Source organism: Neobacillus notoginsengisoli, from assembly GCF_003515685.1.
GTDB lineage: Bacteria > Bacillota > Bacilli > Bacillales > Cytobacillaceae > Bacillus_D > Bacillus_D notoginsengisoli.
Genome location: NZ_QWEG01000007.1, coordinates 173,015 through 230,685 on the forward strand (window position 1 = coordinate 173,015; position 57,671 = coordinate 230,685).

47 protein-coding genes and 1 riboswitch (1 of these 48 cut by a window edge) are annotated in these 57,671 nt (G+C 40.3%); of the genes, 6 read left to right on the forward strand and 41 right to left on the reverse strand.

Annotated elements, in window-relative coordinates; all coding sequences use genetic code 11:
* From gntK to gnd, 3 genes are all read left to right on the forward strand, one after another.
* A protein-coding gene (gene gntK / locus D1B31_RS12470; RefSeq protein WP_118921120.1) for a gluconokinase crosses the window boundary here: on the forward strand, positions 1-797 show its 3' portion. 748 nt of this gene lie to the left of the window's left edge; 797 of the gene's 1,545 nt are visible here — the last part of the coding sequence; its start codon lies off the left edge, out of view; its stop codon occupies positions 795-797.
* A gap of 15 nt (positions 798-812) precedes the next feature.
* Positions 813-2,159, forward strand: a complete 1,347-nt coding sequence (locus D1B31_RS12475) for a GntP family permease (RefSeq protein ID WP_118921121.1) — start codon at positions 813-815, stop codon at positions 2,157-2,159.
* Positions 2,160-2,240: 81 nt separating this feature from the next.
* Positions 2,241-3,644, forward strand: a complete 1,404-nt coding sequence (gene gnd, locus D1B31_RS12480; protein ID WP_118921122.1) for a decarboxylating NADP(+)-dependent phosphogluconate dehydrogenase — start codon at positions 2,241-2,243, stop codon at positions 3,642-3,644.
* Between the two features lie 605 nt (positions 3,645-4,249).
* On the opposite strand, the gene D1B31_RS12485 is transcribed toward gnd, so the two are convergent.
* The 3 genes from D1B31_RS12485 to D1B31_RS12495 form a co-directional block, all read right to left on the reverse strand.
* A complete protein-coding gene (locus D1B31_RS12485) occupies positions 4,250-5,437 on the reverse strand; it encodes an amidohydrolase (RefSeq protein WP_118921123.1) in 1,188 nt (395 codons plus the stop codon).
* Between the two features lie 32 nt (positions 5,438-5,469).
* Complete coding sequence (locus D1B31_RS12490) at positions 5,470-6,657, reverse strand: M20 family metallopeptidase (RefSeq protein ID WP_118921124.1); 1,188 nt, start codon at positions 6,655-6,657, stop codon at positions 5,470-5,472.
* A 65-nt stretch (positions 6,658-6,722) separates the two neighbouring features.
* Complete coding sequence (locus D1B31_RS12495) at positions 6,723-8,153, reverse strand: MFS transporter (RefSeq protein WP_192894779.1); 1,431 nt, start codon at positions 8,151-8,153, stop codon at positions 6,723-6,725.
* 237 nt (positions 8,154-8,390) lie between these two features.
* Between D1B31_RS12495 and D1B31_RS12500 the strand changes: the two genes are divergently transcribed.
* The gene (locus D1B31_RS12500) at positions 8,391-9,314 is read left to right on the forward strand and encodes an EamA family transporter (protein ID WP_118921126.1); all 924 of its coding nucleotides are present in this window, start codon (positions 8,391-8,393) and stop codon (positions 9,312-9,314) included.
* A 76-nt stretch (positions 9,315-9,390) separates the two neighbouring features.
* On the opposite strand, the gene D1B31_RS12505 is transcribed toward D1B31_RS12500, so the two are convergent.
* The 6 genes from D1B31_RS12505 to hmpA all read right to left on the reverse strand — a co-directional run bounded on the left by D1B31_RS12505 (position 9,391) and on the right by hmpA (position 15,553).
* Positions 9,391-10,050: an AraC family transcriptional regulator gene (locus D1B31_RS12505; protein WP_118921127.1), complete on the reverse strand. Its 660-nt coding sequence runs from the start codon at positions 10,048-10,050 to the stop codon at positions 9,391-9,393.
* 41 nt (positions 10,051-10,091) lie between these two features.
* A complete protein-coding gene (locus tag D1B31_RS24275) occupies positions 10,092-10,262 on the reverse strand; it encodes a hypothetical protein (protein WP_158587533.1) in 171 nt (56 codons plus the stop codon).
* A gap of 121 nt (positions 10,263-10,383) precedes the next feature.
* Positions 10,384-11,559 (reverse strand): M20 family metallopeptidase, encoded by a 1,176-nt coding sequence (locus tag D1B31_RS12510; protein ID WP_118921128.1) that lies wholly within the window; start codon positions 11,557-11,559, stop codon positions 10,384-10,386.
* Between the two features lie 2 nt (positions 11,560-11,561).
* The gene (locus D1B31_RS12515) at positions 11,562-12,791 is read right to left on the reverse strand and encodes a Zn-dependent hydrolase (RefSeq protein ID WP_118921129.1); all 1,230 of its coding nucleotides are present in this window, start codon (positions 12,789-12,791) and stop codon (positions 11,562-11,564) included.
* 15 nt (positions 12,792-12,806) lie between these two features.
* A complete protein-coding gene (locus tag D1B31_RS12520; RefSeq protein ID WP_118921130.1) occupies positions 12,807-14,018 on the reverse strand; it encodes a hypothetical protein in 1,212 nt (403 codons plus the stop codon).
* A gap of 320 nt (positions 14,019-14,338) precedes the next feature.
* On the reverse strand, positions 14,339-15,553 hold the full coding sequence (gene hmpA, locus D1B31_RS12525) for an NO-inducible flavohemoprotein (protein ID WP_118921131.1): 1,215 nt from the start codon (positions 15,551-15,553) through the stop codon (positions 14,339-14,341).
* A 242-nt stretch (positions 15,554-15,795) separates the two neighbouring features.
* On the opposite strand from hmpA, the gene brnQ reads away from it, so the two are divergent.
* Both brnQ and D1B31_RS12535 read left to right on the forward strand, forming a co-directional pair.
* The gene (gene brnQ / locus D1B31_RS12530; protein WP_118921132.1) at positions 15,796-17,145 is read left to right on the forward strand and encodes a branched-chain amino acid transport system II carrier protein; all 1,350 of its coding nucleotides are present in this window, start codon (positions 15,796-15,798) and stop codon (positions 17,143-17,145) included.
* A 235-nt stretch (positions 17,146-17,380) separates the two neighbouring features.
* Complete coding sequence (locus tag D1B31_RS12535; protein WP_118921133.1) at positions 17,381-19,282, forward strand: M48 family metallopeptidase; 1,902 nt, start codon at positions 17,381-17,383, stop codon at positions 19,280-19,282.
* 137 nt (positions 19,283-19,419) lie between these two features.
* Here D1B31_RS12535 and D1B31_RS12540 read toward each other — a convergent pair whose 3' ends face one another.
* The 32 genes from D1B31_RS12540 to D1B31_RS12695 all read right to left on the reverse strand — a co-directional run bounded on the left by D1B31_RS12540 (position 19,420) and on the right by D1B31_RS12695 (position 57,518).
* The gene (locus D1B31_RS12540; protein WP_118921209.1) at positions 19,420-19,890 is read right to left on the reverse strand and encodes a divergent PAP2 family protein; all 471 of its coding nucleotides are present in this window, start codon (positions 19,888-19,890) and stop codon (positions 19,420-19,422) included.
* A 231-nt stretch (positions 19,891-20,121) separates the two neighbouring features.
* Positions 20,122-21,024: a cation diffusion facilitator family transporter gene (locus D1B31_RS12545; protein ID WP_118921134.1), complete on the reverse strand. Its 903-nt coding sequence runs from the start codon at positions 21,022-21,024 to the stop codon at positions 20,122-20,124.
* A gap of 244 nt (positions 21,025-21,268) precedes the next feature.
* Positions 21,269-21,982: an RluA family pseudouridine synthase gene (locus D1B31_RS12550; RefSeq protein WP_118921210.1), complete on the reverse strand. Its 714-nt coding sequence runs from the start codon at positions 21,980-21,982 to the stop codon at positions 21,269-21,271.
* A gap of 190 nt (positions 21,983-22,172) precedes the next feature.
* Positions 22,173-23,441 carry a cytosine deaminase gene (locus D1B31_RS12555; RefSeq protein WP_118921135.1) on the reverse strand — a complete coding sequence of 423 codons (1,269 nt, stop codon included), beginning with the start codon at positions 23,439-23,441 and terminating at the stop codon, positions 22,173-22,175.
* Complete coding sequence (codB, locus tag D1B31_RS12560; RefSeq protein ID WP_118921136.1) at positions 23,431-24,705, reverse strand: cytosine permease; 1,275 nt, start codon at positions 24,703-24,705, stop codon at positions 23,431-23,433. The genes D1B31_RS12555 and codB overlap by 11 nt, the downstream gene beginning before the upstream one ends.
* Positions 24,706-25,017: 312 nt before the next feature.
* On the reverse strand, positions 25,018-26,295 hold the full coding sequence (locus tag D1B31_RS12565) for a hypothetical protein (protein ID WP_118921137.1): 1,278 nt from the start codon (positions 26,293-26,295) through the stop codon (positions 25,018-25,020).
* 1 nt (position 26,296) lies between these two features.
* A complete protein-coding gene (locus tag D1B31_RS12570) occupies positions 26,297-27,505 on the reverse strand; it encodes a hypothetical protein (protein ID WP_118921138.1) in 1,209 nt (402 codons plus the stop codon).
* 180 nt (positions 27,506-27,685) lie between these two features.
* A complete protein-coding gene (locus D1B31_RS12575; protein WP_118921139.1) occupies positions 27,686-28,915 on the reverse strand; it encodes a hypothetical protein in 1,230 nt (409 codons plus the stop codon).
* 2 nt (positions 28,916-28,917) lie between these two features.
* Complete coding sequence (locus tag D1B31_RS12580) at positions 28,918-29,331, reverse strand: hypothetical protein (RefSeq protein ID WP_118921140.1); 414 nt, start codon at positions 29,329-29,331, stop codon at positions 28,918-28,920.
* A gap of 660 nt (positions 29,332-29,991) precedes the next feature.
* Positions 29,992-30,987, reverse strand: a complete 996-nt coding sequence (locus D1B31_RS12585) for a CHAT domain-containing protein (RefSeq protein ID WP_118921141.1) — start codon at positions 30,985-30,987, stop codon at positions 29,992-29,994.
* A 200-nt stretch (positions 30,988-31,187) separates the two neighbouring features.
* Positions 31,188-31,427: a DUF1883 domain-containing protein gene (locus D1B31_RS12590; RefSeq protein ID WP_118921142.1), complete on the reverse strand. Its 240-nt coding sequence runs from the start codon at positions 31,425-31,427 to the stop codon at positions 31,188-31,190.
* A 367-nt stretch (positions 31,428-31,794) separates the two neighbouring features.
* Positions 31,795-32,517 (reverse strand): M48 family metallopeptidase, encoded by a 723-nt coding sequence (locus D1B31_RS12595; protein WP_118921143.1) that lies wholly within the window; start codon positions 32,515-32,517, stop codon positions 31,795-31,797.
* Positions 32,518-32,532: 15 nt separating this feature from the next.
* Positions 32,533-35,634: a type I restriction endonuclease subunit R gene (locus D1B31_RS12600; protein WP_118921144.1), complete on the reverse strand. Its 3,102-nt coding sequence runs from the start codon at positions 35,632-35,634 to the stop codon at positions 32,533-32,535.
* Between the two features lie 41 nt (positions 35,635-35,675).
* Positions 35,676-37,046 (reverse strand): restriction endonuclease subunit S, encoded by a 1,371-nt coding sequence (locus D1B31_RS12605; protein ID WP_204563009.1) that lies wholly within the window; start codon positions 37,044-37,046, stop codon positions 35,676-35,678.
* A 355-nt stretch (positions 37,047-37,401) separates the two neighbouring features.
* Complete coding sequence (locus D1B31_RS12610) at positions 37,402-38,931, reverse strand: type I restriction-modification system subunit M (RefSeq protein ID WP_118921145.1); 1,530 nt, start codon at positions 38,929-38,931, stop codon at positions 37,402-37,404.
* Between the two features lie 13 nt (positions 38,932-38,944).
* Positions 38,945-39,523, reverse strand: a complete 579-nt coding sequence (locus D1B31_RS12615; RefSeq protein ID WP_118921146.1) for a restriction endonuclease subunit S — start codon at positions 39,521-39,523, stop codon at positions 38,945-38,947.
* 250 nt (positions 39,524-39,773) lie between these two features.
* A complete protein-coding gene (locus tag D1B31_RS12620) occupies positions 39,774-40,508 on the reverse strand; it encodes a hypothetical protein (RefSeq protein ID WP_118921147.1) in 735 nt (244 codons plus the stop codon).
* Between the two features lie 13 nt (positions 40,509-40,521).
* Positions 40,522-40,722: a hypothetical protein gene (locus D1B31_RS12625; RefSeq protein ID WP_118921148.1), complete on the reverse strand. Its 201-nt coding sequence runs from the start codon at positions 40,720-40,722 to the stop codon at positions 40,522-40,524.
* A gap of 513 nt (positions 40,723-41,235) precedes the next feature.
* Positions 41,236-42,375: a glycerate kinase gene (locus D1B31_RS12630; protein WP_118921149.1), complete on the reverse strand. Its 1,140-nt coding sequence runs from the start codon at positions 42,373-42,375 to the stop codon at positions 41,236-41,238.
* A gap of 27 nt (positions 42,376-42,402) precedes the next feature.
* The gene (locus tag D1B31_RS12635; protein WP_118921150.1) at positions 42,403-43,677 is read right to left on the reverse strand and encodes a GntP family permease; all 1,275 of its coding nucleotides are present in this window, start codon (positions 43,675-43,677) and stop codon (positions 42,403-42,405) included.
* A 120-nt stretch (positions 43,678-43,797) separates the two neighbouring features.
* On the reverse strand, positions 43,798-44,919 hold the full coding sequence (locus D1B31_RS12640; RefSeq protein WP_158587534.1) for a sugar diacid recognition domain-containing protein: 1,122 nt from the start codon (positions 44,917-44,919) through the stop codon (positions 43,798-43,800).
* 143 nt (positions 44,920-45,062) lie between these two features.
* A complete protein-coding gene (locus tag D1B31_RS12645; protein ID WP_118921152.1) occupies positions 45,063-46,577 on the reverse strand; it encodes an MDR family MFS transporter in 1,515 nt (504 codons plus the stop codon).
* A 195-nt stretch (positions 46,578-46,772) separates the two neighbouring features.
* Positions 46,773-47,255 (reverse strand): nucleoside deaminase, encoded by a 483-nt coding sequence (locus D1B31_RS12650; protein WP_118921153.1) that lies wholly within the window; start codon positions 47,253-47,255, stop codon positions 46,773-46,775.
* 193 nt (positions 47,256-47,448) lie between these two features.
* Positions 47,449-48,225 (reverse strand): MTAP family purine nucleoside phosphorylase, encoded by a 777-nt coding sequence (locus D1B31_RS12655; protein WP_118921154.1) that lies wholly within the window; start codon positions 48,223-48,225, stop codon positions 47,449-47,451.
* A 14-nt stretch (positions 48,226-48,239) separates the two neighbouring features.
* Positions 48,240-49,028 carry a 2-phosphosulfolactate phosphatase gene (locus D1B31_RS12660; RefSeq protein WP_118921155.1) on the reverse strand — a complete coding sequence of 263 codons (789 nt, stop codon included), beginning with the start codon at positions 49,026-49,028 and terminating at the stop codon, positions 48,240-48,242.
* A gap of 18 nt (positions 49,029-49,046) precedes the next feature.
* Positions 49,047-49,811, reverse strand: a complete 765-nt coding sequence (locus D1B31_RS12665) for an energy-coupling factor transporter transmembrane component T family protein (RefSeq protein WP_118921156.1) — start codon at positions 49,809-49,811, stop codon at positions 49,047-49,049.
* Positions 49,808-51,544 carry an ABC transporter ATP-binding protein gene (locus D1B31_RS12670; protein ID WP_118921157.1) on the reverse strand — a complete coding sequence of 579 codons (1,737 nt, stop codon included), beginning with the start codon at positions 51,542-51,544 and terminating at the stop codon, positions 49,808-49,810. Before D1B31_RS12670 ends, D1B31_RS12665 begins: the two co-directional genes overlap by 4 nt.
* Positions 51,545-51,638: 94 nt before the next feature.
* Positions 51,639-52,241, reverse strand: a complete 603-nt coding sequence (locus tag D1B31_RS12675; RefSeq protein ID WP_118921158.1) for an ECF transporter S component — start codon at positions 52,239-52,241, stop codon at positions 51,639-51,641.
* A gap of 142 nt (positions 52,242-52,383) precedes the next feature.
* A riboswitch (purine riboswitch) is annotated at positions 52,384-52,487 on the reverse strand.
* A gap of 433 nt (positions 52,488-52,920) precedes the next feature.
* Positions 52,921-53,583: a helix-turn-helix domain-containing protein gene (locus D1B31_RS12680; protein WP_118921159.1), complete on the reverse strand. Its 663-nt coding sequence runs from the start codon at positions 53,581-53,583 to the stop codon at positions 52,921-52,923.
* Positions 53,584-54,398: 815 nt separating this feature from the next.
* Complete coding sequence (locus D1B31_RS12685; protein ID WP_118921160.1) at positions 54,399-55,232, reverse strand: energy-coupling factor transporter transmembrane component T family protein; 834 nt, start codon at positions 55,230-55,232, stop codon at positions 54,399-54,401.
* Complete coding sequence (locus tag D1B31_RS12690) at positions 55,223-56,965, reverse strand: ABC transporter ATP-binding protein (RefSeq protein ID WP_118921161.1); 1,743 nt, start codon at positions 56,963-56,965, stop codon at positions 55,223-55,225. Before D1B31_RS12690 ends, D1B31_RS12685 begins: the two co-directional genes overlap by 10 nt.
* Positions 56,946-57,518: an ECF-type riboflavin transporter substrate-binding protein gene (locus tag D1B31_RS12695; RefSeq protein WP_118921162.1), complete on the reverse strand. Its 573-nt coding sequence runs from the start codon at positions 57,516-57,518 to the stop codon at positions 56,946-56,948. Before D1B31_RS12695 ends, D1B31_RS12690 begins: the two co-directional genes overlap by 20 nt.
* Between the last annotated feature and the right edge of the window lie 153 nt (positions 57,519-57,671).

Sequence of the window (57,671 nt, forward strand, 5' to 3'; positions counted from 1 at the left end):
TCCGAAAGGGCGAAATTGCCGTCACGATTGGGACGAGTGGTGCGATTCGAACCATTATTGACAAACCGCAAACAGATGAAAAAGGAAGAATATTTTGTTATGCGTTGACCGAAAATCATTGGGTGATTGGCGGCCCTGTTAACAATGGCGGCATAGTCCTTCGCTGGATCCGCGATGAGCTTGCCTCTTCAGAGGTAGAAACAGCAAAAAGACTAGGCATTGATCCATATGAAGTATTAACCAAAATAGCTGAACGTGTACGGCCAGGCGCTGATGGTTTGTTATTCCATCCTTACCTCGCCGGCGAACGGGCGCCGTTATGGAATCCAGATGTACGCGGCTCATTTTTTGGCTTAACGTTGTCACATAAAAAAGAACATATGATTCGCGCAGCTTTAGAAGGAGTTATTTACAATTTATACACTGTGTTTTTAGCCTTAACCGAATGCATGGATGGCCCCGTAACCCGAATCCAAGCAACCGGAGGTTTCGCAAGGTCTGATGTTTGGCGGCAAATGATGTCGGATATTTTCGAATCGGAAGTCGTGGTTCCTGAAAGCTATGAGAGTTCGTGCTTGGGTGCGTGTATTTTAGGATTGTATGCGCTTGGGAAAATTGATTCCTTTGAGATCGTTTCTGAAATGATCGGCAGTACTCACCTGCACACGCCCAATGATGAAGCAGTAAAAGAATACAGGAAATTGCTTCCAATATTTATTAATCTATCAAGAGTGCTAAAAAGTGAGTATACGGAGATTGCAAAGTACCAAAGAGGTTTACTAAATACGACCAATTAAGCAGGGGGAATTAAAATGCCATTAGTTATTGTCGCAATAGGAATTGTCGCATTATTACTCTTAATCATGGGCTTAAAGTTAAACACATTTATTTCATTAATCATTGTATCGTTTGGGGTTGCTTTGGCACTTGGCATGCCGCTAGACGAAGTTGTTAAAACGATTGAGGCCGGATTAGGCGGAACCCTTGGCCATATCGCATTGATCTTTGGACTTGGCGCGATGCTTGGTAAGTTAATCGCTGATTCTGGCGGTGCCCAGCGAATTGCCATGACCCTTGTGAATAAATTCGGTACGAAAAATACTCAGTGGGCTGTATTAGTTGCTTCATTCGTTATCGGTATTGCGTTATTTTTTGAAGTCGGACTAGTATTATTGATTCCAATTGTGTTTGCAATCTCAAGAGAATTAAAGGTTTCTATTTTGTCTCTAGGGATTTCAATGACAGCAGCTTTATCGGTTACACACGGTTTCTTGCCGCCGCATCCGGGGCCAACTACGATTGCCGGGGAATTTGGGGCAGACATTGGTGAAGTGTTACTTTATGGATTTATCATTGCTATACCTACAGTCATTTTGGCTGGACCTGTATTTACGAAAATTGCTAGAAAACTTGTTCCTGATTCATTTACAAAAATGGGCAACATTGCTTCATTAGGTGAACAAAAAACATTTAAACTTGAAGATACACCTGGGTTTGGCATCAGTGTATTCACTGCTTTACTCCCTGTTATCTTAATGTCCATTGCGACCATTATTACTTTAATGCAAAAAACAATGGGCTTTGAGGGAAATGCCTTACTAGACGCAATCCATTTTATCGGTGAAGCTGGTACCGCTATGCTGCTCTCCCTACTATTCGCTGTTTATTCAATGGGGATCGCAAGGAAGATTCCAATGAAGAATGTCATGGAATCTTGCACACAAGCCATTTTGCACATTGGTATGATGCTGTTAATTATCGGCGGCGGCGGAGCCTTCAAACAAGTATTAATCAACGGCGGTGTTGGTGACTATGTCGCTGAATTATTCAAAGGAACTGCATTGTCTCCAATTTTACTTGCCTGGATCATCGCTGCTATCTTACGTATTGCGCTAGGTTCTGCAACTGTTGCAGCCTTAACTACAGCTGGTTTGGTCATTCCAATGTTAGGCCAATCAGACGTAAACCTTGCGCTAGTCGTACTAGCAACAGGAGCGGGAAGTTTAATTGCTTCACATGTTAACGACGCTGGTTTCTGGATGTTTAAAGAATACTTCGGTTTAAGTATGAAAGAAACTTTTGCAACCTGGACGTTACTGGAAACGGTTATTTCAGTAGCTGGATTAGGATTTGTATTATTACTAAGTTTATTTGTATAAGCATTTCAGGCAGTAAATCCCCTATCTTTTTTAAGTGTGGGGTTTTACTGTCTATTAATCTAATAGTAGGAGCAGGATAACATGTTAAATACAATAGGTGTCATTGGTTTAGGAGTAATGGGCAGCAACATCGCTTTAAATATGGCTAGTAAAGGTGAACAAGTTGCAGTTTACAATTATACAAGAGATTTAACCGACGAGCTTGTTGGGAAATTGAATGGAGAATCAATCCAACCATACTTTACAGTTCAAGATTTTGTTCAGTCCCTCGAAACGCCAAGAAAGGTTTTTTTAATGGTGACCGCAGGTAAACCGATTGACTCCGTAATCGAAGCGTTAATCCCTCATCTTGAAGCAGGCGATATCATCATGGACGGCGGTAACTCCCATTACGAAGATACGGAGCGCAGATATGATGAGTTGAAGGAAAAAGGAATCGGTTATTTAGGAATCGGGATTTCTGGCGGTGAGATCGGGGCATTACAAGGACCCTCCATTATGCCTGGCGGAGATAAAGACATCTATGAAAAAGCAGCTCCGATTTTTACAAAAATCGCGGCCCAAGTGAATGGAAACCCTTGCTGCACGTATATCGGCCCAAAAGGAGCCGGTCATTTTGTAAAAATGGTCCATAACGGGATCGAGTATGCAGATATGCAATTAATCGCGGAAGCCTATACGTTTTTAAGAGAAAGACTACACCTATCGGTTGATGAAATTGCCTCTATCTTTGAAACGTGGAATCAAGGTGAACTGAAAAGTTATTTGATCGAAATTACCGCAGAAATTTTGCGCAAAGAAGATGAATTGACAGGTTTGCCGCTAATCGATGTCATCTTGGATAAGGCCGGCCAAAAAGGCACAGGTAAATGGACAAGCATCCAAGCGATTGATAACGGCATACCAGCATCCATTATTACCGAGTCGCTATTTGCCCGTTACATATCGGCTTTAAAAGAGGAACGGGTTCATGCGGAGGGGATTTTAACAGGACCGGCTAATTCTCAGAACCATTTAGATAAAAATGAGTGGATAGACTACATCAGACAAGCATTATATATGGGAAAAGTGTGCGCCTACGCCCAAGGATTTACTCAATTTAAAATGACTTCCGAACTTTACGGATGGAATTTGCCTCTAAAGGACATTGCGCTTATTTTCCGCGGAGGTTGTATCATTCGCGCAGATTTTTTAAATGTCATAAGCGAAGCCTATCAAGAACAGGCAGATCTTGCGAATTTATTAATTTCGCCATACTTTGCAGAAAGAGTGCAAGACTATCAAATGGGGCTGCGTAAAGTTGTCTGCGAAGGAATCAATGCTGGTATTTCATTCCCTTGTTTAAGTGCTTCCCTTAGCTATTACGATAGTTATCGAACAGGTATCTCGAATGCGAATCTTTTGCAAGCACAACGTGATTATTTTGGCGCCCATACGTATGAACGACGTGATTTGGCAGGAGTTTTTCATACCAACTGGCAATGATGACTATTTTACTAAGGAAAACGGGTTGAGTTTGGACAAAAAATAGCCCGGTTCAAATATATCGGAAGATTTTACAACTATATAAAATCAATTTAATTTTCGTACATTGCCGTTGATTTGCGCTTCACAAAGGAAAGCTTCAGAGAATAATCATCGCAGGGACAGGCGGTTTTTGCCTGTCACGAGGCACTTCGCTTTCCGCGGGGCGTCAGTGGAGCCTCCTCGGCGCTTTAGCGCCTGTGGGGTCTCCACCTTGCCGCTACGTCCCGCAGGACAAATAGCTTCCTCGAATGGGCTTTGCACGAAGGAAATGCGTAGCATTTTCGAGGAGTCTTCGTGCCTTCCGCTCCAATCAACTGATGTTATATTCTTTAATTTAGCCTATATATATCAATAAATTTTTGAGTATATCAGAAAATTTCATTGGGATATCAATAAATTTTTCGTTTTATCCGAGTCTGTCAAATTTCCGTCACAATTCCCCTTCCCTTCAGGAACGGAAATGAACCGGCAAGCGCCAACACATACAGAAAAAGACACCAAAGGAAGAGGTACTCACTCCTCTTCCTTCCTTTACTTATTTCAACCGCAATCCAACTAACCTGTTATTCCCAGCCATAGTACCCGCAAACGACATATCCGACTGCTTTTGCTGCGACAATAAGCGCATCTTCATCAATATCGAATTTCGGATGGTGATTGAAGTAAGGTTTTTCGACACCTTTTGGAATTGCGCCAATGTAAAAGAAGCAGCCAGGGATTTTTTCTAAATAGTAGGCAAAGTCTTCAGATGGTGACATCATTGGGTATTCCATCACCTGCTTAATATCCGGGTCATTCGCCGCTTCAAGACTTGCCTTCACTTGTTCGGTAACCTGTGGGTCATTATATAATGGCGGATAATCAGAGGTATAAGTTAACTCACATTTCACATCAAATTTGACTTCGACCCCACTGACAATACGGCGGACTTCTCTTTCAATGATCTCTTTTGTTTCCCCATTCATATAACGAATGTCACCCTCAAGTTCGACCCGATCTTTAATGACATTAAATGTGCCTTTCCCGTCAAAAGAACCGATTGTGATTACGCCCATATCAAACGGATTGATTCTGCGGCTAATCACTGTTTGAATTGCGGTGACAAAATAGGAACCGGCGACAATTGCGTCATTTGCCATATGCGGGGATGAACCATGGCCGCCTACGCCTTGGATTCCTAATTTAAAATACGACCTGCCGGCCATCGAGAAACCGCTGTGGTAACCTATAACACCGGGTGGATGCATTGGAAGTAGATGAATCCCAAAAATATTGTCTACATCGTCCAAGATTCCGGATTCTACAATGCTCTTTGCTCCTCCTGGCGGTTCTTCTTCGGCGTGCTGGTGGATAATTTTAATCGTGCCAGGCAATTCGTCTTTTAATTGAATCAGGCAATCAGCAAGGACTAATAAATATGCGGTATGCCCATCATGGCCGCATGCATGCATAATGCCTTCATTTTTCGATTTAAAGGGAAGCCCCGTTTCTTCAACGATTGGTAGAGCGTCAAAATCAGCCCGGAGGCCAATTGTTTTTCCTTGTTTTCCTCCCTTAATCGTCACGATGATTCCATAGCCATTCCCAACATTTGATTGGACTTCTACGTCTTTTCCTTTATAGAAATCCAAAATATATTGGGCTGTTTTTTCTTCTTTAAAAGATAATTCGGGGTTTTCATGTAAATGGCGGCGAATCTGAATCATTTCCTCTTTACGGGCTTCCAGCATCTCCATTAGTCGCTTTTTCATGATTATTCCCTTCCTTTTTCCATGCTCCGGCTCTACTCTAGCCCATAATAGCTGCAAACGACTTGTCCAACCGCTTTCGCGGCGACAATCAGGCAATCCTCATCAACATCAAATTTCGGATGATGATTGAAATAGGCGTTCTCAACCCCTTTTGGTTTACAGCCAATATAAAAGAAGCAGCCCGGTATTTTTTCTAAATAGTAAGCAAAATCCTCAGAACCGGAGAGCATTGGGTATTCGCCAACTTCCTTAATATCTGGGTCATTCATGTTTTCCAGCGCGGCAACGACATCTGCGGTCACTTTCGGATCATTGTATAGCGGCGGATAATCGAACGTATAATCAAGCGTACATTTAACGTCAAATTCGACTTCAATCCCTTTGACGATCCGCTCTACTTCTTTGGCGATTAACTTTTGATTTTCAACGGTCATATAACGCACATCACCTTCAAGCTCCACGCTGTCTTTAATTACATTGAAGGTTCCTTTGCCGTCGAATGAGCCGATGGTTACGACGCCGTGATCAAACGGATTGAGCCGGCGGCTGATGACTGTTTGAACAGCCGTAACAAAATAGGCGGAAGCGACAATTGCATCATTGGCCATGTGCGGGGAAGAACCATGGCCGCCAACACCTTGTATGACCAATTTAAAAAAGGATCTTCCGGCAAGTGAATAACCACTATGGTAGCCGACATATCCCGCAGGATGGGTAGGGAAAATGTGAATGCCATAAATATTTTCTACATCGTCCAGCACCCCCGATTCGACAATGCTTTTTGCACCTCCGGGAGGTGTCTCCTCTGCGTGCTGGTGAATAATTTTAATCGTACCAGGAAGTGAGTCCTTTAATTGAATCAGACAATCGGCAAGGATGAGTAAGTAGGCGGTATGGGCATCATGTCCGCATGCATGCATGACGCCTTCATTTTTTGATTTAAATGGGACATCTGTTTCTTCCACAATCGGAAGGGCATCAAAATCGGCGCGAAGAGCGATCGTTTTTCCCGCCTTGCCTCCTTTAATGGTCACAATGATTCCATATCCGTTCCCTACATTTCTTTGTACCTCAACATCCTTCCCCTCGTAAAAATCTACAATATATTGGGCTGTTTTTTCTTCTTTAAAGGACAGTTCAGGATGTTCATGCAAATAGCGGCGAATTTCAATCATTTCATCTTTCCGTGCTTCCAACATTTCCATTAATTCTTTTCTCATGTCCTTGGTCTCCTTCCATTTAGTAGAACTTGCAGCGCCACAATTCGTGGCGCGCAAGCTTAAAATTATTCCGTTACAGGGGTCGGCTGCCCTGTCGGCCGGACTGATTTTTCACCTTTTTTTCCACCTTTTTTACCTGGAATAAAAGCTAGGATGGAAAGTAATGAAAGAACCGCAAAGACAACATTTGTTATAATTCCCGCTGCTGCCGCCGATTCCAAGCTTGCAACTGAATTAACCCCACTATATACAGCTGTTGAAATGGCCACACCGAATGATCCGCCAAGGGAACTTGCCATTTTATATAACCCGGAAGCTTCTCCTATCTTATTACCCGGTGCACTCGAAACCGCGGTATCTGTTGATGGGGTTGCGTAAATTCCAAGCCCGATCCCGAAAGTAGCAAATCCGATGAAAACGACAACTGTATACACAAATCCTGGCAGGAACGTTAATCCCATGACTGCTACACCAATAGCCGTTAAAATTGAACCCCAAACCATCGGTGCTTTTGCGCCGGCTCTTTGCAATATTTTTTCACCTACGCGAATCATCGCGAGTACTGCCACTAGATAGCCTAGTGATAACATCCCTGCTTGGAATGAGGTAAATCCGCGTCCAACTTGAATATACGTATTCGCAATCACAAGCGTTCCCGCAACGGCATTTAATAAGAAGTTAGAAATCGTCGCGCCTGAATATGGTTTATTTTTGAACAAAGAAAAATCAATTAAAGCATGTTCTTTCTTTTTCTCCACGCTTATGAAAATAATTAAGCCAATGATAAAGACTGCTACAAGGCCTAAGGTTAATGGGCTTGTCCAGCCGAAATCTTTTCCGCGCGTGATGACAAGGTTTAAGGCAAGCATCGTGACGATAAAAATCGCCAGTCCACCAAAGTCAAAGTTGAATTTACCTGACTCTTCTCCTTTACTTTCCGGAGTATCTTTAATCAGCCACATGGCGAGCAGGGCAAAAACAATTGAAAAGATGAAAATCCATCTCCACCCCAAATAAGTAGCGATAGCACCGCCAGCAAAAGAACAAACTCCTGATCCCCCCCAAGATCCGATGGACCAGTAACTCAATGCGCGCTGACGCTCAGCTCCTTCGAAATACTCTTTCATTAACGCAATTGTGGCAGGCATAATACATGCACCTGAGAGTCCTTGAATGACACGTCCAATAATTAAAAGAGCTGCTCCGTTTGCAAGAATTAAACAAAGCGACCCAATGATGCTGAAAATTAATCCTAAATAGGTTAGTTTCTTTCGACCAACCTTATCAGCAATTCCGCCGGCAGCCACGATAAACATCCCAGAGAATAATGCAGTCAAACTAATGCCGACATTCACCATCCCAAATGATATACCTAAATCCTTTTGAACCGCTGGAACGACGTTAACCATTGACTGGGCAAACAGCCAAAACGTAATAACCCCAAACACTATTCCAATGATCAATTTATTGGTCCCTTTATAACTAGCTTCCATGATGAACCTCCTTTTATAGCATCCCTTTATTTATTTTTAAAAATAATGAATCCTAGTGAGTAATATTTGAATTTATGATTGCCTCTATTCATGAAAATAAAAAAGGGTGCCTGCCATTCCCGAATCATATCAATGAATACATGACATGATCCGGGTAATGACAGGCACAAACTTAAGCTGAAGCTGCTTATTTATGATATAATAGTTTGGTTATGTATCTGCATCATGGAGGTATCACAATTGAAATTAAATAAAGGCATTCTCTATATATTAATCGGTGCTTCGTTTTTTGGCTTTACACCGATATTTGCTAAATTGGGGTTTAGCAACGGCTACTCACTTGGCCAAATCAATATTGTTCAAATGTTGATTTCCTCGTTCTTATTGTGGTCTCTTGCGCTCTTGAAACCATCTAGTTTTAAAGGACTTACTAAGAGGAATATTCTTCAGATAATGATGATCGGCTGTTTTATCGGTTTAACAAGTATCTTTTATTATGGTGCATTAAAGTATCTGCCTGCTTCTTTAGCCATCATTTTAATGTTCCAATTCGTCTGGATTGGTATCATATTAGAATGGATTTTTAGCAAAATCAAGCCCGCTCCTGTAACAATCATGTCCATCATCCTCATTTTAATAGGGGTTGTTTTTGCTTCGAATGTGTTTCATGGGGACATCCAGGGTCTTCCAGTGAAAGGTTTCATGTTTGGGATTTTATCCGCATTCACCTATGCCGGATTTATTTTTTGCAGTGGAAAGGTCGCTGTAAATGTCGATTCGCGGATTCGAAGCGCTTTAATGGTGACAGGATCCTTGATTTTAGTGCTGATCCTGTTTATGGGGGAAATTCCATCTGTACTTCCGTTGGAGAAAAACCTGTTAACGACTGGAATTGGCGTTTCGTTATTCGGATCAGTTCTTCCTCCGCTATTTTTTGCAGTGGGCATGCCGTTAGTTTCCGGAGGCATCGCCAACATTTTAACATCGATTGAACTGCCTATCGCAATTGTTTCGGCGAGCATTATTTTGTCAGAAACGGTCACGCCGCTTCAGTGGTTAGGCACAGCAATTATCCTAGCAGCAATTGCATTTAATGAACTCGGACCGAACCTGTTCCGAATTAGAGAGCCTTTTCCCGAACAAAACGAGCATCTGAATCATTGATAGAAAAATTGCCTGTCACTCACCTAGTTTTGTCGAAAATGATTCGACAAAATGTAGGTAATGGCAGGCACTTGTTTTATGTTTCACGATATTTTCTGATCATCTCGAGATATTGCGTATCCCCTAGCCCAAGATGTTGGAATTCTACAATTAATTTCGTTACAAGCTCTGCTTCTGGCATATGCTGGTGCTTTTTAATAGTGCGAATAAGGTCACTATCATCTTTAAGATAAGCTAAATACAATTCGATTCCGTTTTTTAATACGTCTGGAAAAATGGATTCGGGGGATTTTTTTTGAATCAAAACTTGTTTGTAAATTGGATCATATCCCTCTGCTTTCAAGCTAAAACTTTCCTTACGTTCATACTTATCCCCGACTATATGCAGTTCAATAGACCCCATATAACCCGTCTGGTCCAACCAGGCTAGGATTGTCAGAATATTGATCTGACAAAACATATCTCCATCAAACCATAAGAAAAGATGAGTATAATTTTTGCAAAAGAGGGGTTTCAATGGTTTTAGCGTGATGTCAGTATATTGTTCAGTTGTAACGTGATGAACCTTAGCCCGTGTTTCGGTGAATTGAGGAGAAAATAAATCGTCACACGTGTCTCCATAACACATCGCCTCGTTAAAGGGAATCATCCATTCTTCTTCGAGAAATTGTGTCTTTTTAAAATGGTCATACATAACCTGTCCATTTAAAATATGTAAGGTGTTTTTTTGAGTCATATAACTAGCTCCTTTGAGTACTGCCTCTTTATATATACCAATTAACCGGAGTTGTTCATTTGGCTGTTGATTTCCGCTTCGGGTACACTCTTTCCGCGGGGCGTCAGTGGAGCCTCCTCGGCGCTTAAAGCGCCTGCGGGGTCTCCACCTTGCCGCTTCATCCCGCCGGAGTCGGTACCCTTCGCTCCAATCAACGTAATTAAAATAAACATACTCCTATAACACAGCCTTAATAAAAAGCATAGCCAGCTATTCCTCTAGCTGGCCTCATCCTACACAGACAATGTCTATATTAGCATCTGACATTCTTTTCGACTATTCCTTATTTCATTTCTATTCGTTTAGGTATGCCCAGGCGTATTGAGCATAGAGTTCTGCGCCAGTTGCAAGGGCGTCTTCGTCAATGTTGAATTTGCCGTGATGGTGGGCCCATTGAGTGTCTTTTTCAGGGTTGCCGCTGCCAACAAGGGCAAAGCTGCCAGGAGCCTTCATCATGTATTCACTAAAGTCCTCGGCGCCCATGGTTGGCTTTTCATGATAGATGACCTCCGCACCAAATGCTTCAGCGGCTGTTTTTTGCACGAGTTTTGCACTCTCTTCATCGTTGATGACAGCCACGGTGCCATACGTGTACTCTACCTCCGCCGTTGCTCCATAAATTGCTGCTACTTGTTCCGCGTAGTTTCGCAGCTGCTGTTCAATATGGTCCTTCACCGTCGGATCGAAACAGCGTACAGTTCCCTCTATCACAGCATTTTCAGCAATGACATTGAATCTTGTCCCGACCACCATTTTCCCGACAGTTAACACAGCTGGCTGCTGTGGGTCAATTGTCCTCGATACGACTGATTGAACATTCATCACAAAAGAGGAAGCAACGACCGCTGCATCAATACAATCATGCGGGATGGCCCCGTGGCCGCCCTTCCCTTTAAAGGTGACGGTAAATAGATCTGCGGATGCAAAGGATGGGCCTGGCGTACAGGAAACAGTTCCTGTCGGCATCTGTGACCAAATATGGATACCGAAAACATTGTCCACTCCGTCCATTGCTCCCTGTGATACCATTGCTTTCGCTCCAGCTGCTATTTCCTCGGCCGGCTGGAAAATCAAACGGACATTGCCCGGCAATTCTTCTTTGATTTCATTTAGCGCTTTAGCGGCAATGAGCAGCATCGCCGTATGGGCGTCATGTCCACATGCGTGCATCTTTCCCTCTTCTTTTGATGCATAGGGCAAATCCTTATTTAATTGTTCAACTGTCAAGGCATCCATATCGGCTCTTAACGCAACGGTTTTACCCGGATTTCCCCCTTCGATGGTCGCAATAACCCCTGTTGGTTTTGTCTTACGATAAGAGATTCCCAGGTTCTCAAGGTATTCACAAACAAAGGCCGTAGTCTTAAATTCTTCAAAGGATAATTCCGGTTCACTGTGGAACTTTCTGCGTAACTCAATTAATTCCTCATTGTACGCTTGAATCGCTTTCGCTAATTTTGCATGGATCACTTTTATTCTGCCTCCGTTAATGTCTTAGCTGCTTCATATAAAATAGCTGTTGCGTTTGCAATTTCTTTGGCGTCCGACCATTCCTCCGGACAGTGGCTTAGTCCGTTCTTGCTTGGAATAAACAACATGGCTACATCGGTCACCTCGGACATGACCATCGCATCATGGCCTGCCCCGCTGTTTATCGAACAGTATGGAAGGTTCAACTCACTGCATTTCTCTTTAAAAAGTGAAATGATTTCTTGATTCATGGCCTTTGGCGGCATATATAATTGCTGCTGCACAGATGTCTCGATTCCATTTCCATTATAGGCTTCGATCAATCCAATGACCTCCTCGACTGCATGAAGGACGTGCTCTTCTTTTCCTGACCGTATATCGACCGTGAATACGACCTTATCAGGAATCACATTTGCCCCATTTGGCCAAACGTTCAAGCGGCCGGTGGTAATGACGGTTCCTTCCCCTTCACTAGAGGCGATCTCGGGGAACCGGGCAATCATGTTGGCTGCCGCAACTAATGCATCCGCGCGGCGGTTCATTGGGGTCGTGCCCGCATGCCCAGCCTGCCCTTTAACTGTCACTTCTAATTGGGTTAACCCGACAATGGCCTCTACCATTCCTATAGGAATTCCCTTTTCTTCAAGGATAGGTCCTTGTTCAATGTGCAATTCCAGGAAGGCCTTCATCGTTTTTGGGTCTCTTTTTTTCGAAAGAGAAGGGTCGAGGCCGATTCTCTTCATCGCTTCCTCCGTTGTCACCCCATCTTTATCTTGTAACCTCAGAAACTCTTCCTCGCCCAACAGACCGACGATTCCCCTCGAGCCCATCAGGCCCCCGCCAAATCTCGTTCCTTCTTCTTCTATCATGGCAACGACTTCTAACGGATATTTGGGTTTGAGCCTATTTTTCAAAAACAGACCAGCAACCTCGAGTGCGGCCACCACTCCGGTAGGACCGTCGTAGGACCCGCCGTTTGGTACTGAATCAAAATGAGAACCGATCAGCACACTCGGTGCATCCTTTAACGTACCTTCCACCCTGCTAAAAATATTGCCTAGACCATCTTCTCTTACTTCAAGACCATATTCCCTCATTTTTTCCTTCAGATATTCGCGGGCTTGTAAGTCCTCTTTGCTATAGGTCAGCCTCGTTGTCCCTTTGCCCGGGGTAGCGGTAAATTGACTAAGTGCCTCGATATGCTTTTCAATTCGTTCCTGTAAACCTATCAATGCTTTCCCCTCCAATTACTTCAAGAATCCAACAAAGATGCCGGCCAAGATGACTGAGACAATCGTAACTGTTATAAAACCACCAACCAGCATCGGCGGCAGCATATGGCTTGTCAGCATGTCTCTTTCTTTTTCGTCATCCGTTAACGACTTTATGACTTCATTGGTAATAATATAATCAGCTGGAAACCCATACAGGGCGGTTAGGGAAACAGCGAATGCCATATGCTTGCTTACCTTTAAAATCTTTCCGGCGATAAAGGAGAAAATATACATCCCGATCACGGCCAAAATAATCGTGCCGACCAGCGGGTATACAATTTCGAGCATCATACTTGGTGTTGCTTGTTTTAAGCCGTCAAAAATAAACAGCATCAGTACCATTAATGCCATGCCAAAGCCATTGGCTTTTTGTAAGACCTGTCTTTCCAAAAAGCCTGCACTTGAAGCAATCACCCCAAACAATAAACACAGAACAAACGGGCTGATGGAAACAACCGGTGCTGCCAAGGCCGAAACCAAATAGGCAAGATAAGCTACAAGCGCAAGCCTAAACAGCTTAAAGAAATCGGTGTTATATTTTTCTGGCAAGTTTTTAACAAGATTAAATTTCGGTTTGGCTGTCTCTGAAGCGGCAGCCACCTCTGACTGTGCAGTTTCTTGCTCTTTATAGGCGGTCATCTGTCCGCTGCGATAGAGGGTTAACAGCCTTTTCCCTTCTTTCTTTAATACGACTGAGGTGATTGGATAACCGGCAAACCCTTGCGCAACATAGATGACGATGGCAAAAACGGAAAGGGAAGTAAGGCCTGCTTCTCTCGCACCTTCAGACATGATAAGAGCGGATACGACTCCACCCACTAAAGGAGGAATCGCGACAACAACTGTCTTAAACCCAAAAATAAGACTTCCCACTGTCATTAAGATGGCGATAATACCAACAATTCCAAAAAGAGCTATAACGATTGTTTTCCACTGTTTTTTTAATTCTTTAAGGGATAATAATGTACCCATGTTAGTGATGAGTAAATACATCATCATAGTAGCCACTACAGGCGGTACACCTGCTATGGAGACAATGTCTTTCGGGAAGAACGTCCAATAACCTGCTAGGAATAGGACGGCACAGACAAACATGGACGGTACCCAGGCTTTCGTCCGTACAGCAACTAAGTCCCCAATCAACAGGATGCCTACAATAATCACTAGCGCCAGCATTTGTGACATAAGCTCACTTCTTTCTCTAAGAGGTTTAGTATATTTAGTGTTACGAAAAATAATGTAATAGTAGAATAATAGTATAATTGGACTGTTCAGTCAATTTTAAATTTTTCTATTTTTTAAGGGTAATCGCTTTCATTGTTGAATCGTATAGGGTTTGAAAGTTTTGCTTTTACAGTTTTGCAAAAAGTTTTTAAGAATAACAAAACAACCCCTCTCCAACCAAAATAGAGGGTGCTGTTCCCTTTTCTTAAAAAAAAATAGATCTGGCACCTACAAAAGGTGCCAGATCATTTTAAGATATTCGACATGAAGTTTTATACCAATTAAGCTGTCAAGTCACCCTTCGGTCCAAAAAACTCGTAGTGGATTTTGTCTTCTTTTACATCTAATTCTTTTAAGGAACGGTAGATGGCCTTCATGAATGGAGTCGGGCCACAGAAATAGAAATCCGCCTCTTGAATTTGTACATTTTCCTCCAACCACATTTTAGTTACATAACCTTCAACGTCAAAGCTGCCATTTTGACGGTCTTCTTCTGTGGGCGAATCATAAAAAACAAAAGAGTTTACGTTTTCTTTTTCGGCGATGACATTTACTTCATCACGTAAAGCATGGACGTTGCTATTTTGAGCGGCATGAATAAATGTAACCTCCCGCTCCGGCTGAACCTCAACCACAGTATTTAACATACTCATCATCGGAGTTAGTCCAACACCGCCGCTGATCAATACGACTGGTGTTTTCTTCTGCAAATCTAAGACAAAGTCCCCGGCTGGTGCGCTGATTTTTAGCTCGTCCCCTTCCTTCACATGTTCATGAAGATAATTGGACACTTTGCCATCTGGATTTTCAGGACTTGTTTCCCGTTTTACGCTAATGCGATAGTGGTTTCTTCCTGGCGCATCGGAGAGACTGTACTGCCGAACATGGGTAAATTCCTCACCAGACATCTCCAATTGAATGCTAATGTATTGGCCGGGCAGAAAATCAGCAATGGATTTATTATCCTTCGGTTTAAGGTAAAAGGATGTAATCACATTACTTTCATCCACTTTGCGGTCGACAATAAAGGAACGGTATCCACCCCAGCCGCCTTTCTGTGTGGCTGATTCTTCATACATCTGTGCTTCAATACTAATAAATGCATCGGCAATTACACCATACGCTTCGGTCCAAGCCTCAATGATTTCATCCGTTGCGGCATCACCAAGTACATCCTTGATTGCTAGGATGAGGTATTTACCGACAATTGGATAATGTTCCGGTTTAATCCCCAGGCTGCGATGTTTGTGGGCAATTTGCTTAACCGCTGGCAGAATGGCTTCAAGATGATCAATATACATCGCAGCAGCATACACCGCACCTGCAAGCGCCTTTTGCTGTTTGCCCTGTTTCTGGTTTGCATGGTTAAAAACATTCAATAACTCAGGATGCGCCCCGAACATTAACTCATAAAAGCGAGTTGTAATTTTTTCTCCATGCTGTTCTAAAACAGGTACAGTTGATTTTACAATGTCAATCTTATGTTGATTTAACAAACCAAACACTCCTTTGTTAACACTATATCTACGTTGTTTATTATAGAGAATGCTAACCAGGGACAGTGTGATTTAAATCACACCAAAACGAATGACTTACTATCTGTTTTCTAAGGCTGGTATCCTGATTCAAAGATAACCATTGAAGACATCCATCAAATCTGAAAGGTTCCTTATATTGCTATAGCTGACTCCTAAGATAGATGTTAATATAATGACATCCATCTAGAAGGAGCAAAAATATGAAACAAAACACATCATTTTCTACCTATGCCATCATTGGGACGATGCTGTTCGGAATGTTCTTTGGTGCAGGAAATTTAATTTTCCCGATTCAAATGGGGCAGCTCGCCGGCACAAATTTTTGGCCTGCTTTAATTGGCTTTCTTATTACGGCAATCGGTCTTCCATTTTTGGGGATATTAGCCTTTGGGTTATCGGCTAGTAGTGGACTGCGTCATTTAGCAAGCCGGGTCCATCCAGTATTTGGCGTTGCCTTCTCAATAGCGCTTTACTTAACCATTGGACCTTTTTTTGCCATTCCGCGGACAGCTACGGTGCCGTTCGTGGTCGGCTTTGAGCCTTATATCCACTCTGCCCATGGCAGTTTATATTTAGGAATCTTTAGTTTATTATTTTTTGCGATTGTCTATTATTTCTCTTTGAATCCAGCAAAAATAATCGACTATATCGGTAAATATTTAACTCCTGCATTTTTATTGTTTCTATTCTTATTAATCGTCATTGCCATTGTCAACCCAATGGGTCCATTCGATAAGCCAACTGGCGACTACAGCAGCTTAGCGTTTATGACGGGCTTTAAAGAGGGCTATAATACAATGGATGCTCTTGCATCCCTCGCATTCGGCATCGTCGTGATCCAGGCCATTAAGGGAAAAGGCATTACCAATACGAAGGAAATTGCCAAAGTCACTTGGAAATCAGGTATTTTCGCCATGGTCCTGATGATGCTCATTTACGGACTTATTACCTATATGGGGGCATCAAGCGTTTCGGCTATTGGATCCTACGATAATGGCGGGTTAATCTTCGCGGCAGTGGCCCAGCATTATTTCGGATCATTCGGAAATATTTTACTAGCCATTATTATTGTCCTCGCTTGTTTAAAGACGAGCATCGGACTTATTACGGCTTGCGGTGAGTTTTTCAATAAACTTTTTCCAAGAATCAGTTATAAATGGTTCGTTCTGCTGCTATGTCTTCTGTCATTTTGCATTGCCAACTTTGGGTTAACCAATATCATTCAATTTGCGGTTCCCGTCTTAATGTTATTGTATCCTTTAGCTATTGTTTTAATTTTATTATCCTTATGTTCACCCATCTTTGCCCATAAGCAGAGTGTATACGCAACCGCAATCTTCTTCACTTTTTGCGTTAGCTTCTTTGACGGCTACAGCTCGTTAGTCGCCAGTCTACCCGGTGCGTCTTTGTCTTTATTTGAATCCATAAAACTGTTCTATCAGCATTATTTACCGCTTTATGTGATTGGGCTTGGCTGGATGATACCTGCGCTAGTTGGTGCATTAATCGGTTTTTTCTGGCCAACGCGGGCGGCAAAAACAATTCAATAACCCTTGTTTGGAACCGGCTTATGCCGGTTCCTTTCTTTAATTTTACGCTCACTTATTGTGCGGCTGCTCACATCTCTGTAGTTCGTTTTTTTATCATTAAGGACATATTTTAAAAGGACAAATCCAGGAGACTATAAAAACATAAAAAACAGGATTTTCCAAAAACAGGACTATCCCATCTGTAAAAAACATGATTTAATGGAGTTGATTGGAAGAACTTGAAAGGGGTAGAGGCATGACAAACGAGGAGTTTGAATTACTGGTAAGAAAGCTTGAGAAAAAAGCGGAAGAGAATCCTGGGAGTTACCGTTTTAAGGTTCTTCTCTTAACGGCACTTGGCTACGGGTATATTTTACTCTCTCTTGCACTGGTTTTATTTTTTCTTACTATTTCAGTCCTGTATTTGGCAGACGGGCATTTTACGTTTGGCAGCTTAAAAGTATTGGCCATAACCGGGGGACTATCATTTTTCATTATTAAATCCCTTTTTGTTAAAATGCAGCTGCCCCAAGGGCATTATTTAAAGGAAAATGAAGCGCCTGAATTACAGAAAGCTATCTCGGATATTAGCAATAAGCTTAAAACACCTAAAATTCATGCGATTGTATTAGACGATGATTTTAATGCAGCTGTTTTACAGCATCATAAGTTTGGTTTGTTTGGTCCGAAGAAAAATATTTTGCTGATAGGAATTCCGCTGATGTCCAGTTTGACCCGGGAACAGTTCATCTCCGTATTAGCCCACGAGTTAGCACATATTTCACATTCAGACACGTCGTTCGGTGCGATGATTTACCGTGTGAGAATGACTTGGGCACAGCTTATGACATCCTTAGAAAAAAATGAACAATTTGGAACTTTCTTATTCCGGAAATTTATCCAATGGTTTTATCCTCGTTATTCGGCTCATACGTTTGTCATGGCCCGCCAGGAGGAATATGCTGCCGATGCCGCAGCTGCTAGGGTAACCTCTCCAGAAGCAGTCCGCGATACTTTATGTGCCATTTCAATTGGCGCGCAATACTACTATGAAGATTACTTTAAAGAGCTTTTCGAAGAAAGTTCAAAAAACAATGCAGTACCGCAGCCATACTCTCAGTTTTTCAATAAGTCACAAAGGCTCGATCCGGTAATTGCCAATTCATTTTTAAAAAATCAACTCGATAGGGAAAGCAGCGTATTCGATACCCACCCTTGCCTGACTGACCGGTTAAAGGCTATCGGGATGACTTCAAATATTCCAAAAAATGAGGAGTCGGCAGTTGACTATTTCTTTTCCAATCCGGAATCAATCCTGCAGCAATTCAATCAATCTTGGCTTGAATGGAATGGTGAAAAGTGGAACGACCATATTGCTTCCTATAATGAAGCAAAAAATAGATTGCAAGAATTAGAGAATCGTAAGGAGCTTGATCTCCAAGGAAAATTCGATAAAGCAGTTCTGGTCCGCCAACTTGTTGGCAATGAACCGGCGGCTGCCTTGCTTGAGGAAATTATTGCCCAATATCCCGAGGAGGGGATTGCCCCCGCTTACCTTTCACTCGGAAATATCTATTTGCATAAAGAAGAAACTGCCCAAAAGGGTGAGGTTTTTATCAAAAAATCGGTGGATATTGATTGGGAGCTAAAGGAAGAGGCCTTAGAGTCTCTTTGTGAATATTACTATTATACCGGCCAAATGGAGGCCTTTGAAGAAGCTAGAGCCCAGCTTGAAGCATGGCCAAATATCATCGAGCAGTTCGATGAAGAATTTGCCGCCCTCAGCTTTGATGACCATTACGTCCCACACAATCAAACTCCGGAGGAAGTTGCGGCAATTGTCGACGAACTTAGCCGCCACAATGAAATTTCAGAGGCGTATCTTGTTCGTAGAGTCATTGAGTTAATTCCCGAAAGAAAGGTTTATGCGCTGGCACTTACCGTGCAAATTCCAGAAGATGTTGAGCAAGAAGAATACACTGATCAATTATTAGAAAAATATGCTCAAGAGTTCCAAATTCCTGAAAACATTCATTATTACATTTTGAATGGCTTTGAGGATTTTGAGAAAAAGGTGAAGGAAGTTGAAGGTTCCTTCATACTTGGGCATGGACAACCTAGGAAACGCTCCGCTCAGTATGTAAGTGAATGGAACTAAAAAAATGCCTGCCACTCCTGGAAATCGCCGTTTTTTTGGCAAAGTACAGGTCGTGCCAGGCATCTTTTTTTACGGTATCATCAAAAAATGGCTTCTCCCAATCCAAGCTGTGGAAAGGCCTCCACTGGAAACTAAAGCTAAAACGGATAAATATAATACGTCCCAACCGCAATCAAAATCCCCGTAATGATACCGAAAAACACCTCGAGCGGTTTATGGCCCAGCAATTCTTTCAGCGGTCCCCTGTACTCGGTTTTCTCAAACTGGTGGTCCCGGATGGAATCAATCAGACGATTAAAGTCGTCCAGCAACTTATTCAATGTGGCCGCATGATACCCCGCATGCCTGCGGACCCCGGTCGCATCATGCATGACAATCAGGGAAACCACCAGGGCAATCGCAAACTCGTTTGAATCAATGCCGGTTGTCATACCGATCGCTGTCGTCAAAGCGATAATCGAGGCCGTATGCGAACTCGGCATACCGCCGGTGCTGAATAGGAGATTCCACTGCAGCCTTCCGGTTGCCAGGTAATGAATCGGAATTTTTACAAATTGGGCTATCAGGACGCCCAAAAGAGATGCCAGGATTGGATATGACAAAAACATGATCCTCCACCCTTCTTTCATTTTAACGCCCAATGTAACTCCGTTTTGTTTCTTAACTATATCTGATTTTAAAGTGGTTTGTACATATTTGACGATTTGCGATTAAAACAACTGCCTGTCACTCCCCGGATCATGTCGTCAAAAATTCGACAAAATACGGGCGGTGACAGTGGTACCGCCATTTACTATCGGTTTCGGCAAGTCAAATCTTTACCCATGATTATAATACTTTCAAATTTTTTCGTCATACCATGGATTTAAATGGATAAGAACTTCATCGACATCAACGTTTTCATCCATAATGGTCTTCTTTATTTTCCGTATAATATCGTGCCCTTCTTGAATCGTTAATTTTCCGTCGACACTAGCACGAAGGTCGACTAAAATATAATGCCCGTGTTCCCTGGCACGAAGACGATCGATTCTTCTCACTTCTGGCACTGAACGAATCAGTTCAGAAAAACTCTCCAGTCTTTCTTGCCCTACACTTTTTTCCATTAGTGTGTCGAGCGCTTCTTTTCCCATTCCATATGCAAGTTTAAAGACTAAAACCGTTACAATGATTCCTGCAATGGGGTCCCCGTAAGATAAAAACTTAATGCTGTAATGGTCTCCTGCGAGTCCGAGCCCAATCCCTGCGACAGCTGCTAATGAAGCATAAACATCTGCAAGATGATCGTAGGCAGTCGCAATCAATCCTTTACTGTTCACATCTTTACCGATACGAATTGTGTAGAAATATAAACCTATTTTCAACACAAGCGAAAAAATGGCTGTCATAAATGCAATGATGCTTGCTTTTTCAGGTGCTGAAAAGAACGCCGAAATAGACTCGTATGCAATATATATGGCTGCAGCACCCAAAATAAGCGCGACAATTCCAGAACTAATCACCTCTGCTTTGCCATGGCCATAAGGATGATCATCATCAGCAGGAAGCTTGGAAATTCGCATTGATGTTAACGCCGCACCACTCGCGACAACATCACCTGCATTATGATACCCATCCGCGAGCAAAACTGGGCTATGAAATATGATTCCGACAACAATCTTTAAAACGGTAAGGACAATATTGCTGATTAAACTAATCCACCCCGCAATAAGCGGCGCTTTGTTGCTCACTACTTGCTTCAATCATTTTACCTCCCTACAAATTGTTTCCCTTGGGCAAAAAAAACCTTGACCATCTCCAGTCAAGGTTTTTTTGTGAAAAAGTGTATTTTAATTGAGCGATTAAATGTCAAAATCATTTTATCACCTACGATAAGTTTCGGATTTTATTATTGTAACATTAAATTGAGACACTTAAAACAGTACGTATCGTCTCTCTCCGAATAGTGTCAAAAAAGAACGGACAAAACGTGGACGGTACTTGGCATTACAACGAAGTAGAAAGTTCCGCAAATTCTCGGTTTGTAACAAGCTCCCATAAATCCCAAGGATCATTAACTGGCGGGATTGAATAAACTTCTATTGGTTCCTTCCCGACAGGATGCTCGAAATGAATCGAATGAGCCCAAAGTGCAATTTGTTGTCCCGGTTTAGTAAGATGTTCCCCGTATTTTTGATCCCCGAAAATCGGATGGCCGATGGTAGACAACTGGACCCGGATTTGATGGGGTCTTCCTGTGTGAAGATTGACAGAAAGGAGGCTGAATCCTTTTTTCGATGCCAGAACCTCGTACTCAAGCACAGCCTTTTTTGCGTTTGGATGATCAGGAGAAACAGCCGACACCTTATTCTTCCGATGATCCTTATGAAGATAATGGACAAGTTGTGCCCTTTTCTTGTTAGGGGTTCCATGAACAACCGCTAAATACTTTCGTTCAATCACATGTCTGCGTATCATATCCGATAATCTGGAGGCGGCCTTAGACGTTTTTGCAAACACCATGACCCCGCCAACTGGACGGTCCAGGCGATGTACAAGTCCCAAATAAACATTACCCGGCTTTTGGTATCGTAATTTCAGGTCATCTTTTAACGCAGTTAACAAATCAAGATCGCCACTACTATCTTCCTGGACAGGAACGTTAATTGGCTTTTCTACCAAAAGCAGATGGTTATCTTCAAATAATATTGGTATATTCATAAATTCCTGGTCTCCTAAAGGCATAATGCCTCCATGATAACATTATTTCAAGATAACTCCCACCACTAAAGCGAGTTACACTCTGGAGAGGGCTGCTTCAATGCACCTTGGGCTTCTACTCAAAAAAACCAGCCTCATTAATTGAGCAGGCTGGTTTTGAGAAAGCAGTTTTCATATCGGACAGTTAATTCTATTTAGTAAAATTAACCCTTTCCTCTTTTTGCCCCAGAGTGATGGTTGCCTCACTTGGTTTTGTTTCAGCAATTATTTTGCCATTTCTGAAGGAATACCTAACCGTTGCTTGCTTGCGAATCGCTTCGTATTCGTTTTCCGCGGACAAGACGATGAAGTTAGCTGGTTTTCCTTCTTCAATTCCGTAATTCTCTTCAATTTGTAACGTTTTTGCACTGTTTTTCGTAATTAAATCAATGGAATCAACAATTTGATCATAGCCCATTAGCTGTGAAGCATGGATGCCCATATGCAAAACTTGAAGCATGTTCCCCGTTCCTAGCGGATACCATGGGTCAAATATGTCATCGTGGCCAAAACAAATGTTTAGTCCGGCCTCTTGCAGCTCTTTTACGCGAGTCAGGCCCCTGCGTTTTGGATACGTATCGAACCTTCCTTGAAGGTGAATATTTACAAGAGGATTTGAGACGAAATTAATGGATGAAAGCTTTAAAAGACGGAATAATTTATACGTATACGCATCATTATAAGAGCCCATTGCCGTTGTATGGCTCGCTGTTGTCCGAGTGCCCCATCCGCGCTTGTAAGCCTCCGCTGCAACAACTTCTACAAACCGGGATTGTTCATCATCAATTTCGTCACAGTGGATGTCAACTAATCTGTCATATTTTTCGGCTAGGTCAAAGGCAATTTTTAAGGAATCCACTCCGTATTCCCTTGTAAATTCAAAGTGAGGAATGCCGCCTACAACGTCCGCGCCCATTTTCAATGATTCCTCAAGTAAATCTGACCCACTAGGATAGGAAAGAATACCTTCCTGCGGGAACGCTACAAGTTGAATATCTACAAAAGGTGCCATTTCTTCCTTCACTTCAAGCATAGCTTTTAAAGCAGTCAGCTCCGGGTCCGTTACGTCTACGTGTGTGCGGACATGCTGTATGCCTTGGGCAATTTGCCATTTTAACGCTGTCTTGGACCTCTTTTTCACGTCTTCAATCGTTAGTGTCTCTTTTCGCTGCGCCCATCTTTGGATTCCTTCAAATAGGGTCCCGCTTTTATTCCACTCAGGTTCGCCTGCTGTCAAGGTTGTATCCAAATGGATATGCGGCTCAATGAACGGCGGAAGGACTAGGGAACCATCAACATCGATTATTTCCTTTTCATACCCCTCGCCAAGTTGTTGCGTAATTTTTTCAATTTTGCCATCTTCTATAAATAAGTGCCAAAGGCCATCTTTTCCTCTTAGCTTTGCATTTTTAATGATCACTGATAATCTCACCTTTACGATTTAGTTTGCTAAGTGATACTGCTTGTTGCGGAATAGTTTTCATTACAACCACATAAATGACGGCCGTTCCCAACAATGCATTGATCGGAGGGATCCCTGGTGCAACATTCGCGATGACGACACCGCCGACCCATGCTTCAATAGCAATCCAGTTTACGGCTTTAAATTTCATTGTTTCAAATGGTTGATAGTTTCTGCGCTTCAATAAAAAATAGTCCGCCAATATAATCGCTCCGATGGATGGCAACGTTGAGCCGAGAATCGTCAAGAATCCAACAAAGTTGTTATACAGCCACATCGCCGCCAGTGTTCCAACAATTCCATTGAAAACAACCACTTTATGTTTCGGTATTTTCGTGATATTGGAAAACCCAAGTCCTGAAGCATATAACGCGCTATCATTTGTTGTCCAAATATTTAAACCTAGAACGATGATTGCCGGGATTAGTAACCCTTGTAAAAACATGATGTCCGAAATGTCCGCTTTACCGTAAACCATTGCTCCGACTGCGCCAAATAAAAACATGAGCGAATTCCCTAGAAAGAAGGCAATGATATTAGCAGCCACAGCAGACCGTGATGTTTTTGCAAAACGTGCAAAATCAGGCGTTAGCGTACCAGCACTGATAAACGACCCAATACAAATTGTTAATGCCAAAGCAACACTAATGGCCTGTTTCGGTTCGTAAGCGAACAATTCATGAAATCCTCCAGCTGTGTTCGCCGCGTCGACCATCGAGTAACTGCCAAAAATCGCTATCGCCGGAACAGCAACCATTCCTAAGATCGTTAATGTTTTCATTCCAAATATGGCTGATACAGTCATCGCCAGACCAAAAATCGCTATTAAAAGATAAATATTGGCCCCAGTCGCTTTTGCAACCGGAACGGCAAACATCGCAAGCCCTACACCAAACCAGCCTACTTGGGTAGATGCCAGCAAAAATGAAGAAAGATAAGAACCCTTTTCACCAAATGAATAGCGAGTCAATAAATGAGTGGATAACCCTGTTTTTGCTGCAATATGGGCCAATGCACCTGTGTAAAGACCAAGTACAAGGTTACCTGTTAGCACAATCCAAATAAACTGTGTGAACGACAATCCCGTTCCCAATGTTCCCCCGGACCACATACTTGCTGAGAAGAAACTGAGTGAAAGCATTACCGCGAGAATTTTCCAAAACCCGTTTCGATTCGCCTTAGGCACCGCCTGTAACGAAAACTCTTTATCCACTTTTGACATACCATTTCCTCCTATTAAGTAAGATTTAAGAACCTGGTACTTTAGGAGATTGGGAATAAAAAAAGCTCCTTGCCATTTCTGACAAGAAGCTTTTCTTAACATAATGAACCATGGAAAACCTACACACATAGGTTGCCATAGCAATCATCATTATTTCCGCTGTCCTTGCCAGCCTCACGGGACTGAATTAAAGGTACCAGTATGCAATTAACAATCATTATTACAGGAAAACGATAGGTTGTCAAACAACATTCAGTTGTTATTTACCTAGATGCTCAATCATTTACTTATGACAAAGTTTTGCGAGTGTATCTAAATGAGGCTTAATTCCTCTAAGCGTTTTCCATATATATCATATAATTCTTCAATTATATTTAGAATAATAAAGATGATATTATTCCATTGTTCATCGTCATAATCTACATGATTATGTTTATAACTCAAATGCGCGATATTACATCTAATCGTGTATAGCTTTTCTGCCATTTTTTCTGAAATTTCTATTAGGTTATCTTCTGAACTCCTGGTAAACTCTTTCTTTAGTTTATTAAATAAAAAACTGATTTCCGACTCATTCGCAGTAGTATTATTTTCTACTAAATCTTTAAGATTATTTAGTGTTTCTTGACTAAGACTAATTTTTTCAGAACTACTTTTAATATTAAAAACTTCTTCTTTTAACTTCTTAAATAAGTATTGATTTGTACTAATTTTTTTAAATAACTTTGTAACGTCATTTACTTCCCGGCTTTTAAAGCCTATATTTTCAAGAGAATTAGCAATATTATTTGTATCCATTTTCAATTGTCCCTGTAAATAATCAATATGATAGATTGTATACAATTTTTCAATACATCTATATAACTCTAAATAGCAATGCTCCCAACTTGTGGATGAAACTGCTCTAAATAAAACCTTAGCAATATGCTTGCTATTTGGATTTTGTGTTAATTTTACATATTGCTCCAAAGTATTAAATAAAAAATTCAATGAAAATTTATGTCTATTTTCCGTCTCTTTCTCATTACTGATTCTCCATAAAATGTATATTCTAAATAAATCATTTTCGTTATTAATATCAAAAATTTTTTGATCAATTTCCCATACTTCGAAATCGGCATAGAAAGGTACTATTTCATTTATGTCATATATCACTTCTTTATTATCATTAGGCTGTAAACCAAATATTTTATCTACAAGAAGTAAACTTAGGTCAATTTCTGATTTTATGGCTACTAACTTTTCAGACATTGCAATTAACTTGAATCCATCTGCAAACTGTTCAATATCAGTAGCTTTTAATATGAATCCCGGAGAAAATCCATCCTCTAATTGGCTTGTTCCCGGTATAAGGACATATGACCGATTGTCAAATGAAAGCCCAAATATGTTTGTATTATAATTTAAAAGCACCTTATTAATAACATTACTATTTTTCAGAACTTTCATATTTTTATTGATATAATCATGATTGGATGGAGCAATTATTCTTTTCTCTGCCGGAATAATTCTTACCTTTTCCTCATCATTTATCAAACTTTCTAGTTGACCGAATATATTAATTATTGTCTCAATAATATTTCTTGCCATCTTAGATATTCATCCAATACTCGCCTAGTTTAATAAAGCCTTCCTTTTCCTCAAATATCATAGTAAAGGCTTTTTTAAATCCCGTTCTTTCTGCTTCCCCCACATTACTCTTAGGAAGTGTAGTTAGCCATTGATTTAGGATTTGAAAATCTAAGAATTCCTCTATTTCATCAATTGAATGTAAATCCGTATTCAACCTTGAAACAATTTCTTCAATATTTTCATTTAATCTAATTAATGCTTCTTCTGACTGTTCAGTATTTCTTTCTCTACCCTTTCTCCCGATTATTAGCTCCGTAGCAGCTGCAACGAAACCAACTCTAACAGGATGACTTGAAAACAAATCTTTCCCATTTGTAAATTTACCCTCTAACTCAATTCTAGACAAATCCAACCTTCCCAGTGCAAGATCTAACTTACACATAGCGATAAAAATATCTATGAACCTATCTAAACTTATTGATTGATCTAATGAGTCCATTAAATCTATTTTTTTGTATTCTTCAGCCAATTGTGAAGAAATATCAGTTTTTTCATTTCTAAGACTATATACCAAAAATAAATCTACAATTTGATTCTTATGAAATTCACCTGAATTTGTCCTACGGCCTTTATCATTTATATCAAAAAACTTTAATTGTGGAAATAATTCATTGTCTTTTTTTTCTACTAATTCTTTTATTGTTGTTATAATAGGTTTATATATAACCTCAACTTGTCGTCTTACATTCCAAGGAACTTGCCCCGTATTCAATACAAGCATCCTATAAAGTAGTTTACTAATATTAGTAGCTACCCAATACTCAACACGAACTTCTCTTTCCTCATTTCCTTCTAAACAGCCTCTATATATATTAGTTCTTTGCATTCCATCGATTATTGAAATATCTTCTATAGAATAGGAATTAAATATTCTTGCAAAATCGTAATTTAAATTTTCAGACTCCTTTAACATTGTTAATTCCTCTTCTTTTACAATTAACCCCAATACTACAGAAGGAAAAACTCCCCCATTTTTAAAATCTTTAATCATTCTATCCCTTATTTTACTAGCAGCTGCTGATTTGGAAATAACACTTCTTTGGCCTTCAATATTACCATCTTGTTTAAATGCGTAATCAGTTACGTAAGTATATTTCTCTAACTTGATAACTGTTGAGATAGATAACGCTGAAGCATTATAATCAAAGTTACTGTCAATAACTCTCATTCTAGCACTCTCCTTTTAGAACTATATCACCGTTAAACCAGAATTTTGATCTTTCTTTCATAATTATACCAAATATTTATTAAGCTTCATCAGGATTTTTATAACAGTAAAAAACCTTCTTTACTTATGATAAGGATCACCGTAACGTTGGATAGGGTAAACATTCATTAAAAAAGGGGGCTATTCAGCTCCCTTGATTTTATGATTAATATATTCTGCAATACCCTTCTTAGCATTAGGGGTAGTATAAGTAGATGCATTTACACTCATCATAACATTTTCTATGCTTCTTAAATTAAATTGATCTTTAAATTGCTTCGAATAGATTATCTTCCAATCTATATCAGATTCAACGTCAATAATTTTAAACCATCTTCTTATTGTATCAATTGCATAAATTTTTCCCACTATTTCCACTTCTCTTGTTGAAATTAGTTTTATTGCATCTTTTATTGTATGGAAAGTTCTCTCCTCTAACTTAAGTTTTTTATATCCAGCAAGGGAAACTTCGATTGTGCCTTTTTTATAGTAGGGCCTTATCATAGATAATAAGTTATACATATGCTTCCGTGCATTAATTAAATTACTACTCATCATTTGAACCACCGAATGAACATCTCCAGTTTCTGCTGCCGCTAACACCTTATATAATAATAAATAAGGTAGACTTGGTGGAGTATCGAATAAGCTTAGCTGTCCTTCATTATTTGGAGATAGTATTATACGTATACTCCCAGTTTTTAGGTATACTGCTGGTTCAGATAAAAGTTGCTTCCTCACTTTATCAATATTGTTATATTCTTTGCTAACTCCAACAATGAATGCCCTTAATGGATTCATGGTATTTAGCAGTTCATTTAATAATATATTAGGGTTTGAATCAACCCTTATTTCAAGAGGATTTTCTTTGTCTACAGTTATATTCTCCCCAAAAACTTCGACTCCAAATAAACCATCCTTACTTCTGATTAAAATATCATTTTGCAATGAACCTATATTAAATTCTGAAACAGCAGCGAGTATATGACCACTTAGGCTAGTGTATATCACTGCACCTACATTAGTATTTTCTACTTGGCCTACTAAGCTTCTGCCATCATATTCATCAGACATTCTTGCGTTAAAGAATCCTATCTTCAGCTCCGTATCAACTACAATATCTCCTATTTCCAAAGATGCTTCTTTGCTCTCTGAGGAAAGCTTTAATCCAATCTTGGAGCCGCTAAAAGTTGTAAAGTTCATAACAGATGTGATTTTCCAGGAATTAATGAGCATTTCATTTCTATATTGGTTAATATTATTCTCCTGCCCACTTATTACTTTAGACTGAACCCATGAACCTGTCACAATATATTCTCCAGGGGATAGTTTCATTGAATTATCAACATAACCCGCTATTCGGCCAGCCATTACTATCCCTCCAGATTTCTAAGTTTATCTTGATAGATTTTTATATTTATTTCAGTCTGTTTAATTTCATCTTCTGATAATTTTAGTCTATCGTTGGAAGCCCTTTCGATCAAACACTCCGCTACTTCAATCTCCCGCCTAAAATAATCAATAGACCCAACATCAACATGTCCATCCCTATGATATTGCAAAGCATGTCCTAACTCTTCATAAATCATGGCTTTCCTAAAAACATCGTCATTAATTGAAATATCTACCGCTCCTGTGTCAAGGTTCAGTGAAGCGGCACCCTCTGCTCCAAAAAAAGATAAAAATGATCTTACTCCAGGATCTTGAGAGCTTCTATAAACACTAATATGTATGTTTGGATTCATATATTCAAAGAATTTGATTATCTTACCAATTCTATCACTCATAGTATGCCCCCAAAACTAATTCGATAAAACAATTTTAAACTTATTTTCCATTAATAGCCACATGTTTCTTACTTTCTAAAAATCAGTTGATGATGTTAGCTTCTCATTTAGTAACAATTTAAGCTTTTCTATGGTGAGAACAGTATGCTCCTTACGATGAATTATTCTTTGACAATTTGAAAAGACAGGTTCTAAATTAGTAACTGGATTGATATCTTTTTCTTTATCAATTGAGAATAAGGGCTTCAGGATATGTGCCTGATACTCCCCGAACTTTGTCGATAAGAATTCGAAATAATATGGATAGTGACAGGCACCTCAACTTACCTGGTGATAATTGATATAAAAAATGTTAAAAAATTCATTATTCTCAATAAGGTCGCTCTTCTGCAGTATGGTGAAACTAATCGACTATAGAATAAAGATACAACATTACTTTAAGTTGATTATTCCAAAGTTATTTGCTGCACAGTAGTAGTCTAATATTGCAATTCAAGGACCGAATTAAGAGAAAGTTAGACAAGAAATTAATGATAGTATACTTTGAATTGGTACTAGTTATTTTTTCTAAAACTGATTGAATTAATAATCGTTTAAAAAATTTTTCTCATTAAAAGGGGTATAGATGTAATCGTTATATCTCCTAAAAACAACTATAACTTATAGTGCTGGTTTGACTAATATAATATCACTAGGTTTAAGGCCAGTCCGAGTGTATAACTCAGGTATTTCATCTCCTTCTAGTCCAGCTAAAATTAATGCAAGCTTCCCTTGTTCAAAAGCATTTTGTACGGATTTACCGAAGGCAATAGCAGAGTAAAACTGTGCAGCGAATTCTCTTGCAGCATCATCGTAGACGGCTTCATTCATACCTATTGCACAGTCAATATGTTCTGTTACAGCTTCTGCTTGTCCACTTGAAAAACAGTTGTTAAAAATTACAAGTTTAATAGAATCAGACATTGTTTTCATTAATAGAGTGACCGCCTCTTTGGATAAAAGACTTGTAGTTCCTTCAGTAGTTTCTAGTACAATGTCTTGGTCTGGAGAACCATGACCACTAAAGTGAATTATATGGGGCTGTACTTCATTTATAGCTTGTAATATATCGTTGGAACGTACTGCCCATCGAGATTGTAAATTGATTGAATCCCGGTATTCAGAAGCGCGTATTTTTTCGTGTATAAGACGAATTTCTTGGTCTAGTCTTAATGAACTCTGGTCAGTAGGATTGGAAGCTAAGAATAGAACGTTTATTTTTTCTGGAAGTAATTTGAAGTTAATTGATATGGGATTGGCTGATATTTCTTGACTAATTCTTTGTTGTTTTTTTAACTCATCTGTAATTGCTTTTGTGTGTCTTAACTCAGCAGTCTTATTCTTTTTTAATTCTCTATCCTCTAAGCGCCGCAATTGATCTAACGCTTGGTTTAAAGATTTAATTTTATTTGCTTTTTTTCCTTTAAGGTCACCTATCTTCTTTTGGGTATTAATCAATTCTCTTTGTTTAGAATTAAAGGTCGAGGTACTATTTGTTCGTTGTATAGTTTTCAATGCTTTTGCCAACTTTTCTTGTTCTATTCCTATATCTTTTTCAATATTAGCAATCTCCTTTTCTAAACCCTGAACTTTGTTGCGATACATTGTAACACTCATAACAGCCGCCCCCTTATTTTGTGTTTGAATCCATAAACTTAATTTGTATATCTATGTAATTTTAACAAATATTACCACCTTTTGAATATAAATTTCCCCTCTCTCAGACGATTACGTTTAGAGCAATCGTTTATCCATGTTGACTCATACCTCGAATGATAAAAAAAGACTACCGAAATTAATCGGTAGACAAAAATAGATTAATAGAATCGATATTTATACTGTCCCCCACCACGGACAATAAGATACCATCTTCCAGCTCCTACAACAGAAATGTTTACCGGTGTCCGAGTGTAGTGGCCGCCATAATACTTGAATTTACGTCCAGCTTTATAGTTTTGGAAGTTGATACTGTCTACGAGAAACACATCAGCAGCATGTTTCAGTTGGACTTCAACTGACAAGGAATTGTTAGTGTCAGCAAATGGGATTTGAGCCAAGATAACCATCTCCTTTAAAATATTTTTATCATAATTTGGAAATTTTAAGGGTGTTTTGGAGGAGGTCCTTCAGTTAAATCCAAGAGATTCACAAAGGGGAAGGATCCAGAATCAATCTATTGTTTTAATCTCGTCGGTACAACCGATACTATTCAATAAAATCTTGTTAAAGAGATATAGGTTAAGGAGATGTGCCTGTCACTCCTCGAACCTTGTCAATAGGAACACGACAGAATACAGGGGACAACAGGCACCTCAACTTAAGTACAACGCTTAATAACTATACAAAAAAGGCAGCCCTGTATCACAAATATAGATGTAGGAACTGCCCTTTGTTGTGTTTATCTAGTTATGTTTTTTTGGCTGTCTAAAGCTCTTTCACTATTTCTTCATCCAAGATTGCCTTCCTCTTTTCCCAATCAGGCATCAAAGCATAAAGAAGATTGTAAAAATCATCGCTGTGGTCGTTGTATTTAAAGTGGATCATCTCGTGTAAGATAACATACTCAATACAGTATTTTGGAGCTTTGATTAACTCCGAATTAAGTAAAATGGTGTTTGATTCAACCAAAGCGGAACCCCATCGTGCTTTCATAACCCGCATATCTACTATTGGCTTTTCAACACCATACTTTTGGACAAGCGGGTACACCTTATCCAATAGTTGTTGGAATGTACGATGCGCCTTCTCACGATACCACTCGTCCATTAGCTTCGCTTTCCTGCTGAAGTTATGACGGTCTTTCACAAATAGGTATATAAACCCCCGAAAATATTTTACTCCTTCTTCTTCCGTTTCCTGTACCTTTAAACGATACTGCTTGCCAAGATACTTGAACGATTCACCACTTACATACTCACGTTCACTTTGCTTGTACGGTTGAACCTCTTCAAACTGCTTTACCTGTTTCGTAATCCAGGCTCCCTTTCCTTTTACAAAATCATAAATAAAAGGAAGGGGAACAGCATCATTGGCAGATACCGTTATGGTCATATCTGGTTTGATATTAAGATTGACGTTTTTGACGTTTTTTCTTTCCAGTTCGAATTCTATCCTTTTTGACCCAAATTGGACTTGGTGCATTTCCATTTGTTGTTCACGTCCTTAGTAACGCCTAAGTGCTACCGTTTTAATTTGTTCAATAATTTTATCCGCTTGATCTAGGTTTATACCTACCTGATGTTCCTTAGAAAAATCATACAATAAGTCATCTAATTCCTGAGCAATTCGATTATGGACTTCCAAGTTATCGTGCCAATCCCGCTTCGTATACTCACGAATGATTTCATCCATTTTCAGAGCCAGCTCACCAATTGTGTCATAACTGACAGCATCTTCGTGTACTTCACTAAGAATATCCTTCGTCACGCCATAAAACGCTTGTGCATTCGTATTTTCCTTAATCACGGTTGGAAAATCATCCACTGGCTCTCCTCGGCGGTATTCTTTCATAATATCTTTCATGGAATTCAAATACTCTGCTTCAGATATTCGTTGATCTTTATACGCTTGGATTGCCTCCTGAATTCGTTCGGAGAATCGCTTATAGTAAGCAGGATTTTCATCCCATTTTGTATTGACACTTTTCGTCAAGCGCGTCCGAATCGCATCTGCTTTTGCACGTTTTGAACCAAGTCGTTCAATCTCTTCCTCAAACTTCTTTTCATTGAGAATATCAACTGGATTGGTAATACGGATTACCTCTTCCGCTGAAATATAGTGATCCATCAGCTTCTGCATTTTCGCTTCGTATTCTTTATGGTCAATCGTATCAGAGTATCGGAGTTTCACACTTTTCCTTAATTCCTGATAGAACTTCAAGTCTTTTTTGTATGTCTGAAGCTCTTCAGGCGGAAGGGCGTTGTACACTTTCTCTGACTCTAATGCAATACCGACATTTCGCCCGAATTTACTTAAACAATCATAAAATGCGTTTCGGCGCTCTTCATTCTCAAGTGATACTTCATATTCTTCAATATCACTCTTATTTCGAATGGATGAAAACATTTGCACTAAATCGGAATGTGTTTGGCGGAGCTGGCCAATTATACTGATTACATCGCAAATCGCTCCTTTTAAATCATTCGGGTCAAAATTCTCAAGTCCCGCTCCCGAATACATTTCAAGTGCATCATCCAGCTTTTCAAGCAACCCACGATAGTCGATAATCAGACCATAATCTTTCCCCTCATACAACCGATTCACCCGTGCAATGGCTTGCAGAAGGGTATGCTCTTTCATTGGCTTATCAATATATAAAACTGTAGCACGTGGAGCATCAAAGCCTGTCAGGAGCTTGTCGACCACAATCAAAAGATCAATGTCATCGCCATGAATGAACTCTTCTTTAATTGCATCTTCATACGCTTCCGGGGTGCCGTAGCGGTTCATCATTTTTTTCCAGAACGACTGAATCTTATCTTTCGATTCTTCATCGACAGTATCATGACCTTCCCGCTGGTCGGGAGGGGAAATAACGACGGCACAATTTAAATCGCCAAGCTCCTCAAACGATTCCAGATACCGGATCGCTTCAATTTTGCTATTCGTTGCCAGCATGCCTTTAAACTGGCTGCCTTGTGTTTTGTAGTTATTTAAAAAATGTTCATTTATATCAAACGCAATCATGCTGATCCTCTGATTTGAGGAAGCAATCCGTTCAAAATGGCTCCACTTTTTCATGACTTCTTGCTTTTGTTCGTCATTCAAATGACGGGTAATCATATCCAACCGATTGTCGATCGCCCTTTGATTAACCGTTTGATCAACCATTTTTCCTTCATACAATAGCGGCACAATCGCCTTGTCTTTTACCCCGTCCGCAATCGTATACGTATGAATAAGTTTCCCGAATTTAATCATCGTGCTTTTTTCTTTTTTCATGAGAGGTGTCCCTGTAAATCCTAAATAGCACGCGTTAGGAAATACTTTTTTCATTTTAATATGAAGTTCACCATACTGTGATCGGTGCGACTCATCGACTAAAATGAAAATATCTTTTGATTCGATTGGCTTCTGTATTGTTGCTGCCGTATCAAATTTATGAACAAGCGTTGTGACAATATCAACATTTCCATCGTTAATCAGTTCAACAAGATGGCTTCCCTTCGTTGCCCGGCTTGCTTTAAGTCTTGTATGATTAAAGGTGTTATGGATTTGTTTATCCAGCTCCACACGGTCAGTTACAACAATGACTTGTGGATTGAAATCCTTCAACTCCGAAAGGACATACTTCGCCAGCATGACCATCGTTAAACTTTTCCCCGAACCTTGCGTATGCCAAATGACACCTGACTGCCGATTGCCATAGTCATCCCGTATCTCAATCGTTTTCAAGATTTCCTTTATGGCAAAATATTGCGGATAACGGGTTACTTTCTTCACATCTTTATCAAATAGCGTAAAAAACTGTGTCAGTTCAAGCAGACGTTCACGATGGAATAACGAGATAATGTTTTTATCCTGCATCGTTGGCAGGCGGTCGTGAACCATTTTGTCAAGCCTGCCCTGCAGCCAGTCTTCGTGCTCTTCCTTCCAAACCGACCAGAATTTTTTCGGTGTGTTGCACGTGGCGTACTGGGTTTCATTTTTATTCGTCGACATGACAATCTGTACATACTTGAAAAGCTGGGGAGCATAATCCTTCCCCTGGTTACGAATAAATTGGCTGATGCCTTGTTGCATGGAAATCGATGCCTTCTTGCATTCAATCACACCAAAAGGAATCCCGTTCACAAACAGAACGATATCAGGACGAATCGTCCCCTTTCCATCTTGCCTCTCAATGGAAAACTCTTCAACGACATGAAAATCATTGTTCCGAACATCGTCCCAATCAATAAACTGCATCGTAAATGATTTTTTTGAACCATCAGGCAAAAACTCCGTATAACTACGGCCCAACAACAATGTTTCAAAAATCTTCTCATTCGTCTTAACAAGTCCATCTGTCAATGCTTCATCCAAATCCCGAATGGCTTGCTTGATATTCGTCTCACTGAATCGATAAGAAACCCCTTTGTATTCGTAACGGTTCAACTCCCGAAGCTTCTGTTCCAATACTGTTTTTAGCAGCACTTCATAAAGATTGCCCCGCATTGCTTCTGCTTGGATAGGATGAATCGTTTCATAACCTAATCCTTTCAATACTTCTATTGCGGGTTGTTGGCTTATGTAACGCTCATCGAATAGCTTTTCTCGCGGCATTTTTACACCTCCATATCTTTACACACTGTACCCGGTAAGAATCAAACCTTTACTCGGATTTTTCCAGTAAGAAGATTTTGCATGAGACCTTTTTTCTGTTGCTTTAAAAACTCAAGTTCAAGCTCTAAATAATTTACCTCTTCTGTTGATTTTCCTATTATTTCAGCAATCATTTTCATTTCAGTTTTGTCAAAGTCTAATACATATAGATTAAAAAAATCTCCTACTGGTACATTTAATAACCCATGATTTCTTGCACCCTCTTGAGCTATTGCATATATTTCATGATTAAATAAGCCAGACTCAAAATAGTACTGATAATATTCAGGACAATAATTATTCTTCTTAGGTGAAAAGCATATATATAAAGGGGAAACAATCCCACTTTCATATTTTCTAAGTACTTTAATTGCACCAAAGGGGTATCCATTAGAATAGCTTTTGTTATAAGCAAAATCACCTTTTGCTAATAAATAATAGTTGGTCAAGTTTTCACTCGCGACTAATTTTTTAAAAAAACTTTCTTGGTTAACTAAGCCATATTGAGCGGATATCGTTAGTACATTTTGGTTACCTTCAATATTTCTTTTTGTTAATCTATCAAACTTCTCGTATAAATGAACTATTTTCCAATCTTCTGGAATTATACCGATTTTTGTTTTCTTATATCCTTTAGGAGCCTCTCCTCTTTTTATCATTTCATTCTTCTCTAGTAGATCAACCTCGGAATAATTTTTTGTATCACTTATACGAACATGTCCCATCAGCAACTTCTGCATAAGCCCTTTTTTCTGCTCTTTCTTCTGCTCAATGAGCTTTTCTTTCAGCTCAATTGCCTTGTCCCAGGTGGAGAGAATGGAGGTGATTTTTTTCTGTTCAGGAATTGAAGGTAAAGGTATCTCTATTTCAGATAACAATTGCTGATTCAAATTGCTAATATTTGATCCTCCACCCTTAGTCATGAACTGCCTTTTCACTAAAGATGAGGAACAAAAGATTGCACAGTACTCGCTTAATAATAAGTCACTTTTGTTTCTCGCTCTAATAGTGAAGCCCGAATGGGTGATTTTTTTTGAGATGTTCTTTGCAAATAAAACTCGCCCAATTAGTTCTTTATTTCCATTAGACCTAACAAAAACAAAATCACCTTCATTCATTAAATAGTCTTCAGGCAGTGATTCAACAGTAACCGTTGATAGCTTTGTTTCATCAACATGAAACGCATCTTTAAAATCGGAAACCCCTACAATTAGTACCTCTTCTCCAACATCGCCAGTTCTATAATTCAAGCCATTTTTAAATTCTAATAACTCGCCTAAATTCTTGTGGCTCCATGGGTCAGTTTTCTCTGCAAGCATATATTCATTGTCTTTTACCTTTTGATTCTTATTAACTTCAATCAACGTTTTCACCTTTCATTCCCCACTCCTATTCTGCCCTCGTTAATCAATCTGCTTAACACTCTTCTCAGGAGCAGGCAAATCCTCTGGCATTGTGTTCCGCCAAGATCAACTTACAGATACCTCGCAAACTAAAAAACCTCTCCATACTCATTGACATGCTTGTATTGCTCAAAGGTATGTTCACTATAGTTTTCATGTCTGTCGTTTTATATCCCCTTTACACTTAATTCTCTACGAACTTGTAAGTAATTCTTACAATTTCGTATTGGAAACTAAAAAAACCATCTATTGAAGACTTCGGGTTTTCCGAAAAATTAAATGTAAGAATTTTAATAGTCAATTGATCCGTACAACTGCTCTGAAATCAAAGTCCCAGTTCCTCTAAATACTTCTCCATCTGCTCTTCTACTTCCGCAAGCTCTTGTTTAATATTTTTTATATTTTCTTTCACCTGTGACATATCGACAGGTTCTTCTTCTTCAAACGTATCAACATAACGTGGAATGTTTAGGTTATAGTCATTTTCTTTGATTTCTTCAAGAGTTGCGACATATGAATACTTATCTTCCGTTACATAGTTCTCAAATGTCTCAACAATTTTTGCAAGATCCTGTTCACGTAGCTTATTCTGGTTCTTGCCTTTTTCATAGTGTTCCTCACCTGATGCATCAATAAAGAGAATATCCTTACGTTTGCGGTCTTTCTTCATGACTAGGATGCAAGCCGGAATACCCGTTCCATAGAACAGTCCTTCAGGCAAGCCAATTACAGCATCTAACAAATTCATGTCGATAATTTGCTTGCGAATTTTCGCTTCGCTGGAGCCTCGGAATAGTACGCCATGTGGGAGGATTGTTGCCATCCGTCCATTTTCCGCTAGTGAATAAAGCATGTGTTGTACAAAGGCCATATCTCCCCTTGAGGCTGGCGGTACGCCCCATTCAAAACGGCGGTGCGGGTCAAGGCTAGCCTCCATTTTGAATTTACTGTCCGTGTTGCCTTCGCCTGCAAAGCCCATTGCCCATTTATCCAGAGAGAATGGCGGATTGGCTACGATGGCCTGGAACTTCATCAGCTTTCCATCCTCGAGATGAAGCGGGTTGGAAAGTGTGTCGCCCCACTCTATTTTCGCATCATCTATACCATGCAAATACATGTTCATTAAGGCCAAGGAATGGGTGGCGCCATTTCGTTCCTGTCCGTAAACGGCTACCTTTTTGCTTGGTACTTGGTTTGCTACTTTAATAAGCAAGGAACCCGACCCGCATGTAGGGTCGTAAATACGATCATTTTCCTGCGGCTTTACCAACCGTGCCAGCAGCTCTGAAGCCATTGTTGGTGTGTAAAATTCGCCGCCTTTTTTGCCCGCATCGGATGCAAACCGCTCAATCATAAACTGATAGGCATCACCAATAACATCTTCATTCCCCACGACGGATGGTTTCAAGGTAAGCTTATTAAAATCCTCTAACAACGCTCGTAGCATAGCATTCCGTTCTTTTGTTTTTCCAAATATCGCTTCACTGTTAAAGTCAATATTACGGAATACCCCTCGAAGCTTTGCTGTGTTTTCATCCTCCAAATGTGCCAATGCCTTGTTGATGATTTGTCCAATTTCCGCATCATTTCGGTTACTGTAAAGGTAATCGAATGTAGAATGCTCATCCAATACAAATCGTTCTCTTGATAAAGCACGTTGGATACGTTGTTCATCACCATCATAACGTTTCGTGTATTCTTCCAAATGCTCTTTGTAAGCATCGCTCAAATATTTAATGAAAAGCATTGTCAAAATATAATCCTTATATGTACTCGAGTCTATTTTGCCACGGAACGTATCGGCCGCTTCCCATAAAACTTGATTAATTTGCTGTTGTGTCACTTTCCCACTCACGTTGTTTCCTCCTCTATAATCCATTCATAAGGTCTCTTGTAATTCCTTTAAAAAGTTGTTCTTTTCCAGCTAATAACTGACGATACAGATGTTTTTCTTTTAAATGAAGCTTCCAAAGTTCAACCAATGTTTTTTGTTTATCAAATGGTAATTTTGCAATGGGCAAACTTCTTAAAACATTTTGGTTCATACTCGGAATACGGCTTCCTGATTGGAATCGTTCCAATTCTTTTTTCACTTCTTCTGAATTCAAATACCAAGCAACGTATTGAGGCAAAAAATCAGGTTGATGAATCTTTATGACAGCAAAGTAAGATGGAATTAGAAGGCCACTCCTGTCGTCATCTATGTACACCGCCATATTTGGTTGGCTAAGGCGTATCAGAACATCGCCTTTACTTGTAAAGTAGTAATCGTCTAGGATGTCATTGCTTTCAAACTGATCATAGGACCCGGTCTGAATAACTCCATCTTCGGTTATGTTTTTTAATGAGAGCAAATTATATTTCGCCTTTATATCAAAAGGGACTTCCGCTTTCTTTCTGCTTAGTACGAGCCCTGTCTTCACGTCTGCAATTTCACCCAGAAGCATTTTTTCACCTCCGTTTGGATTTTAAATATATTATTTGATTTATTGTCAAATACATCATATGACCTTTAACTTGGTGTTGTCAACCCCAAAAAAGTGCCTGTCATTCCCCTGGATTATGCCGATGTAACTTCGACAAAATGCGGGTAGTGACAGGCACTGATCATATTTCTAAAATTATGAGTAAGGAATAATGCAACAATCAATATCGTTGTCATTTTTCGACATATGCAAAAGCACCTTATTTGGTGCCTTAATTCATCCTTGATACTAAATATTTTTCGCTTTTATATGCATCCTCAAAATATAACGAAACTAAATATTGCTTTTTTGTGTTGTTGTAATCTTTGTTTTTTACAACAACTCCAATATTCGAGAGTGCAGCTAACAATCCTTGATGTTTTTGATATAGATCCATATATTCGTCATTAGGAAAACCAATAAATTTCTCTTCTGACATACTTCTCAATTTCGGTTCTATTTTGTCAAATTCCTTTTCTAGTAATTCAAAATCATATTTAAAACCCTCAATTGATTCATATGCTTCTCGCAGATCCTGAACTTGAATAGTTAATCTATCTTTAAAAACATCATCAGATACCTTGTTCTCTTTAATTAGCTGATTCATCGTTTCATAACTTCCATCGAATTTTATTGTAGTATTTTCATCAATAAACTCATCTGAGAAGTGAAATGGTTTAACTTTACACGTGGGATTGATATAGGATGCCCTCGCTAGTGGTATTCCGTGATTTTTTTCATCAAAATCTTTATACAGATATAAATACACAACTTCAAAAGGTTTTGTTCCGTGTCTAGATAAAGTTTTCGCTTTTTCAACTTTTTCATGTTTCAGTTTTTCTATCAAGTGCAAAACTAGTTGATTAACTCCCTCTTCACTTTCGCGATTTAAATCTACTACCACTTTTGCACTAATTCTTTTTGCAGCGGATGATATATCTTCCAATTCAATAATTTTGTAGTTCATTTATACCCCCTCCTTATGTAACATTCCAAAGGTTTCCTTTTTCTTTGTTTTCATCATACTCAGCAAGTAGTTTTCCTGTAATAGCTGCGCTTGTTATGATTATTGATTTAGTTAGGTTTTCTAATTTTTCATCACCTAAGCCGGAGACATGTTTCTCGATTTCCTCTCTAGCAATTTCAATCGCTCTCATTTGCAAAATTTCTAGTTTATTCATAAGCTCCCTCCTTTTTACCTAATTCATTCGGAAAAAAGGGCTTTACTCCTACGTCAATCGTTCGCCAAATAACGACAAAAGCACCACCTCGGGTGCTCTATAATTGATATATTCTGTTCACGGATGGTTTAAATTTCCGCGTTGGCTTACCACCTCCCATTTTATCTGTAGCTTTTTCCTTTCGCATGAGTGCGGTAATTTTGCGGGTGGTGACAGGCATTAATCATAAGGGGAAAAATTTCCCTTAAGTTGGGAAATACCGATATTTCCCTGAATATAAAGGAAGTTTTTCCGCTTATCACATCAAAATGATTAGATTTTACCTAATTCTGCGGAGTTAAGGGAAATTTCTCCGCTTATATTGACTTTTTCAGCCTCCTTTTTTGCAATAGAGGGAAATTCTCGCCTTAAAAAAAGCATGGTGAACCCTTTACGGATTACCACGCTTTTCGTCAGTTCATTAACCTGCTTTGCCGCTTACTCGCACTCCCAAAAGTAGTGCCAGACCTTCATTTACCTATTTGAATTCATTTTCCAAACTGCTGCAATATTCGCTGCCGTCCTCTCTACAAATTCTCCCGCATGTTTAAAGGCTCCTTCCAATGAGATGGCCCCAGGGACAATGCTGAACATTGCGTCGATGCCATGTTCATGAACAATGCAGCTGTCATTGGACAGCTTTCCGGCAACCGCCACAACAGGGACTCCAACCTTTTTAGCCGTTTTGGCAACCCCGATTGGCGTCTTTCCAAAGATGGTTTGGCTGTCAATCGCACCTTCTCCAGTGATGACTAAATCTGCATCCCGGACGATTTCGGATAGGCCCGTCGCTTCAATGACAATATCGACGCCGCGCCTCAATTCTGCAGGTAAGAAGGCTAATATTCCTCCCCCTAGACCGCCTGCAGCACCAGCACCAGCCACGTTCTTTACTTTTTTGCCTAAGTCTCGTTCGATGACCGCAGCAAAATGGCCAAGATTTTGATCCAGTTGGGCGACCATTGCAGGAGTAGCTCCTTTTTGCGGGCCAAAAATAGCAGATGCACCTTTATCTCCAGTCAGGGGATTATCAACATCACAAGCTACCTCAATCGTACTAGTTGCCAGTCTAGGGTCAAATCCCGAGAGATCAATAGAGGCTAAGTCACAAAGAGAGCCTCCTCCTTCGCCTATTTCATTCCCATCTTTATCAAGCAGAAGCCCGCCAAGAGCTTTCACCATTCCTGCCCCGCCGTCATTTGTTGCGCTTCCGCCTAAACCAATAATGATATGATTGACTCCGTAATCAAGAGCAGCAGCAATTAATTCACCTGTCCCTCTCGTCGTGGTGATGAGAGGATTTCGTTTTTCTGCTGGTACAAGATGCAAACCAGATGCAGCAGCCATTTCGATGACAGCTGTTGTTCTATTTCCCAGTAAGCCAAAGAAAGCATCTACCGGTGTCTCAAGCGGTCCTGTTACCGTTTTATAAATCATTTCACCACCTGTGGCATCGACGAGTGACTGGACGGTTCCCTCTCCTCCATCAGCCATTGGTACTTTAATATATTCAGCATCAGGAAGTACTTGTTTGAAGCCTTTTTCGATGGCCTCAGCTGCCTCTAATGCTGATAAACTTTCTTTAAATGAATCTGGGGCAATGACAATCTTCATCTTTTTCACCCTCCTGCCTAGTTAATCTCAACCGAAGAACTGAAATACTCCATAAATGAAAGTAGAAATAATCGCTAATGTTAAGCCGACGAGTGTTTCATATGGAAGCACTTTTAAACGTTCTTTAATTTCCATATTGACACTTCCACCTGTTGCATGGAAGAAGCTGCCGTGTGGCAAGTGATCGAGAACGGTTGCGCCGGCATGAATCATAGCCGCACCTGCAATCGCAGAAACGCCCATTCCTAAAATCGTTGAACTAAATACCTGGCTCGCTACAGCAGTACCCGCGGTGGTAGAAGCGGTTGCAGCTGACATAAAGATACCGGATACGGGTGCAAGAACATATGCTGGAAGTCCAATTGCATTCAACCCGTCAATTAATACATCTTTCAATTTAGAGTTCGCAATAATTCCAGCAAGAGTTCCTGTCCCAAGAAGCATAATGGCCACCCCGGACATTTTCCCTAAGCCTGAAACAGCATAATCGTTTATTTTTTTCGCCCTGCCCATGACAATCGCTCCCACAATCCCTCCAATAGGCAAGGCAATCATCGGATCAATACTAATATCAAACATTGGCCTTAATGCTAATAACAAAATCGTGACAACCGGTGCAATAAGAGCAGGTAAGAATGCAGGAAGCGGCCCGCCGTTATGCGTTTCAATTTCTTGTACTTGAACAAGTGGGCCTTTTTTGACAAGCTTTTTTGCAATAAAATAGGTTACGGCAAGTCCGAAAATGGCCGGAATAATCCCCGCAGCCATAATAGACGTTAATGGAACATTAAACGCATCGGAAGCGGCAATCGCATTTGGGTTTGGGGACATAATGTTACCGGCTTTTCCTCCGCCAATCATCGCTAGCAAAATGGCTGTTTTTGAAATGCCAGCTCTTTTCGCAATGGCCAGGGCAATTGGCGCAACGGTTATTACGGCAACATCAATGAAAACCCCAACTGTTGTTAAAATCATCGTTGCAATTGCTAAAGCGAGCAAAGCTCTTGTTTGCCCTAGTTTTTTTATGATTGTTTCCGCAATGGCAGCCGCGGCACCCGATTCAATAAGGACTCCAGCTAATACCCCAGCAGCTAAAATCCGTAATACTGCCGGAATAATACCTTTCGCACCTTCCATCATTAAGGTAACTGTATTGGTTATATCCACTCCTCCGACAAGACCGCCGATTAACGCACCGGCAATCATGCCATAGGCGGGAGATACTTTCTTTAAAATGAGGACAATGGCAATAACGAGTGCAATGATTGCACCTAAAGCGCTTACTTGAATTTGAGGATCCATTGGTAGTCACTCCTTGGTAGTTATACATTCATTGTAAGCGTTTTCCGTACTTATTACATTGGTCAGGCCATCAAAAAAAGGCTTGACGGGAATCAAGCCTTTTTGTGCATTTGCACAAATCTATTTAATTTTATTTTGCAAAATGGAAAGATAGAGGTCAAATAAATCTTTGGTTTTGCGCGGATCCTTATTTGTCAAATCCGTAATCCGTTCCAAACGGTATCTAAGTGTATTTCTGTGAATGAATAGTTTTTCCGCCACCTTATTTACTTCTCCATTCTCCTCAATATACACTTTCAATGTTTCCAAAAGTTCCCTATTTTTGTCCTGTTGCTTTAATTTTTGAAAATAAGGGCCAATCTCCTCACCAATTCCAGATTGATTCGCTCGTAAAAGAAATACAGGCAATTTATATTCTTCGTAAAAATAAATGCCTTTAAACGGATCTAATTTTTCAGCGACATGTAAAGTATAGATAGCCTCGCGATAGGACTTGGAGATTCCCTCTACTCCCAGATGGTAGGTGCCAATGGCCATTTTACATTGGATCTGCCGGTATTTATCCAATTCAATAACCCATTTTTCCACCTGCTGCAAAGTGTTGGAAACATTCCATTCGGATTCCTTCAAATCTACTTTCGTTAAAAGAACGATATAATCGGAATGCATCACATATAGGTCATCTTTTCCCAATTTATCGCGAATCCATTTATACGCCTCGGATGGATTCTCAACAGTTAAGATTATTGCAACTCTTGGGATAGCTAAATCAATCCCAAGCCTTTTTACTCTTTCAAAATAGTATGGATGTAAATTTTCCGTTCCATGCAGTAGTTGAGCCGTCAATTCCTCCTTTAATCGTTCATCCCATCGCATTTCATCAATTAGGACCGCTTTATGAAGAATCATTTCTGCTGTCATTTTGACCAATTCTCCGTATTTTCGAATTTCTTCTGGATTGCCCGTAATCCCAATGACTCCAACTACTTTATCTTGAAAGTTAATCGGCAGATTTATTCCCGTCTTCACTCCGTGAAGTTGTTCTGCTTCTAATTCACAAATTTCAAAACCAGACTGGGTCTCTATTACCCTTACGGCGCCTTCATGAATAGAGTCGATCCTTGTTTGATCGCCTGAGCCGATAATAACTCCTTTCTCATTCATCACATTAATATTCCGATTGATAATGTTCATGGTTCGATTGACAATTTCCTGGGCCAACGATGGTTCTAAAAATCTCATAGGGATTCCTCTTTTCAGATCTATGCTATAAAAGGCTGGTCTATCAATTTCATTGTTATCAGGAGGGATACCCATATTTATGGCTAACGGTCTCTGGAACTTACATAAAGAACCCTGAAGCTATATCGCCTCAGGGTTCAAGCCTATTGGCTTTTTCCTTCCTTCGCAACAACTACTCGCTCTTTCCCCATCAACGCAATGACAATAGCTGAAAGTAAGATAGGCATTAAAGCAATGAAAAAGGTAAAAGTAATCGAAGTTGAAAGCGAATCAATAATTTTATCCAAAACAAAGCCAGGAATTTTTGCACGTTCACTCGCCTGAAATAGTTGACGAGAGTTGTCTATATTTCCAAAATCCTGGCCACCGTTCATTCCCTTAAACGCATCGGCCATTTTTTGAGTAAAAACCTTATTTTGAATGGTGCCAAAAACTGTAATGCCAATGGTCATGCCAAATGAGCGTAAAAAGGAGTTTGTTGAATTCGCTGTTCCCCGAAAATGGGCTGGCAGATTGTGGACAGAAGCGGTCGGTAATAAGGAAAAGGAAAAGCCCATTCCAAAGCCGACAATGATCATATAAACAGTCAGTAATGTTCTAGATGTGTCTGGGGCCAAAGTGCTAAGGAAATACATACCGGCAAAATAAGCAATGACTGAAATAACCATCAAATTGCGGAAGCTTGTTTTTGTTTGGAAAATTCCTCCGCCGGCACTTCCTGCTACCGAACCAAGCATCATCGGCATTAAGATTAATCCCGCATTTGTGGCCGATCCGCCATAAACAGCTTGAACAAAAATAGGGATAAAGACCGTTAAAATGATAAAGGTTCCCCCATATAAAAACGCTAATATTTGCGAAGTGGCAAATAATCGCCTTTTGAATAACCAAAATGGCAAAATAGGTTCCTTTGCTTTTAGCTCGATAAAGAAAAAAGCAATAAAGCAGAGAACGAAGCCACTAAACAAACTTATGACTTGAGCAGAAATCCATGCATATTGCTTTCCGCCAAGCTCTAAAGCAAACATTAGGCAAATGATCGCTACGACAAGGGTTATTGCTCCACCCCAATCAATTTTTTGCTCTTTTAACTGGGAGGTTTCTTTATAATAACGGACAATTAACCATAATGAAACAATTCCAATTGGGACATTGACATAGAAAATCCAATGCCAACTGATATATTCTGTAATATACGCTCCTAATAAGGGACCCAGCACACTGGATGCCCCAAATACAGCACCGAGTAATCCGGTCATCTTACCGCGCTTTTCTGGAGGAAAAATATCGAAAACGATTGTAAAAGCAATTGGCATCAACGCGCCTCCTCCAATTCCTTGAATCGCGCGAAAAATACTCAACTGCACCATACTTTGCGCAATTCCACAAAGAGCGGAACCAATTAAAAAAACAGTCAGTCCAAAAATAAAAAAACGTTTGCGCCCAAACATATCAGATAATTTCCCAAAAATCGGCATTCCGGCCATTACCGCTACCATATAAGCAGACGTTACCCAGACAAATTTATCAAAGTCACCTAGGTCAGAGACAATCGTTCCCATCGCTGTTGCAACAATCGTATTATCCATCGCAGCCATCAGAATGCCAAGCAATAACCCGGCAACAACGAACCTAATATTGCTTTCCTTTGATATCATATGTGCTCTCCCCTCGTGTTAACCTTCCAATAAATGTTTATTTTACTACCCCATTATAATGCTCCGAGAGGCAAAAAACAGCATTTGATTTACTTATCAATGCTGTTTTTTATTATTCTATTCACAATAACATTCATTTACCTAGTATACGTTGGACACCCTTATTACAAATTTAAACGTCTAGAGCGTATGTGCTTAACGTCTAGTTGTGTAAAACTGATGGTGAAGTTGACGGACTTGCTCCGCGAGTTCAGGAACAGGGCCATCTACTGCCGTATCACGAATAACCTCTTCAATTGGAAGATTCCGAACGCGCGATGGAGCAACCCCCAATTCACTCAACCATTGTACGAGCTGTTCGGACGAACTTGCATATACAATCCGGCCTAAACCAACCCATCCGTGAGCCGCGGCGCACATTGGGCAATGTTCGCCTGACGTATAGACTGTCGCCTTGCTTCTTTCTTCAGGAGTCATGTTCTCGGCGGCCCATCGCGCCAAGGCAAACTCTGGATGCTGGGTATGGTCCCCGCCTGCAACATGGTTATGGTCTTCCGCCAGCACGTCCCCGTTCGCTGAGACAAGGACTGAACCAAAGGGCTCATCACCTTTCTCCAGCGCAGTTCTTGCCAATTCAACACAACGTTGCAGATGCTTCAAATCGGTTTCACTTATCATAATCGAATCCTCCCCGTCCTTATTTGCATCAATCTTCCATTATTATGAACCATTTGCGGAAGATTGCTCTTATTTCAAGTTAATCAAATTTATCTCCAACTAAAAAGGTTTTTGCTTAAGCGTGTAGCAGCATAGGCCTTTTTTGCCAACGAAAAAGAGGGAGAAAGATTATGATCATCTTCCTCCCTTCCGATTAATGAGACTGAACGGCCATTGCCTCTCTAATCCGCTCATATGGTTCAGGACAAGTGCAGCCCTGACGTTTAGTTAATAGATTAATAGCTTCGATGACAAGCTTTTTCATTGTCGCATTTTTTCTCTCGCCGACTTCCTTGTGTACCTTTAGAGAAGGACGGACATTCGTCACGCCAGCTGCCATATTGGTTGTCAAGGTAGTGACCGAATAGCACATGCCCAATTCACGTGCTAACGCAGCTTCTGTTGCTGTTGTCATCCCGACAACATCTATTCCCCATTTGCCAAAAAGCGAGATTTCCAATCTTGTCTCATAACGAGGGCCTTCCACACATACTAGCTGAAGATTTTCATTTATTGGCTCGTTGATTTTCTTAGCTGCTTCAGAAAACACTTCATTGATTTCCGGACAGAAAGGGTCGGTCATATCTACGGAATACTTCCCGTACGTATTGCTTCTTTTCGTCATATCAAAGAAATTATCTAAATAACCAAGACTTCCCACCTTGATAGCAGGATTGATTGACCCGACTGCAGAAACACTGATAATCCGGTCTACTTCAAGCTTTTTTAAAGCTTGGATGTTCCCCTTATAATTAACATACGGAGCCAGAGTGCTGTGTCCTTTTCCGTGGCGAGGAATGAATACAATCTCCTTTTCCATGCAGGTTCCTAAAAAGGCAGTTACTTCACCAAACTCTGTTTCTACTTTTCTCTCAATGACATCTTCAAATAAATCCTGAAATCCGGTTCCGCCAATAACCCCAATTTTCATCCTCTATCTACCCCTTAACTGTATACTAATTTACCGACTTCTTTTACAGATATTTTATTTTCTATGAAAGAGGCTTTTCCTACAACATCTGTTGTATTTTTTTCGGCACAAGTGAAAATATCTCTTTCACAATCAATTCGCTTCATCACAGCACCGCTGGCCGATTGCAAAAAAGCGTCCGTGGCATCCTTATATGCTACGAGTAAACTGCTGGCAATCACCCCAGAGTCCGCTACTATAGGAGTAAGTTCATTTTCCATAGCAATTTGTTTCCCGTATTTTAATAGCTCCGCCGCGCAGTAGGCATCATCCAAGGCGGCAATTCTCGTGTTGTCACGGCCTGCTGCTACAATCATGACACCGGTATCTAGTTCTTTCGCCAATAAAACTGCTTCTCTCATAACAGCCTCGGCATTGTTCATGCAACCTACAAAGATATGTTTTACCCCTCGTTCCTGCAGCGTATGAATGGCAACTGTCCCATTCGTTGTACGCATGACGACGCGGCGTCCTTCGACATCGCCTTTGGCAACAGCCATCAACGACGGGCTGAAATCCGCACCTTCTGCCGCACTACCAGACAATTGTTCCGCACAAATAACTGTTCCATCATTCCGAAAAGATGGGTTTTCCAGCATTGTCTGCTGTTCATCGTTGGTCAAGACAATTTCCCGGCAACCCTTTTTCAACAAATGGGTCATTGTTGTGCTGGCACGAATGACATCAATGACGACACATACAGGTGAACTGTTTTCTTTTACATCCTTAGGCATGAAAGCCACTTCAAACAATATTTCGTTCATGTAGAAAGCATCCTTTTCTTATATAAATTTCGCTGCAATCAAGCTGACAGTTATCGCTGCACTTGCCAACGAAAAAACTATGCTTGGCGCCGTTACTTTTAGTTCCCGTGTATACGTACGAGTTCCATAGGCGCCATAGCCCCTTGCTTCCATAGTAATGGCCGTCATATGGACGCGGCGGATCGAGCTCATCAATAGCGGCATCGTAAATCTCTTAAAATTAGCGATCTTGTGTATGAGCCCTTTTTGTTTCCCAACACCACGGATAACCTGTGCCGCTTCGATCACTTTTGCCTCACTTTCCAGTGTCGGGATAAATCGAAGGGCAATTGACAGCGAATAAGCAATCCGATATGGAATTTTTAAGTGCTGAGTCAATGATAGAACTAAATCTCTTGGATCTGTTGTTACGACAAAGACCATTGATGTTAAAAAGACAGTAATGATCCGGAAAGTGATGGCAGTCGCAAAGTCAACTGATTCCTTAAAAATACTTAGGGACCCAATAGAGAAAAGAATTTCCTTACCTGGGACAAAGATTACTTGCAAGACAAAGAATCCCAAGCTAAACACGGCAAGCATCCAAATACCACGAAAAATAAAAGCAACGCTCAGTTTTGCCAACACGACTGCGATCAGCATAACGGCAGCAAATAAAATAACATGGGATATCGTATCTTCATAAATGAAGGCCAATATGGAAATGCAAACCATCCAAGCAACTTTATTCAATGGGTCTACACTGTGCAAAAATGAGTTTCCCGGTTGATATTGAAAGTTCATATTGCTTCTGCTCCTATATATTTCATTTGATTTTTAAATTGATCAACAGTAATGACCGCTTGTGAAAGGCTGCGGTTAGACAAAAGCTTTGCCAGCTGCGAGATTGGCGGCTCAATCAAGGATGCTTTTTTCAGTATATCTTCTTGAAGAAATAGGTTCTGGACATCCCCGTCGTATATCAAATTGCCTTGATTCAAGACCAGCGCTTTCGTTGCCCATCGGCAAACCAAGCGGATATCGTGGGTGATCATGATGACTGTCTTACCTTGTTTATGAAGTTCATGGCAAAGTTCCAGTAGCTTGGTTGCACTCGCATAATCCTGACCTGTTGTCGGCTCGTCTAAAATAACAATATCCTGTCCTAAAATAAGGGAGGCAACGACACTCAAACGCCTTTTTTCTCCGCCGCTAAGCATGAATGGATTTTTATCCTTAGAGTCTGCTAAGTTAATAAGCTGTAATGCTTCCATGCCGCGTTGGATAAGCTCTTCAGGAAGTTCCTCGCCCTCGTTAAGATTATGGCGAACCCTGAGACTGTAGATTGCTTCCTCTAATACATTATCGGTCACAAATTGATGTTCCGGATTTTGAAAAACAAAGCCGATGTCATTGGTCATGTCAAGAAGCGACTTTTTCGCAATATCTTCACCATTTACCTTAATTTTTCGTTGAGGTGGTGAAATAATTCCCATTAAATGTTTGATCAAGGTCGTTTTGCCGGATCCGTTCGTTCCTAAAACAGCGACGAAATCCCCTTTATTGATGGAAAAACTCACCTTATTTAGAGCCTTTGTCCCATTCTTATACCGATAACTAAGATTTTTCACCGAAATGACTTCTTCCCGATTTTGTTCTTGAGTAGGATTGTCCATTGGCTGGATATAGGACCAAACACCATTCATTTGTTTGTAGGCATCCTGAATTGAAATCGGGAATTCCTTGAATTGGTAACCGTCTTTTTTTAGCTCAAAAGCAAGTTCGGAAATCTCGGGAAACCAAAGGCCGAGCTCCATTAATTTTTGGCCATTTTTACTTAGGACTTCCTGTGGTGGGCCATCGCAAATGATCCGGCCTTCCTCCATGACGACAAGTCTGTCTACTAAATGGATCAAGTCATCAATTTTGCTTTCGACGACAACAATCGTATGCTTCTTTTCCTTATAAAGTTTCTCTAATAAGTCAAATACATCTTTTGTCGCTTGTGGGTCCAAGTTGGCAGTTGCATTATCGAACACTAGAATTTTTGGCTGCATGGATAAAACTGATGCCACACCGACCTTCTGCTTTTGCCCGCCAGAGAGCTCAAAAACCTTTCGCTGCCTAAAGTCAGATAGCCCTACTTGATTCAGGGAAGTAGTCACTCTTTCCCTTACTTCGTCTGGGTCGACCATCAGGTTCTCGGGAGCGAAAGCAACCTCATCTTCGACATAAACATTGCATAACTGGGCATCTGGATCTTGAAAGACCAATCCGATACTGCTCGCCATATCCTTTAATTCTAGTTCGGGAACATCTTTTCCATCGACAATAACCTCTCCGATTAACTCACCGCCCAGCATATTAGGGATAATCCCATTGAAGGTTTGGCATAATGTCGTTTTGCCAGATCCACTTGGACCGACGATTAGTACAAACTCCCCTTCCTTGACCTGAAATGAAACATCTTTCAGGACAGAATTTTCCTCGTCGTCATATTTATAGGTAATATTTTTTAAATCAATTGCGTATGTCAATTGTCTAACTCCCTTTCCCTTAGGTTAACGGTAGTTATAACTATCATGGGAAAGGGCGCCCATCCTGTTTTTCAGGGTGGCCGCCCATCCGTTTTTATGCAGCTTGTTTATAAGAGGAGATGGTAAATCCTTTTAAGATTCCGGTTTTGGATAAGGAATCGCCAATCAACTTGCTTGTCCATCCAGCTAAAACGACTCCGCTCAAACAGCGAACGAGGAAGGCAATAATCATGACACCAATTCCCCACTTGATATAACCGAACCAGAAACCCGCAATCACAAACCAGATTGGCATAGAGGTGAAGCCCGCGATGCTCAATGTGATAAAGTCAAAACGCTTATATCTAAAGAAGGCAAAGGCAACTTCAATTCCAACTCCGTAAGACGATGCCGCAACCATGGAGATGAGTCCGTTTGGATTTCCCGCCAAAATTTGGACAACGCCACTGATCAGGCAGGTAACTAAAGCTGCTCCAGGCTTACGAATGATGTACATGGCTAGTACTCCATGAATGGTAAATAGGCCAATGATGACGGATGTAAGGATGGGGCCTCCTGCTGCAGTCAGTACCTGGTTTAGAAGAGCAACATAGGTCATCGCAATTCCATGAACAATTGCGACAATTGCCATCATGACGATCTCTAACGTTGAAAATCCTTTCTGTTGCTTTTTCCCCTTGCGTACTTTTGGACTCATATTTTTTTCTCCCTCTCTTGGTTGTATTTACTCGGTAATTTTTCAGACAAAAAAAGGTCTATAGTGTAGAAATTTCCATTTCTACCCCATAGACCTATCGCGTTAAGTATAAAAGATGACTTTTTTCAAATACAAATAAAGTCATCAACCTATCTTAACTCGTAGTCTAGTTCTTACATTGGGAACCAGGTAGAAACGCTCAGACCATATTACTGAAATTATACGAGTAGTATTATTTGATTGTTTTATTACTATAGCAAACGTGTTTATAGTTGGCAACCATAAGAATGAACATTTTTTTGTTTTTCATTTCTTGCGTTCGTGTTTTTAATTTTTTGAGGATAAATTATTGCGTTTAGATGAAGTAAGCGGATAATAATAGGGAAGTTGCCAACACATTCAAAACACCCTCCTATTTTGTTGCCTTTTATCCAATTTCTATTGGTAAAGAAAGATTCCTTGTCTGGATTATGTAAACTATTAATGTGAAATAAGGGGAGATTTTTCCTTTATTTGCAGAATGGAGCTTTATTCGGGGTAAATAAGGGAAGATTTTTCCTTTATGCAAAATAAAATCCCCCTTTTTAATGGTTTTTGATTAAATAGATGGAATTTTTACCTCTATTTGGGCTATTTTTAGGGATATTTGATAGATAAGGGGAGTTTTTACCTCTATTAATCAGATCGGGTGCTTAACCTGTTCTCCCAACCGATAAGAGCGGACCCTCTTTACCCCGGATGCGGGAACCAGCATCTTTTTACCGACGAGTTGAGAAAGGACTTTTTTTACCGTCTTGTTACTTAGCTTCAAATACTTCTCTACTTCTTTAGGGTAAATAGCTTCTCCTTTTCGAATCGCTAACCGAAGTACTTCCTTTTCGACAAAGGACAGAGATGCCTCATCCAGTTCATCACCCAGCCATCGGCCAATCGCTTGCTGAACAATCTGCTGGCATCGACGTGGTTTTTCATTCACCAGGTCATACGAAAAGCGGATCACGGTCCAGCCGTCAATCACCAACTGGTTTTGGCGTTCCAGGTTGTCGGAAAATTGCCATCTGCTTATGTTCTTTAAGTGAGGTCCATACCCGTCGACCTCAAAGCAAATCCGTATGGCCGGACGAATATAAGCAAAATCCAAATATCTTTTGCCATCCTTAAAATCATCGACCTCATATTCCGGATGAAGATACTTAAAATGATAGAATGAGGGCCACCACACTTGCTTCAAAAACAACATTTCAGCCTGATTGTGGCCTTCTTGTAAGCGTCGCAACCGTTCACCGGTTCTTGCCTGTAAGTGACTATTCATAAAGGCCTGGTATTCTTCTTCATATCCCATAGCATCTCTACTCCTATCTAATGGTGATGTCTTTTACAGCACTGTTAATACAGAACAAATCTAATAATTTTGTAATCATCTCTTCAAATGAAGCATTTCATACGCATTCACAATTGATTCCAAAATCATTTGAAATTCAGCCAAAATAAATGAGTGTTACTGATAGTAAATATGGAGATTAATATGAATTAAATAGGAGAAAGGAAAAGATAAATAGAGACTTGCGGAATAGCTAATAGTAAGAAAATCTAGAGGAGAATTTGAGGATTTAACTATTATAAGTGTAATAGAATCCCTAAATTAGTCAATCTATTCTCTTTATATTTTCAAGGTTTTGAGGAGTTTTTCTTAGAAATGTGCACCTTTTTGCCGTAAGTGGGGCATTCACTTCAGGCACTAAAGCCCCCTTTTCAATAAGTGTTCTTGGTCTTAATTCAGTAACCAGTGAAAGTAAAATAAGCGGAGGCTTTTCCGTTAATTACAGAATGGAGCTAGTTTCGGGTTAAATAAGGGAATATTTTCCGTTTACGCAAAGTAAAATTCCCCTTTTTCATATTTTTAGAGTCGATAGGCGGAATCTCTCCGTCTATTTGGGCTATTTTTCATACTATTTACTAAATAGGCGGAATTTTTCCGTCTATTTCCTTAATAGGTGCTTGACCAAATCTCCCACCTTGGCAAAAAACTTTATTTACTTATGATAAGGTTCACCGTGGCATATCAAAATGGGGTTATCAAACTTTATTTAGCTCTTTTGCTGCATAGGGCAGTCAATGTTGACAATTTGCAAGAAAACTCGCCGATTTGGCGAGTTTCTATTTTAAAAACGGATTATAAAACCGTTCACCATCATGGAAAGTAATGATGAGAGACAATATCAGCATAACTATGACTAAAATAAGTGCTGAGTAATCTTTTTTCCTAAATGGACGCGCACTGTACCACGTTCGTTTCTTGCCTTTTCCAAAACCTCGCAGTTCCATTGCATTACTAATTACTTCAATTCGATCCAAGCTGGATAATATAAGTGGCACAATAATCGAGGCGATATTTTTTATTCGTTTTGATAGCTTTTCTTTTCTCGACATGTCGATTCCACGTGCTTGCTGGGAAATCGCAATATTTCGGAAGTCCCGCTGAATGTCAGGTATATATCTTAATGCAAGTGCCACGGAATAAGAAATCCGGTAGCTTACACCAATTCTGTTAAGTGATGCGGCGAACTCACTCGGATGGGTTGCAACAATGAAAAGAATCGCTATCGGAATAACCGTAAGATATTTGATTGTGATATTGAATTGATAGAAAAGCTGTTCCAGTGTCACGTTATATCGACCAAAAATTTCAACTAACACATGGCTGGTGCCATATATTTTCACACCTTCTTGCGGAGAAAAAAGGTAAATTGCAATATTGTTGATCAGTAAAAATACTAATATAAAAATGAGGACGAATGAAATTTCCTTTAATTTTATTTTTGATAAAACAAAAACATAGATGCTTGCAGCCAACAAAAACAGGAGCACCCGAGTATCATAGGTAAGCATTGCGGCGGTTGACCACATGATAAAGCACAGGAGTTTTGTCACTCCTGTAAGCTCATGGATGGGCGAACGCCGCTCAATATAAGCCATCATTTCTACTGCCACCTTGTTCGGACCTCCTTATCATAAGCAATAAATCGGCCGATGAAATCCCTCGGTTCGTTAATCCCTGCCTTTATTGCCAATTCGAACAACGAAGTTTCTTTTAAATTCGCTTTATCGATCACCTCTGGATTGGTAAGAATATTGACAGAAGTATCATCAGCAATTTTTTCACCGCCGGCAATGACAATTGCTCTTGGTGTATACTCAAGCATTAAATGCATATCGTGGGTAATCATGATGATTGTAATCCCCTGCTCGTTTAATCCCACTAGGAACTCCATAATTTCAGTGTAATGTTTGAAGTCCTGGCCCGCAGTCGGTTCATCCAAAATAATTATTTCCGGCTCCAGCACGAGGATGGAGGCTATCGTAACTCTTTTCTTTTGTCCAAAGCTTAAAGCAGAAATCGGCCAGTGCCGAAACGGATAAAGGCCGCAAACTGTTAATGTTTTTTCCACCCGTTCCTTTATTTCTGCTTCTGGCACCCCTCTTAATACAAGACCGAGGGCCACCTCATCAAAAATCATATGCTTGGAAATCATCTGGTTTGGATTTTGCATGACGAGTCCGATTCTGAGTGAGCGCTCTTTGATCGTATCATTTGCAATATCCTTTCCATTAAAAAGGATACGGCCTGACGCCGGTTTTTCAAAGCCGCAAATGAGCTTGGATAGTGTCGATTTTCCTGCACCGTTTTTACCGGCAATCGCCATCATTTCTCCTTTATGAACGGAAAAGGAAACATTTCGGACCGTATCCTGATTAGGCTGATAGCCGAAGCAAATGTTTTCGAGCTCCAAAATAGGAAAGGTTGGTCCCTTCGGTTTAGGCGGGCTCATAGCTTCAAACCAAGCCATGAGCCTATCTTTGAATAGATTGGTTTGAAACGAATGGAGATGTGCGGGCTTCATTTCTTCTGTAACCTGTATGCCAGCATATTTCACAGCTTTCAAATATAAAGGCTCACGAAGGTTCGTGTTTTCTAAAATGGATGAAGGCAATAATTCATCGGGGTCCATATCGGCTACAATCCGGCCTTCATCGAGGACGATAATTCGGTCAACAGGGCAATCCAAAACATCTTCAATCCGGTGCTCAATGATAACGACTGTTGTATCCGTTTCTTTCTGAATACGATCAATAAGGGCAATCGCATGCTTTCCTGTTGCTGGATCAAGATTGGCTAGCGGCTCGTCAAAGAGAAGAATATCAACATCATCTACCATTACACCTGCTAGCGATACCCGTTGCTTTTGCCCACCAGATAATTGATGTGTCGAAGCATGTAAATAATCATTCATCTCAACCATTTCTGCAACTTCCGCTACGATTGGTCGCATCTTTTCCTGCGGACGGCAGTCATTTTCTAACGCAAATGCAATATCCTCTCCAACCGTAAGCCCGATAAATTGTCCGTCCGGATCCTGTAATACGGTGCCGACCATTTTTGATAAAGAAAAAATGTCGAGCGTTTTGGTTTCCTGGTCCAGAATTTTTAAACTCCCGGTTATATCCCCTTTATAGGAAAAAGGGGCAAGGCCATTTATACAATGGCCGATTGTACTTTTCCCCGAACCTGAAGGCCCAACAATGAGGACTTTTTCCCCCTCATAAATGGTCAAATTTATATTTTGGAGGGTAGGTTCAGTCTGGCTTCGGTATTTAAAGCTGAAATCATCAAATTGAATAACCGGGCGCCGGGCTCTATCCGGTCTATTTACTGATGGAATCATCTTTTTTCAGACTCCCGCTTTGGACCCGTGTTTTTGCATAGGCGATTAAGAGCAGAGTTCCAATAACGCCTACCGTAACAATGTTGGAAATTCCGGCAACCAACCCTTGGGTATAGACTTTATTTGCTGGTTCTGCATAAATCCAGATATCCAATGTCGGTGCAATAAGAAACCACCCGAATGCCTGGGCAAGCGCTTGGACAATATTAAATGAAATGATTTGTTTTGCCCCGAATATCCCTGACTCAATATTGACCTTTTTTGAAACAAGGCCGATTAAGAATCCAACAATCATAGATACTAGAACCCAGCTCCACCATGGTGAACCGTAAAAAATTGCATCTTTTAATGCGTGGCCAATTAATCCAATCAATCCCCCTGCAATCGGTCCAAATATAACTGCCATCAAGGCTAAAAAGGCATAAGCTGATTGAATTTCTGTGTTTGGAATTCCTGTGGGGATGGAAACGAATCTGCCTAAGATTACAAAGATTGCCGAACCAATTCCAATCGCAACAATGGTTTGAATGGATAATAAATTGTTCCTTTTCATCTCAAACTCTCCCTTTTTTTTAAAATTTTTCTATATAAAACGAACTAAACTTTTTAACGTTGTCGTTGATTTGCGCTCCAGGCACTTCGCTTTCCGCGGGGCGTCATTGGAGCCTCCTCGGCGCTTTGGCGCCTGCGGGGTCTCCACCTTGCC

Coding starts and splice junctions, on each gene's coding strand:
- D1B31_RS12475 (WP_118921121.1), top strand. CDS start 813: ATGCCATTAGTTATTGTCGCAATAGGAATTGTCGCATTATTACTCTTA.
- gnd (WP_118921122.1), top strand. CDS start 2,241: ATGTTAAATACAATAGGTGTCATTGGTTTAGGAGTAATGGGCAGCAAC.
- D1B31_RS12485 (WP_118921123.1), bottom strand. CDS start 5,437: ATGAAAAAGCGACTAATGGAGATGCTGGAAGCCCGTAAAGAGGAAATG.
- D1B31_RS12490 (WP_118921124.1), bottom strand. CDS start 6,657: ATGAGAAAAGAATTAATGGAAATGTTGGAAGCACGGAAAGATGAAATG.
- D1B31_RS12505 (WP_118921127.1), bottom strand. CDS start 10,050: ATGACTCAAAAAAACACCTTACATATTTTAAATGGACAGGTTATGTAT.
- D1B31_RS24275 (WP_158587533.1), bottom strand. CDS start 10,262: ATGTTTATTTTAATTACGTTGATTGGAGCGAAGGGTACCGACTCCGGC.
- D1B31_RS12520 (WP_118921130.1), bottom strand. CDS start 14,018: ATGTCACAAATGCTGGCGCTAGTGATTATTGTAGGCATCCTGTTGATT.
- brnQ (WP_118921132.1), top strand. CDS start 15,796: ATGAAACAAAACACATCATTTTCTACCTATGCCATCATTGGGACGATG.
- D1B31_RS12535 (WP_118921133.1), top strand. CDS start 17,381: ATGACAAACGAGGAGTTTGAATTACTGGTAAGAAAGCTTGAGAAAAAA.
- D1B31_RS12540 (WP_118921209.1), bottom strand. CDS start 19,890: ATGTTTTTGTCATATCCAATCCTGGCATCTCTTTTGGGCGTCCTGATA.
- D1B31_RS12550 (WP_118921210.1), bottom strand. CDS start 21,982: ATGAATATACCAATATTATTTGAAGATAACCATCTGCTTTTGGTAGAA.
- codB (WP_118921136.1), bottom strand. CDS start 24,705: ATGTCAAAAGTGGATAAAGAGTTTTCGTTACAGGCGGTGCCTAAGGCG.
- D1B31_RS12565 (WP_118921137.1), bottom strand. CDS start 26,295: ATGGCAAGAAATATTATTGAGACAATAATTAATATATTCGGTCAACTA.
- D1B31_RS12570 (WP_118921138.1), bottom strand. CDS start 27,505: ATGAGAGTTATTGACAGTAACTTTGATTATAATGCTTCAGCGTTATCT.
- D1B31_RS12575 (WP_118921139.1), bottom strand. CDS start 28,915: ATGGCTGGCCGAATAGCGGGTTATGTTGATAATTCAATGAAACTATCC.
- D1B31_RS12580 (WP_118921140.1), bottom strand. CDS start 29,331: ATGAGTGATAGAATTGGTAAGATAATCAAATTCTTTGAATATATGAAT.
- D1B31_RS12585 (WP_118921141.1), bottom strand. CDS start 30,987: ATGAGTGTTACAATGTATCGCAACAAAGTTCAGGGTTTAGAAAAGGAG.
- D1B31_RS12595 (WP_118921143.1), bottom strand. CDS start 32,517: ATGGAAATGCACCAAGTCCAATTTGGGTCAAAAAGGATAGAATTCGAA.
- D1B31_RS12600 (WP_118921144.1), bottom strand. CDS start 35,634: ATGCCGCGAGAAAAGCTATTCGATGAGCGTTACATAAGCCAACAACCC.
- D1B31_RS12615 (WP_118921146.1), bottom strand. CDS start 39,523: ATGCTTCTGGGTGAAATTGCAGACGTGAAGACAGGGCTCGTACTAAGC.
- D1B31_RS12620 (WP_118921147.1), bottom strand. CDS start 40,508: ATGAACTACAAAATTATTGAATTGGAAGATATATCATCCGCTGCAAAA.
- D1B31_RS12625 (WP_118921148.1), bottom strand. CDS start 40,722: ATGAATAAACTAGAAATTTTGCAAATGAGAGCGATTGAAATTGCTAGA.
- D1B31_RS12630 (WP_118921149.1), bottom strand. CDS start 42,375: ATGAAGATTGTCATTGCCCCAGATTCATTTAAAGAAAGTTTATCAGCA.
- D1B31_RS12635 (WP_118921150.1), bottom strand. CDS start 43,677: ATGGATCCTCAAATTCAAGTAAGCGCTTTAGGTGCAATCATTGCACTC.
- D1B31_RS12640 (WP_158587534.1), bottom strand. CDS start 44,919: ATGAGATTTTTAGAACCATCGTTGGCCCAGGAAATTGTCAATCGAACC.
- D1B31_RS12645 (WP_118921152.1), bottom strand. CDS start 46,577: ATGATATCAAAGGAAAGCAATATTAGGTTCGTTGTTGCCGGGTTATTG.
- D1B31_RS12650 (WP_118921153.1), bottom strand. CDS start 47,255: ATGATAAGTGAAACCGATTTGAAGCATCTGCAACGTTGTGTTGAATTG.
- D1B31_RS12655 (WP_118921154.1), bottom strand. CDS start 48,225: ATGAAAATTGGGGTTATTGGCGGAACCGGATTTCAGGATTTATTTGAA.
- D1B31_RS12660 (WP_118921155.1), bottom strand. CDS start 49,028: ATGAACGAAATATTGTTTGAAGTGGCTTTCATGCCTAAGGATGTAAAA.
- D1B31_RS12665 (WP_118921156.1), bottom strand. CDS start 49,811: ATGAACTTTCAATATCAACCGGGAAACTCATTTTTGCACAGTGTAGAC.
- D1B31_RS12675 (WP_118921158.1), bottom strand. CDS start 52,241: ATGAGTCCAAAAGTACGCAAGGGGAAAAAGCAACAGAAAGGATTTTCA.
- D1B31_RS12680 (WP_118921159.1), bottom strand. CDS start 53,583: ATGGGATATGAAGAAGAATACCAGGCCTTTATGAATAGTCACTTACAG.
- D1B31_RS12690 (WP_118921161.1), bottom strand. CDS start 56,965: ATGATTCCATCAGTAAATAGACCGGATAGAGCCCGGCGCCCGGTTATT.
- D1B31_RS12695 (WP_118921162.1), bottom strand. CDS start 57,518: ATGAAAAGGAACAATTTATTATCCATTCAAACCATTGTTGCGATTGGA.